The sequence below is a fragment of the Tateyamaria sp. syn59 genome (assembly GCF_007995245.1).
In the GTDB taxonomy this organism is placed as follows: Bacteria; Pseudomonadota; Alphaproteobacteria; order Rhodobacterales; family Rhodobacteraceae; genus Tateyamaria.
The window spans coordinates 503324-552943 of record NZ_VCBA01000002.1; the positions used below are offsets into that span (position 1 = coordinate 503324).

A 49620-nucleotide genomic window follows, 5' to 3' on the forward strand; every position below is an offset into this window, starting at 1 on the left:
TAAAGTCCAAAAGCGCACCCAGAAAGGTAGGATCCCCCACACCGGCGCGCATGTCGGCCTCGCTGGCGCCGGTCGCGCCCAGAAAGACCGGCAACAACTCTTCGTTACCCGCCATCCAAGCGATGGCCTGCAAACCGACAACTTCGGCGGATTCTTGCGAGTGGGACATCACGTTTGCGCCTTTGCAATCTGATGGAAACGCTTTGTTAACCTAATCAATCAAAAACCTAACGTACGGCTTTTGTAATGAATTGGAAACGCATCATGCACGGCAAGGTCCTTCTTATCGACCCGATTGCGACCAACCGCATCGTGCTGCGTGTCAAACTGGCCGCCAGCCACTATCACATGGCACAGGCGGGATCAGTCGCCGAGGCGATGCAAGTCATGGGGGTTGAGATGCCCGACCTGATCCTGTGCGCGACCGATCTGCCCGATGGCGACCCCCTTCGGCTGTTGCGGCGGATTCGCAAGGCCGGGTTCTCCAACAAGGTGCCTGTCATCGCCCTCAGCGGCACCGACGACGACGCAGAACGGTTGCGTCTGCTGGCGGGCGGCGTTGATGATGTCATGCAGAAACCGATCAACGATGCGCTGTTGCTGGCGCGCACGCGCTCGATCATCCGCGCTTATGCCACCGCCAGCGAATGGACATTGCGCGAAGGGACGTCACGCGCCCTTGGCTTTGCCGAGGCGGCAACAGCCTTTGCGCCGGAACAATCCGTGCGGATCATCGCGCGCGCTGCCGAGCGGGCCGCGCCCTGGGGCGAGGCGCTGCGCACGCGGATGAGCGCCAGGATCAGCTTTGCATCGCCCGCCACGGCCGTCGCCGACCTGGAACCCGGCCGCGCGCCGGATGCACTGCTCCTGGTTGTGGAACCGGGGGAAGAGCTTCAGATGCTGCAACTGTTGGCAACGGTGCGCAGCCAGGCCAACACGAGACATTGCGCGATCCTTGCGGTGCTGGGATCAGAGCATATGACGCTTGGCGCGCAAATGCTCGACATGGGTGCAAACGACCTCATGCGCGACACGCGCACCGCCGATGAAATGGCGCTGCGGCTCGAGGCGCTCCTGAACCGCAAGCGGGTGACCGACGCGCTGCGCGACACCGTCAAATCAGGCATCGAAGCAGCCGTGATCGACCCGCTGACCGGTCTGCACAACCGCCGCTATGCCATACCGCACCTTGCTCGCATCGCCGACCGCGCGGCGCGCACCTGCAAGCCCTATGCCGTCATGGTCGCCGATATGGACCATTTCAAACGGATCAACGACACGCTGGGCCATGCCGCAGGCGACGCCGTGCTGGTTGAAACAGCGCGCAGGCTGCGCGAGAACCTGCGGGCTGTTGACCTGATTGCCCGGATCGGGGGTGAGGAGTTCCTTATCGTGCTTCCCGGCGCGGGTCTTGCGAATGCGCGCAAGGCGGCCACGCGCCTCTGCGCGATGATCGAAGCGACACCTTTCGACGTTCCCGATCAGGTCACACAGGTGAAGGCGACGATGTCTATCGGGATGACCGTGGTCGATCCCAGCCGCGGCACGAAAACGGCGGTGCCCCACACACCCGAAGCGCTGCTTGATCGCGCGGATAAGGCGCTCTACGGCGCCAAGGCAGAGGGGCGCAACCGGGTCACCCTCGACAGATCCGCCGCCTGAGACAGCACTCGCTCAGTCTTTTCTGCCCGGCTTGCCACGCCCACCGCGCGCGGCAACCTCCGTCACGCGTTGCGCATAGGCGCGACGCTCTTCGATCGGCATCTCCGAGACGATGTCCAACCAGGCCGCTTGCGCCACGCTCTGAACGTCCGCGACACCGCGCGCCTGCCGTTGCAAGATCGCTTCGGCCGCGGGCCGGTCCCACGGGTCTGCCTCAAGCACTGCGGCCATGTCGCGATAGGCCGCGCGGCGCGCGCCTCGGCCAGGCAGGTCGGGGTCATTGCGCACCGTGCCAAAGACAACACGCCGCTGTTCGGACGGCAGCGCGATGACATACGGCGTCGCATAGCCCATGCCCGGCCCCTTGCCGCCCAAAGGGCCCCCGCGCATGATCAGACCACCAATCAAACCAACCACTGCAAGGTTGAGTGCCAGCGACGTCCCAAGCAGGATTTTCGCCCACATAGGCACGCGCCGCACGATCTGTGTGTCAGCCATGCTCACCCCTCCTCCAGCGCCCAGCCAAAGGCGTCAAGGCCAAGCTCAGCGTCATAGTATTCGCCATATCCAAGTGTCCAGATCGCATCCATGCCCGTCGACTCCAAAGCCCCAAGACCGATGACAAATCCGGTCACCGTGGCAGCCACAAGCCCGCCAACAGCGCCCCATCCGCCGATCCCCTGCACGATCTGACGCCACCAGGGGGTTGCTACGCGTGTGCCACCCGGCGCGGGCAGATGCGCCTGCGCATCCGCCATGACCCGGACCATCAGATCGTCGGACGGGTCCGGCACCGGTGCTGCGGCCAGATCATCCAGCATCCGTGCGACGATCTTGTCTGGATCGGGGTCCTGGGATCCCTGGGTCATGTCTTTCATCCTTCATATCCAAGGGCGGCAACCCGCCCTTTCAATGCCTGCGCCAAGGTGCGTTTGGCACGGGCTGTCAGGCTTTCCACCGCCTCGACACTCACGTCCAGCGCGGCGGCAATCTCTGGGTTTGACGCGCCTTCGAAATGGCGCAGGGTCAAGGCGACACGCTGGCGCTCGGGCAGATTGGCGATCGCGTCGCGCAGCGCGGCATGGCGGGCCGCCTCCTGCAGCCGCGCTTCGGCGCCGGGCGTCGGATCCTGCGGTTCGGCCACGTCGTCAAGGGGCACACCCGCGCGCGGGCGCTTGCGCAACCGGTCGGTGCACAGGTTGGACACCACGCGGTACAGCCATGTCGACACCAACGCTTCCCCCTCTCGCCATTTGGGCGCGATGCGCCAGAGACGCAACATCGCCTCCTGCACCACATCCTCTGCCTCTGCCGCGTCACCCAACATGCGAAATGCTTGCGCCTGCACACGCGGCACAAGGCGCACCGTTAACGCACGCGCCGCCCCCGCATCTCCTCGCGCGTAAAGGGCAAGCAATGCTGCGTCATCCACATCTGCGCGGGCATCAAGCGGCATGGTCATCGTCTCGGCAGCCTGCATGGTCCCGCCCCTGCAAACAAGGGGCGGGACCTCTGGGCCTTAATTGTCGCGCGATTTCTGACCGCGATCGCGGCGTTCTGCGCGGGCCTGCTCGAACTCCTCGGCTGAAATGCCGCCACTGTTGTCGGCATCCAGCCGATCAAACATCCGCGCGGGATCACGGCGGGGGTTTTGCATCTCTTCCATGGAGAGCCTGCCATCCTCGTCGGCATCCATCCGCTCCAGCAAGCGCTCCGAACGACTCTGCGCGCGGGCCTCCATACGGGCTTGCAGTTCGGCGGCTGTCAGGAACCCGTCGCCATCCGTATCAGCGGCAGCAAAGCGGGCCTGACCGGCGGCCTGCATCTCTTCGAGGGTCACTTCGCCGCTTCCATCCGCATCCAGCGTGGAAAAGTCAGTACCACGGTCGCGGGCCATGGCCGACACAGTCGTGATGCCGATGGCTGCTGCGGCGATTGCGGCAATAAATGTGCTGCGTTGCATAGGTTTTTCTCCGTTTTTTGCCTCTGAGCGGTCAGGGTCTTCCGCCGCTCTGTGCCTTTTCAAACGGCGGGGCCGGTGCGTTCCGTCGAAAAAAGTTTTGCTCGTGAATTCCCTGCCCTCCGGAACGCGACATCGGGACGCAAGGACAGATTGCGGCATTCCGCTTTGTGCTAGCGCAGGCGATGGTCGGCGCATACCGCAGAAAGGTTTTTCTATGCAGTCCGAGCAGACAAGCCTCACCGACACGCCAGACCGTCCCATGCGCCCCGCCCTGCTGCGCGGATGGCGGCGCAAATGCCCGCGCTGCGGCAACGGCCACCTTCTCAAAGGGTATCTGAAGCTGGCCGACACATGCTCCGTCTGCAAACTGGACTACACCCATGCACGCGCCGATGACGGCCCCGCATATCTGACGATCCTAATCGTGGGCCACCTGATGGCACCGCTCCTGCATATGGTGTTTGTGACATGGCGTCCGGAACCGCTGGTGCTGTTCACCATTTTTGCGGTTGGCTGTGTTGGTCTGTCGCTTTACCTTTTGCCACGGTTCAAGGGCGCCATCGTCGGATTTCAGTGGGCGCGCGGAATGGGCGGCTTCGGCAGCGACGGGTGAGGTACTGCGCCCCGGTTGCCCGAACGGCCACAAGGGGTGATATGGCGGACATCGACAAGAGACAAGTCAGACACGCTGCGACGGTGATCGTCCTGCGCGACAGGTTCACCGCCCCTCGCATTCTCATGGGCCAGCGCGGCGCCAAGGCAGCCTTCATGCCCAACAAATTCGTGTTTCCAGGCGGCGCGGTCGATGCGGGCGATCACACGGTGCCTCTGGCCTCGGCGCTCGCATCACCGAACGACACGCGACTGGCCGAAGATGGCGGCGCACAGCTGGTGTCTGCCCTCGCAGCCGCCGCCATTCGCGAGTTGTTCGAAGAAACCGGCCAGATCCTCGGCCAATCCAGCGCCTGGCACGATGCCCCACCCGACTGGACGCAATTTGCCGCCACCGGCCACCGCCCGCACGCAGCACCCCTGCAATTCGTCTTCCGTGCGCTCACGCCGCCGGGCCGTCCGCGCCGCTTCGATGCCCGGTTTTTCCTGATTGATGCCGATGATCTGGCATCCGAGCCTGACGATTTCAGCCGCGCCTCGGACGAACTGTTGCATCTACAATGGGTGCCGCTCGAAGACGTGCGCGGCTTTGACATGCCCTTCATCACCGAGGTCGTGCTTGCAGAAATCGCAGCGCGCGTGACCGACCGCACGCCACCCGACAGCGTGCCCTATTTTAAGAATGACGACGAAGAAAGCCTGTTCCTGCGTTTGCGCGGCCAGCCTCCGACGGACTAGATCACAGCCACCAGCAGCAGGATCGACGCCAACAGCACGGCCATCCCCATCCACTCGCGCGCGCTGATCGCCTCGCGAAGGATCAGCACACTCGCAAGCGCGCTCATCACCAGTTCCACCTGCCCCACCGCGTTGACATAGGCCGCGTTTTGCAAGGTGAAGGCGGTGAACCAGCAAAACGACCCGGCCATCGACATCAGTCCGACCCAGACCGCCACACGCCGCGCGGACCAGACGGCAGCCACCTGCCCCGGCTCGTGCCAACGCAACCACAAGATCATCGCGATGGTCTGCATGGCCGTCACCGCCGCCAGCGTCAGCCCCGCCCGCGCGAACGGATCAGCCAGATCCAGGCTTAGCGACGCACCGCGATAGCACACGCCCGACACTGCAAAGAACAGCCCCGACATCAGACCAAGCGCCGTGGACCGATTGGCCAACTCGCGCCAGCCCCAACGCACCATCTCCGGCGGGGCGGACAAAAGCAGCACGCCGACGAGGCCCAGACCAATGGCCGCGAACCCCGCCCAACTGACCGCGTCGCCCAGCAGCACCCAGCCCACCAGCACCGCCTGCATCACCTCGGTCTTCTTGAATGTGATCCCGACTGCAAAATTGCGCGCCTGAAACAGCTTGACGGTCGCCACGGTGGCCAAGATCTGTGCCAGTCCCCCAAGCGCGCCAAACAGCCAGAAGCGTGGACCAAATGCCGGCCATGCCTGCGCCGTCACCCACATGTAGATCACGATCAGCACCGCCACGAGCGGCGAAGAGTAGAGAAACCGCGCAAGGGTCGCGCCAGAGGCGCTTAACGTGCCCAGGGCAAGCTGCCGCTGCAGCATGAACCGCAGCGTCTGAAACAGCGCCGCGGCAACAGTGATCGGGATCCAGAGGGCCATGGCCCTCTATGGCCGCTTACCGATCCGAGGACCAGAGAGGATGCGGCACCGGGTCTTTCGCCCGTAGGAAATGCCGCGCAAAAACCTCGGCGTAAGAGCGATAGCGATACTCTTCATTGGACCTCAGGTACCGGTCCCGATGGGCCCGGTAGAGCGCGGGCAGACGGTACCACGGCACGCGCGGATGCATATGATGCACCACGTGAAAATTGTTGTTCAGAAACAGAAACGCCAGCGGCCCCCGATCCTCGATGATAACCGTCCGCCCCCGCGCCTTCTCATGCGCCTGATGCTCTAGAAACGTCCGGATCTTCAGCACCGACAGCGCCGCATAGCAGGACGCCAGATAGGCCCAAAGCGGCATGGCACTGAGGCTGACCACTCCCAGCACCAGCACAACGCCCGGCATATGAAGCACCCACCCGCGCAGCACCTGCCCGTCCCCGGCCCGGATCGCGCGCCAGTCTCCGATCATAAAGCTGATCTGCGCCACTAGCGGCCCCACCAGCATCCGCCCCGCCAGCGTGTTGTTCACCCGCAGCACTGCACGCACCACCGCGGGCATGCGCCGCCAGACGACCGGATCCACATAATTCGTCTCGGGATCGTCATAGGGATCGGTCAGAGTCGCATCCTGGTGATGCGCCAGATGCGTGTCGCGAAACCGCACATACGGGATGAACAGCCCCGGATTGACCACCACCAGCGCCTCGCTCGCCGCACGCGATGGAAACGGATGGCCATGAAGCACCTCGTGGGTCAGCGACGCGTGCAGGACAAGGGCAAAGACCAGAACAGCCCAAGCCACCGGCCCGCCGCCCCACACTAGTGACCCGGCCCACAGCGCCATGCACGCGGCCCACAGACCAAGCGTGACCCATTCAACCTGCAATGGACGGTCAAAGGGCAAACGACGCGACGACCGGCGTGCGGGCATGGGCAATTCTCTCCTGCGGGGACAACAACACTTTACGCGCGCACCAAGCTGCAGCGTATTCGGAATTGAGTTAACAATTACGTTCATTGATGATAAATATCATCTTATGCTAGATATTCTCGACAAACGATTGCGGGCGACGCAATTCCGCACACGCCTCACCCGCGCCATGCAGGACCAGAACATGTCGCAAAGCGCGCTCGCCCGCGCCATCGGCACCGACCGGTCCACGATCAACCAGGCCCTCAACGACGATGGCGCCCGGCTGCCCGGCGCACAGATCGTGGGCGCCTGCGCCCAGGCGCTTGGCGTGTCTGCCGACTGGCTTCTCGGCCTGTCGGACCGCCCGGAAAGCGCGGCCGCACTGACCGCGGCAGCACTCACACTCACCGAAGCCCCCCGCGCCCTGATCGACGAACGCATCTTTGCCTGGCACCAGGAGGCGGCGGGCTACAAGATCCGTCACGTTCCCGCGGGCCTGCCCGACATGCTCAAGACGGAAGAGATGCTCGCCTGGGAATACGGCCCTCATCTGGGCAAGACCACGACGCAGGCCATCAATGCCTCCCGCGACCGCCTGGAGTGGATGCGTGCGGCCCAATCAGATTACGAAATTGCCCTGCCGATCTTTGAACTGCACAGCTTTGCCGCCGGCACCGGGTACTACGACGGCCTGCCGCCGGACATCCGGCGTGGCCAAATTGATCAATTGCTCGACCTCAGCACGCAGCTCTATCCGCGCCTGCGCATCTACCTGTTTGACCAGCGCCAGCTCTACTCCGCCCCCGTCACCCTCTTTGGCCCGCTCCTCGCCGTGATCTACACGGGCGGTCACTACATGGCGTTCCGCGATCGCGAGCGCATCGAAACCCTCTCTCTGCATTTCGATACGCTGATCCGCCAGGCCACCTTCACCGCCCGTGCCCTGCCGGACCACCTGCAAGAGTTGCGGAAGCTGATCGCGTGACATCCGGGTCGGTGGGCGGGCGCCTTTGCTGCAAGCAAACAGACCCGCCCGGCGATCCAGGTTAAGGCCGCTGCCCGACGGCGCGCCCGGCACCTTCCGGCGAATCCAACCCTGCATGGGCAGCAGCGATCCGATCAAGCGCTGCAAGGATCCCTGGCGCAGGTTCCGAGGGCCGCCGCGTCTCGAGGCTCACATGCAACAGGAAATGCTCGCCCGTCGCCAGCAAGCGGTCACCATCGTACATCTCGTGAAACAAATGCAGCTTCTTGCCCGCCCCGGCCAGCACCTGCGTGTGCACCTCGATGACGGTTCCCGCATGCACCTCGTCCACATGGCGAATATGAGTCTCGGCCGTGAAATAGCTGCCACCGGTCGCGATGTAGTCGGCATCACATCCGATCAGGGCCATGAATCGGTCCGTGGCATCGCCAAAGGCCTGCAAATACCGCGCCTCGTTCATGTGCCCGTTATAGTCGGTCCAATCCAGCGGCACGGCCCGGCGCACCGTCAGGATGGGCGCCGATACATCCTCCAAATCATCTGCGCGCGCGCTAAGGACTGTGCCCGCGCGAAGGCTCGCCTCATGCCCGTTCAGAACGGCCCCCGCGCCCCAATCATTGGCCTTCAGCGCGCGCATCATCCCCACCAGATTGCCATCGCGCGCGGCCAGCATATCAGGGATCGTCATATGCCCCGACTGCGCATCGGACTGCCCGGCGATCAACTCCACCAGATCGTCCGTGAATTCCGGCACGTCCATCAACTTGGTCCAGGGCCATTTCAACGCCGGACCAAACTGCGCCATAAAGTGGCGCATCCCGGCCTCACCCCCTGCCGTGCGATAGGTGTCAAACAATCCCATCTGCGCCCAGCGAATGCCAAAGCCCATGCGAATGGCCTCGTCGACCTCTTCGGTCGTCGCCACACCATCCTTCACCAGCCACAATGCCTCTCGCCATACCGCCTCAAGGAAGCGGTCCGCAATATGCGCATCAATCTCCTTACGCACATGCAAGGCATACATACCCAGCGAAGATAGCGTGTCCTTGGCCCGCTGGATGAGCGCCGGGTCAGTCGCCGCCGTCGGCACCACCTCTACCAGCGGCATCAGGTAAACAGGATTGAACGGATGACAGACCATGATCTGGCCGGGCCGGGTCGCCCCCGCCTGCAACTCGCTCGGTTTGAACCCGCTGGTGGAGGACCCGATGATCGCATCCTCTGGACACGCCGCCTGCACCGCAGCCAGCGTCTGGTGCTTGATGTCCAACCGCTCCGGCACGCTCTCTTGTATCCAATCCGCCTCCGCAACGGCATCTGCCAGATCCGAATGAAAGGACAACTTGCCTTCCGGCGGCAATGCGACATCCACAAGGCTCGGCAACGCGCGGCGCGCTTGCGCCAACACCGGGGCGAGCTTTGCCTCCGCCTCAGGATCCGGGTCGAACACCGACACGTCCCACCCGTTCAGCAAAAAGCGCGCCGCCCAGCCGCCCCCAATGACACCGCCGCCGATGATCGCTGCGCGCTTCACGTGTTGTTCCATGTCTCAGTCCGATATCCGTTGAAATCCAGAACCTGTTCGGCCGCCCTTATCTGATCGCTGCGCACGGCACCTGCGCGGGTGGCAACGAACCCAAACTGCCCCTCGGGATCGCCCAGCGCCGCCGTGTTGTGATCGGGGTCAACCCACAGAACCCAAAGATCGCCCGTGCTGCCATCGGCATAGTCGATACGCAGAATGCCAGTGCCAATCGGCTCAACCATCCCGACCCGCGCGGCTCCCTCGCCATCCCGTTCGCGCCACGTTGCATCCGCAATCTCGAACCCAACAGGCGCACAGTCCTCTCCCGCACTGCGCTGAATATCCCAACGCCCCGCGAACAGATCCAGATCAAACCGCGTTATAGCCCCAATCGGAACGTCAGGATTGCGCAACAGCGGCATATCGTCCGACGGAACAGGCGCACAGGCAGCCAGCCACCCTATTGCGCAAAGGTTAATCATTAAGCACCGATATGCCCGATGGGGGCGCACAGAGTGTGCATGTATTGTGCACGGAGAGTGACACCCTTTCATACGGCCTTCGGCGCTCGTTTGCTGAGCCCGAGTTTTGCCCGCACCTCCTCCGGTCCGATCACCCGCGCGCCCATATTTTCGATGATTGTCCCGGCCCTTTCGACCAGTTGCGAGTTCTGGGCCAACTCCCCCTTGCCCAGCCACAGATTGTCCTCCAACCCCACGCGGACATTGCCCCCCGCAAGCACCGCAGCGGCAACATATGCCATCTGATTCCGCCCCAGCGAGAACGCGGAAAAGGTCCACTCATCCGGCACATTGTTGACCATCGCCATGAACGTGTTCAGGTCATCCGGCGCCCCCCACGGCACACCCATGCACAGCTGCACCAACGCGGGTGCATCCAGGACGCCATCCTTAACCAGTTGTTTTGCGTACCATAAATGACCGGTGTCAAAGGCTTCGATCTCGGGCTTCACGCCCAGATCCGTCATCATTCGCCCCATCGCCGTCAGCATGCCTGGCGTGTTGGTCATGACATAATCGGCCTCGGCAAAGTTCATCGTGCCGCAGTCGAGGGTGCAGATCTCCGGCAGGCATTCAGCCACATGCGCCACCCGCGCCGACGCCCCGATCATGTCAGTCCCGTCCTCTTTCAACGGCAAAGGCGCCTCGGTATCGCCAAAGACCATATCCCCGCCCATCCCGGCGGTCAGGTTCAACACCACATCGACATCTGCCTCACGAATACGATCCGTAACCTCTCGATAGTACTCAAGTTTTCGGCTCGGCATGCCCGTCTCTGGATCCCTGACATGACAATGCACCACAGCCGCCCCCGCCTTCGCCGCAGCGATAGCACTGTCGGCAATCTGCTGAGGCGAGCGGGGCACATGCGGGCTGCGATCCTGCGTGCCTCCCGACCCCGTCACAGCGCAGGTGATAAAGACCTCACGGTTCATGGACAGCGGCATGACAATCCTCCTTGCATCCTGTCCCACATTGGCATCCAACCGCAGCAAAACTTATCAAAAAACGAAGAAACATGATCAAAATCGCAATACTCGTACTGCAAAACACCAACATGTTGTCCCTTGCTGCCGCTGTGGATCCATTGCGCGCCGCCAACAGGCAAGCCGCACGGGACCACTACGCATGGGAGTTTCTAACCCCGACCGACATACCGGTGAGTCTTACCTCGGGCCTCGTGATCCCGGCCAATCCGATCCACAGGTACGCGTCCTGCGACGCGCTGATCCTCGTGGCTGGCTTCGATCCGGCCCGCCAGGCCAACCCCAAGCTTCTGGCCAGCATCCAACGCCTGACGACGGATACCGTCGTGCTGCTGGCCATCGACGGTGGCGCCTGGCTGGCCGCAAAGGCCGGCCTGCTTGACGGGCACAAGGCCACAACCCATTGGGAAGACTTGGAGATCTTTGCAGAAACCTTCCCGGATATCAGCGTGGAGAATGCGCGTTACGTGGTTTCGAAAACGCGCTGGACCAGCGGCGGTGCCGCACCGGCGCTCGACATGATGCTGCACCTCATCGCGCGCCAGCACGGTCCGTCGCTCGCTGCTAAAGTGTCCGCGGGTTTCATCCACACCGCACACCCAGCCCCATCAGACCCGCAAATCCGCCACCTGCCGACAACCGGCCACAATCGGATCACCGCGCGCGCCCACGCGGTGATGGAGGCGCATCTGGACACCCCCCTGCCCATCCCGGACATCGCCAAGCGCTTGGGCTTGAGCCAAAGACGGCTGCAACAGCATTTCCAGGCACATCTTGGTTGCAGTCTCAAGGCGCATTACGCCGCCCTGCGCCTCAACGAAGCGCACAGACGCATCACCACAACCGACCAGAACCTGCACAGCATCGCACTCGCGACAGGCTTCTCAAGCCAATCCAGCCTATCGCGTGCGCACACCGCTCATTACGGCAAAAGCCCCCGCGCCGCTCGCGCACAAGCCCTTCACCTAGTAGAATAAACTCCCCCCGGAGGATCGGATTGCCAAAGCCCGCACACCGGCTTCAACTGGCTCGGCGCACCACCACGCTCCCGTCCCCCGAGGGGAAGGACAGGATGGGGGTCACCGGCAGTCACGTGCGGCAGCGCATCGGGATTAGTACGGCATCGGATGGGCGCGGTGGGCTGCGTCCAGATCGGCCATCACCTCATCGCTGAGTGTGGCATCTGCGGCGCCGATGGCCACGTCCAATTGCGCCATGGTCGTTGCTCCGAAGATGACGGAACACATGAACGGACGCGTGACACACCACGCCAGCGCCATCTGGCTGGGGTCCAAACCATGCTTGTGCGCCACGGCCAGATAGGCATCGACCGCCTCGAACGCGCGCTCGGTCTTGCGTCCACCCAGATCGGGGTTGAGCGTCAGGCGCGAACCAGCGGGCACGGCACCGCCCTGGTATTTCCCGGTCAAAAGTCCAACCGCCAAAGGTGAAAATGACAAGAGCCCGACATCCTCGTTGACGCTCAACTCGGCCATGTCGGTGTCGTAGAACCTGCACATCAACGAATACTCGTTCTGGACCGAGGCCACGCGCGGACCGCCTGTCCGATCAGAGGCCGCCAGCCACTGTGCCGTCCCCCAAGCGCTTTCGTTCGACAGGCCAAAGGCACGGATCGTGCCGCGGTCGACCTCGCGTTGCAACGCACCCAGACAATCCTCCATGTTCTGACGCACGGCGGCGGTGTCGTGCCCAGAGGGGTCGTAGGCCCAGTTTTGCCGGAACATGTAGCTGCCGCGATTGGGCCAGTGGAATTGGTAGAGGTCGATATAGTCGGTTTGCAGCCGCCGCAGCGACCCTTCGACCGCACCCGGAATTGTCTCGCCGGAAATGTCGGCGCCGTCGCGCACATGGCGCATGCCCGCACCGGAATGCTTGGAGGCGAGGATCATCCGGTCACGCGCCCCGCCCCGCTCAAACCATTTACCGATGATCTCTTCGGTCCGTCCGATTGTTTCCTTCGCAATCGGGTTCACGGGATACATCTCGGCCGTGTCGACAAAATCGATGCCAGCATCTAGAGCGCGGTCGATCTGGGCGTGGCCCTCTTCGGTGGTGTTTTGCGTGCCCCAGGTCATGGAGCCCAGGCAAAGCGCCGACACCTCAATCCCCGTGCGGCCCAGTTTACGTCGTTCCATGCGCTGTGCTCCCTTGTCCGTGAGGCTGACCCTAACGGCGCGCGCAAAGGGGACAAGCCGAAAATCCTGACCCGCCGCATACAAAATCTATTTGAGAACAAAAATAGAACACCTATACTCCTCAGTATGCCGCTGCCCACTGCCCTTGCCCACCGCACACAGACCCGTACCGCCCCGTGCCTGCCGCTCTTGCCCGAAGGCGCACAGCACGGACTGGGCGATGGGCTGGCGCTTGGCCGCGTGCACGAGGCCTGCGGCCCCGCCCGCCACCGCTTTGCCCTGTGGCTGGCGGCCCAGACGACGGGACCGGTGATCTGGATCACACCGGACTGGAACACCGAAAACCTGAACCCCTGCGGCTTTGCGCCCTTTGTCGATCCGGCCCGGCTGCTTCTGGTTCATGCCAAGCGCCCCGACGATGTGCTGTGGAGCATGGAGGAAGTGCTGCGGTCCGGCACTGTCCCCCTGGTTATCGCCGATCTGCCTGGCCTGCCCGGGCTGACGCCAGTACGGCGGATGCACCTGGCTGCGGAAAATGGCGGTGCGGGCAAGGGTCAGGCCCCGCTGGGTCTGCTGTTGACCCCAGGCATGGGCGGCGCGCAGGGCGTGGAAAGCCGCTGGCATCTGAGCACAGATCACAAGGGCACCCCGGGACGCTGGACACTCACCCGCCTGCGGGCGCGCACCGCCCCTGAACGGGCGTGGGAGATCACGCGCCAGCCGGGCCAGCCACTGCCGCGCGTCTCCGCAACGATCAAGGCCGCGTGAGCGGCCGAATAATTGCAGCCTGGGCGTGTTACACTTGTATCATGCACACGCACAGGACACCGCCATGCACCGCCGCCACCTTCTGCTTTGCGCTCTCGCATCGCTCGCCCCGCGCACCACGCTCGCAGGCCCCACGCCTTACCGGCTGGGCAACGGGGGCGCCACGATCACCTACACATTCATGCTCAGCGGCGCCCCGGTCCAAGGGACTGTGCCGATCAGTCAGGCCGACTTGAAAGTCGACCCCGACAACCTTGCCGCTTCTACCGCTATTGTCCGGGCCGATGTGCGCCGCGCCCGCACCGGGCTGATCTTTGCGACCGAAGCGCTGAAATCCGCGTCTGTGCTTGATGCGGCCACCCACCCCACAGCGCAGTTCCGATCGACACGCGTACAACTCGGCCCAAGCGGGCGCATCTCGGATGGCGCCACGCTGGACGGAGATCTGACCCTGCGCGGCGTCACCCGCAACGTCCGCTTTGATGCAGGCCTCTTCCGTCAACGTGGCAGCGCAGCCGAAGATTTCTCCCAACTCACCGTCATCCTGAACGGCCGTGTGGACCGACGCGACTTTGGCGCCACGGGTTACGCCGACCTCGTCGACAACAGCGTCGACATCGACATCACCGCAGAAATCAGCGCAGCAGGCTAAAAACGACGCCATCCCGTCGAATAGCTGATAGGAACGGCACTGCACTTGCGCCACAAGGGCGGTGCAATGCGTATGCTCATTTCCTTCGCGGCCCTGTTTCTATCGGTCATTCTGCTGCAACTCAGCTCGGGCGCGCTTGGCCCGCTTGATGCGCTGTCGGGCCTGGTGCTGGACTTCACCCGACAGGAAATCGGCCTTCTGGGTTCGGCGCATTTTCTGGGCTTTTTCATCGGATGCTGGTGGGCACCACGGCTGATGGGCAGCGTCGGGCACAGCCGCGCTTTTGCTGCCTTCACAGCGGCCGGGGCCATCGGACTGTTGGCCCACATGCTGGTTGTTGACCCTCTGGCCTGGGCCGTCATGCGGGTCGCATCAGGCATGTGTGTGGCCGGATGCTACACCGTGATCGAGGCGTGGCTGCAATCCAAGGTCACGAACGAAACGCGCGGCCGCACCATGGCCGTTTACCGCCTGATGGACATGGGCGCGTCACTGGCCGCGCAACTGGTCATCGGCGTCCTCGAACCGGCGAGTTATGTCAGCTACAACATCTTGGCCATCGTCTGTTGCGCGGCCCTGTTGCCGCTTACACTAACAACGGTCAAACAACCGGAAACACCCTCCGCCCCGCGCTTGCGCCCGCGCCTCGCTGCGCAACGCTCCCCTCTGGCCGCAGCTGGCGTCGTCGTCGCCGCCCTGTCCAGCGCGTCCTTCCGCATGGTGGGCCCGATCTATGGGCAAGAGGTCGGGTTGACCACCCAACAGATCGCGTGGTTCATGGCCGCCTTTGTCTTGGGCGGCGCGCTGGCGCAATACCCTGTGGGCTGGCTCGCCGACAAATACGACCGACGCTGGGTGCTGATCTGGCTGTCGGGCGCCGCCGTCGCAAGTTGCGGTATCACAGCATTTACCACCGGTCTGAGCCCCGCAGGCATCATGATCACCGCAGGCGTCTTCGGGTTGACGACCTTCCCGATCTACTCTGTCGCCGCCGCACACGCTCACGATTTTGCCGATGCATCCGAGCGCGTCGAGCTGTCGGCAGCCCTGATGTTCTACTTCGCTTTGGGGGCCATTGCCGCGCCTTTCGCGGCCACAGTACTGATCGACGCCTTTGGCCCGCCCGCCCTTTTTGGAATGATCGCTGTGGGTCACGTCGTGCTGATCGTCTTCGGCCTTGCCCGAATGCGCGCACGCGCCACGCCTGCCGAACGGACACGCTACGTCTATGCGCCGCGCACCTCTTTCCAAATCGGACGTTTGCTGGGCCGCAGCCGCGACCGGAAGTAAGGGGCCTTTTCCACGCGACATCCCGCTGCTACACGGTCCGCAACCATGAAAAGGCCCAGCATGCAGCGTCACCTGATCACATCCGCGATCCCGTATATCAACGGCATCAAGCACCTTGGAAACCTGATTGGCAGCCAATTGCCCGCAGACCTATATGCCCGCTACCAGCGTGCGCGAGGAAACGAGGTGCTGTTTCTGTGCGCCACAGACGAACATGGCACACCAGCCGAGCTGGCGGCAGCAAAGGCAGGCAAGCCCGTCGCCGACTACTGCGCGGAGATGCATGCGATCCAGGCTGAGATTGCCAAGGGGTTCCGGCTGTCTTTCGACCATTTTGGTCGCTCTTCCTCGCCCCAGAACCACGCGCTGACGCAGCACTTTGCCGGACGGCTCGCCGACGCGGACCTGATCCGAGAAGTGACTGAAAAACAGGTCTATTCGCACGCGGACGGGCGGTTTCTGCCCGACCGGTACATCGAGGGGACGTGCCCCAATTGCGGTTATGACAAGGCGCGCGGGGATCAATGCGAAAACTGCACCAAGCAACTGGACCCTACTGATCTAATTGATCCGCGCAGCGCGATCTCGGGTTCGACCGATCTTGAAGTGCGCGAGACCAAGCATCTGTACCTGCGCCAATCTGCCCTCAAGGACAATTTGGATGCGTGGATCGACAGCAAGACAGATTGGCCGGTACTGACCACATCTATCGCCAAGAAATGGCTGCATGACGGCGACGGCCTGCAAGACCGTGGGATCACGCGCGACCTCGACTGGGGCATCCCGGTACGCCGCGGGGACGCAGACTGGCCCGGCATGGAGGGCAAGGTGTTTTACGTATGGTTCGACGCCCCCATCGAATACATCGCATGCGCTGGCGAATGGGCAGATGCACAGGGCGGCGCCGACTGGGAGCGCTGGTGGCGGACCGACAAGGGCGCGGATGATGTGCGCTACACCCAGTTCATGGGAAAGGACAACGTGCCCTTCCATACGCTCAGCTTCCCGGCCACAATCCTGGGTTCAGGCGAGCCATGGAAGATGGTCGATCACCTCAAATCGTTCAACTACCTGAACTATGATGGCGGGCAGTTCTCGACAAGCCAGGGGCGCGGCGTGTTCATGGACCAGGCGCTGCAGATCCTGCCGGCTGACTATTGGCGCTGGTGGCTTTTGTCGAACTGCCCCGAAACATCCGATTCCGAATTCACCTGGGAGCTGTTCCAGCAAGGCGTGAACAAAGATCTGGCTGATGTGTTGGGCAACTTTGTCAGCCGCGTCACCAAGTTCTGCCGCTCAAAGTTCGGCGAGGTTGTGCCGGATGGCGGCACATATGGACCCGCGGAACAAGCGCTTATCGCCGATCTGGATATGCGGATCGCACGATACATCGCGTTGATGGATGCCATGGAAGTGCGGAAGTCAGCCCAGGAATTGCGGGCAATTTGGGTGTCCGGCAACGAGTATCTTCAAACGGCGGCGCCTTGGGCCACGATCAAGGAAGACGAGGCACGTGCAGCCATGCAGATCCGTTTGGGCCTGAACCTGATAGCACTGTACGCAGCACTTTCAGCACCGTTTGTTCCGGACGCATCCGCCCAGATGGCAGGCGCCTTTGGGCTGGAAGAACTGAAGTGGCCCGACCAAGCCGAGGACGCGCTGGCCCAGTTGCCGCCCGGACAAACATTCAATGTCCCTGACAATCTTTTCAAAAAAATCAGCGACGATGATCGGAGCGCTTGGCAAGACCGGTTCTCAGGTGTGCGTGACTGACGTCATGTGTCACCTCGACCGATGCGAGCGCTCGACGGAGTATGCGTCACACAACGCCCTTAACTGGGCTGCGCCGTATTGTGTGCGGCGCATACGTTTTTGGGTCGCTCTGGGAGCACAGACAGGTCGATAGCGCCCATCCTCAATTGACCGGTTTGCGTCGCGTGTTCGTCGTCACAACACACTGGGTTCAATCGCAGTTTTCTGCAGGCAAATCGGATCAAAACTCTTCCCACCCGGTTGCGACGGATTCTGTTTCAGGTTCGGGCTTCAGAGCCAACGCGCCATGTAGGTCTGGCGCCGGTGAAACCTCCAGTCGCGTTTTTGCCGCTTGATCCGCAGTGTGTGTCATTGTTCGGCTGGTGCCAATGTTGAATTTCGCAACCGCCTCGGCAAGAGCATCTGCCTCACCGGTGAGTGCATGGCTCGCAGCTGTCGTTTCCTCGAACATTGCGGCATTCTGCTGTGTGACATGGTCCAACTCATTCACCGCTGCGTTGATCTCATTCAAACCGGCGGACTGTTGGCGGGCCGAGCTTGCGATTTCGGCGACGCGGTTCGAAATATCATCGACCGAAGATACGATAGCTGCGAGCGCTGTACCGGTGCGATCGACCAAGTCCACCCCTTGCTGGACCTGTTCGCCACTGGTGGAGATCAACGTGTTGATCTCGCGCGCGGCCTCTGACGACCTTTGCGCAAGCGCTCGCACCTCAGTGGCAACAACAGCAAATCCGCGACCCGCTTCGCCCGCGCGGGCAGCCTCCACACCAGCATTGAGCGCCAGCAGATTGGTTTGAAAGGCGATATCGTCGATGACTGAGGTGATCTTTGAAATCTCCTGCGAGGACGCCTTGATTCCATCCATGGCAACGACGGCCTTGCGCGCAATCTCTCCGCCCTGTTCTGCGTTGTGCTGCGCGTCTTCAGACATCTTACTCGCCGCATCTGCGCCTTCCGCCGCCGACCGAACCGAAGATGTCAGTTCGTCCAGCGCTGCCGCCGTTTCTTCGAGCGTGGCGGCCTGCCGTTCGGTTCTACGGGACAAATCATCAGCAGCGCTCGTGATTTCAGTCGTTTCGCTGCGGATCGAATCGACATTGTGCGTCACGGTTGACATCGCATCACGAAGTCCGACCAGCGCATGGTTGAAATCCTGCCGCAGCTTCTCGTAGTCGGGCGGAAACGGCTCCGACAGCTCCAGCGTCAAGTCGCCGTCGGATAGGCACTGGAGGCTTTGGCCAAGTGCCGCCACCACTTTGGCCTGCTCGTCGGAAAGGCGCGTCTGTTGATCGCGCACGTCACGCACTTCGGCCTCCGCCTCGGTCACGTCCGTTCCAATCAGAATACACCGTTCCAATGTGCCATCCTCTGCCGATACGTTGATGAAAGTGCCATCAACAACGACCCGCTCGTGATCAGGCCGCAGCAGGTCAATCTTGCCGTGGATGCCATCGCCGTTCGCCAACGCATCCAAGACATCGACCGGCATATCGGCTGTGGACTGCACCGGTGCGAGGATCGCATTGAGAGACAAATGTTTCAGGTCATACGATGACAGTTTCAAACGCGCCGTTGCCACGGCATTGATGTCCGTGCACCGGCCGTGTGCATCGAATTCAATGCGCATCTGGGTGCTGTCGATCCCACCAAGCAGTGCGGCATTTCGATGGGCCACTGTTTGCTCGGACCACTCTACAACCGCGCCGATCGTTTGACTTGCGTCATCACAGGCGGGACTTATCGTCACGCGTACATGCCTGCCGCCGACGCGCAGAACCGTGGATCCGGTTTCGGCCGTGTCTTCCGATCCGGCTTGCCCCAGAAGGTCACCAAATCCGTCCAGACTGCTCAGGTCGGCGCCAATCCAGCCATCCCCGCTTGCGTCAGGCCAGAGGTCTATAAGTGCAGGCAACAAATCATCCAGCAATGCCACGCAAGCCGGGTTGGTGAAAGTTATGCGCCCTTGCTCGTCCACCATCATCATCGGGGCTGTCGATCCTTCGAAAGCGGCACTTTTGAAAGCACTCTCGCGCTGACCTTTCTGCGCCTTGGCCAATGCCGCCCTGAAACCATCCAGCCGGCGTGCGATATTGCCAATCTCGTCCCCGCGCTGCGTGCCTGGAACGTCGATGTCGTAGCGTTTGCGGGACATCGACTTCATCACCGATGCGATCCGGTTCAGCGGTCGCGACACATCGTACCATGCGTAAACGATCACGAAGGCCATCGTCACAAGGAAAACACCGGTGGCAACAGCAACGGCACTCATCTGGTTTTGACCAAGCAAAGAAATGATGCGCGCATCATCCCAAGTCGTGACGACGGTGCCAGCCATCCCCTGATCTGAACCGAAGAAAACTGGGTAAGCCACGATCATGCCATCTGCGGACCGAACCGCCTGCCCCGTTTCAATCACTTCGCGCGCGATGGCGCGCGGGTCCAGGGAGGCATCCGCGCCGAGCGACGTGGCGTACATGACCTCGCCGTCTGGGCCCGTGACGAACACAGCGCGCGCTTCGGGCTCCGCGGCTGACAGGACGCTATTGGCGATCTCTCTTATGGCAACTTCATTGTCGAACTTGATGGATCCGCCCATCTGCATTGCGAGCAACTCGGTCACGTTTTCCGCGCGGGATGCCATTTCCGAATGCAACAAGTTGCGTTGTGCGGTGTAATCAAACGCCACCATCGCCACCAAAACCGATATGGTCAGCACGGCGGTCATCGCAACAGCCTTGAACAGCAAGGTGTTGAAACGAGACAAAAACAACCGGCTGTAACCCGATGCTGGCATGACATGTTCCTTGGCATTTCGCAGGAGCCGTTCGGACGCTCCCACCTGAACTGACCAGCTACTTATGCGAGCGCTATTACCGGCAGCTTAATTTCGCTGCCGGGGTCAGTGCCAAGACCGCTACAATTTTCCAGAGTTATGGTACGGGCGGTGGGACTCGAACCCACACGGGCGTCAGCCCTTCGGATTTTAAGTCCGATATGTCTACCATTCCATCACGCCCGCGTCTCATGTGTGATAGGCAATCAGGCGCATGACCTCAAGGCTGCGATTACAGCTCTTCGCCCAGAGTTCCCAAGGGCGCACCGTCGGCAAGCAGGTGACGTTCCGACAGCCAAGGATTGTTCTTGAGCGCCGCTTCAAGCTGTGCCCGAGCCTCGTCGCGGCGCCCAAGGTTCATCAATGTCAGTGCGCGCCCTGATTGCGCACCCACGTGATCCGGCGACAGGGACAGCGCCCGATCCAAATCGCTGAGCGCCGCCGCGAAGTCCTCTCTCAAGAAGTTGGTAAAGGCACGTTGATTGTAGCCTTCGGCGTAGTTCGGGCAGTAGACTACCAAGGCATCAAAACTCTCGTAGGCCCCGGCAAAATCAAAGTCGCCGCGCTGGCGCATTCCGCGATCCAGCACCTCCTGTGCTGCGGCATCGGGCGCCCGCAACCACATTTGCCACATCTTGTCCGACGCCGCACGGCCTGCGCGTTCATTGGGCGCGGCATTGGCCTCTGCAATAAGTGTTGCAAGCTCTTTGGCGATGTCGGGCGCCGCAGGACAGGCGAGCACGGATACAGGCGCGCACGCTATCACAAGGGCTGAGATAAACTGTTTCATAGCAGCAAAAATGACGCTGCCGACGGTTCGGTCAAGTTCTGGGTCAGTCCAGTCCCGGTAGCATCACCTCTTTGACAGCCTCCATCGCCACATAGGTCGATGTGGACGCGACATGCGGCAGACCGGAAATCACGTCCCCCAGAAACTGACGATAATGCGCCATGTTGCGCGTCCGAACCTTGAGTAGATAGTCAAAATGGCTTGCGATCATGTGGGCCTGTTCGATCTCGGGCACCTGTTGCACGGCCGCGTTAAACGCCCGCAAGGCCGCTTCACGTGTGTCGCTCAACCGCACTTCGACAAAGGCCACGTGGTCCAGCCCAAGCGAAATCGGGTCGAGCAGCGCGCGGTATCCCATGATGATGCCAGACTTTTCCAAACGACGAAGCCGCGCTTGCGTCGGCGACTTGGACAGACCGATGCGCACAGCAAGGTCGGTGATGCTGATCCGCCCATCCTCGGCCAGTGCAGCGAGAATCGATTGATCCAGCCGGTCCAGCGCGACTGACTGTTTTTGCGGTGTGTCCGCCTGCTGCCTTACCATTTGTTCTGCCACACCCTGTCAGTTTGGAAATTACACCTTCTCCAGCGGTGATATACTATGCAAAACGAAAAGGGAAAGTGCCATGCCACGCGACATCGACCCGAATATCGCCCTACAACTCGATGCAGGCATGTACGCCTGCTCCGACACAACCCTTCAATCTCTCATCCGGCAGGCCGAACTGACCCCGAGCGACCGCGCTGCCATCTGCGCAGCAGCAACGCAGCTCGTCACCGCCATTCGCACCCAATCCGCGCCGGGACTGATGGAGACATTTCTGGCCGAATACGGGCTCTCCACTGACGAAGGCATCGCGCTGATGTGCCTCGCCGAAGCGCTCCTGCGCGTCCCCGACGCCGACACCATCGACGCGCTGATCGAGGACAAGATCGCGCCGTCCGACTGGGGCAAGCACCTGGGCCACTCAACGTCCACACTGGTCAATGCATCCACCTGGGCCCTTATGCTCACAGGCCGGGTGCTGGATGACGATCAACCCGGCCCCATCGGGCATCTGCGCGGCGCCATCAAACGACTGGGCGAACCTGTGATCCGCACCGCCGTATCCCGCGCGATGAAGGAAATGGGCCGCCAGTTCGTGTTGGGCGAAGACATCGACAGCGCCATGGACCGCGCCGCCGGGATGGAGGCGAAGGGCTTCACCTATTCTTACGACATGCTGGGTGAGGCCGCGCTGACCGAAGCGGATGCGCGCCGCTACCACCTGAGCTACTCGCGCGCCATCTCGGCCATCGCGCGGGCCTGCACCTCGGATGACATCCGCGAAAACCCTGGCATCTCGGTCAAGCTGTCGGCCTTGCACCCCCGCTACGAACGCGCACAGGTAGATGCCGTGATGCGCGATTTAGTGCCGCGCCTCCGCTCTTTGACCCTGCTCGCTGCCTCCGCCGGCATGGGCCTCAACGTCGATGCGGAAGAAGCCGACCGCCTGTCGCTTTCCCTACAGGTGATCGACGCGGTGATGGGCGAAGCGGCGCTGGCAGGCTGGGACGGGTTTGGCATCGTCGTACAGGCCTATGGTCCGCGCGCAGGCATCACCATCGACGCGATCCATGACATGGCGACACGGCACGACCGCAAGGTGATGGTGCGGCTGGTCAAGGGCGCGTATTGGGACACCGAGATCAAGCGCGCCCAGGTCGAGGGCGTCGCTGGCTTCCCCGTCTTCACCCGCAAGGCGGCCACCGATGTCTCCTACATTGCCAATGCGCGCAAGCTGCTTGGGCTGACTGACCGCATCTACCCCCAATTTGCCACGCACAACGCGCACACCGTCGCAGCCATCCTGCACATGGCCGACGGCCAACCCTTTGAATTCCAACGGCTTCACGGCATGGGCGAGGCGCTGCATACAATGGTGATGCGCGCCCAGAACACCCGCTGCCGCATCTACGCACCCGTGGGCGCACACCGCGACCTGCTCGCCTACCTGGTGCGGCGTCTCCTGGAAAACGGGGCAAATTCCAGTTTCGTCAACCAGATCGTGGACGAGTACGTCCCCCCAGAGGTCGTCGCCGCCGATCCATTCGACACACTCCAAGACACCCCGATCACCATTCCGGATGGCCCCGCGCTCTTTGCCCCCGAACGGCGCAATTCGCAGGGCTTCGACCTCACACACCTGCCAACGCTCGATCAGATCGAAACCGCCCGCGCGCCCTTCGCGCAGCATCAGTGGCACGCTAAGTCTATGACCATCACGCCCGGACAAGGCGAAAGCACAACCGCTCTCAACCCCGCCCACCCCTCCGACACGGTGGGGCAGGTGTCTTGGGCAACGCCCACCATGGCCAAACAGGCATACGCAGACGCCGCACCATGGGATGCACCGGCAGACCAACGCCGCGCCATCCTCAACACCGCCGCCGACCTCTACGAACAGCACTTCGGCGAACTCTTTGCCCTGCTCGCCCGCGAGGCCGGAAAAACCCTGCCCGACGCCGTCGCCGAACTGCGCGAGGCTGTCGATTTCCTCCGCTACTACGCCACTCAAGCCGACGATAGCGCGCCCGCAGGCACCTTCACCTGCATCTCTCCCTGGAACTTCCCGCTCGCCATCTTCACCGGCCAGATCGCCGCGGCGCTTGCCGCCGGCAACGCAGTGCTGGCCAAACCAGCCGAGCAAACGCCCGTCATCGCCCACCGCGCCATCTCGCTCCTGCACGAGGCAGGCGTCCCTCTCCACGTCCTGCAACTCCTACTAGGCGCAGGCGACATCGGTGCCGCCCTCACCGCCGACGCGCGCGTGTCCGGGGTCGCCTTCACCGGCTCCACCGAAACCGCACTACGCATCCGCGCCAGCCTCGCAGACAACGCAGCGCCCGGCACACCGCTCATTGCCGAAACCGGCGGGCTCAACGCCATGATCGTGGACAGCACCGCCCTGCCCGAACAGGCCGTCCGCAGCATCATCGAAAGCGCCTTCCAATCCGCAGGCCAACGCTGCTCCGCCCTCCGCTGCCTCTATGTGCAGGAAGACATCGCACTCCACCTAACCGAGATGCTGATGGGGGCGATGGACGCGCTCCAGGTCGGGCACCCCTGGCACCTGTCGACGGATGTCGGCCCCGTCATCGACAGCGAAGCACACGCCATCATCGCCACATACATCGCGAACGCGCAGGCGCAGGGACGGCTCCTTCACCAGCTGAAAACACCATCAGACGACCACTTCATCGCGCCCACCCTGATCCGCGTGAGCGGCATCGAAGACTTGGACCGCGAAATCTTCGGCCCCGTCCTGCACATCGCCACCTACAAGGCGCACGACCTCGACCAAGTGATCGACGCCATCAACCGCACGGGCTACGGGCTGACCTTCGGCCTGCACACGCGGATCGACGACCGCGTGCAGCACGTGACGGACCGGATCAGCGCGGGCAACCTCTATGTCAACCGCAACCAGATCGGCGCCATCGTCGGCAGCCAACCCTTTGGTGGGCACGGCCTGTCCGGCACAGGGCCGAAAGCGGGCGGGCCGGACTACCTGCTCCGGTTCCGCGCCATGACACCCGTGCAAGCATCCGAAGCATGGTCAAAGGCGGCTCCGTTGCCCGCGCTGCCCAAAACCGAAACCCAAAACCACAGCAGCGCCTCGCTGCCCGGCCCCACAGGTGAATCCAATCTGCACAGCCGCCAAACCCGCCCCGCCCTGCTCTGCGCCGGTCCGGGCACCGAAACAGCAGCCGCACAGGCAGAGGCCGTGCGCGCGTGCGGCGGCATCGCGGTCGAGGCGTCGGGGGCCGTAGAGCCGTCCACACTCACCGACGGCCCGGCCTATGGCGGCGTGCTCTGGTGGGGCGACACGGACACGGGCCGCGCCATTGCACAGGCACTTGCAAAACGCGACGGCCCGATCATCCCGCTGATCACTGGCCACCCCGACGGCGCGCACGCACTGATCGAACGACACGTCTGCGTGGATACCACCGCATCAGGCGGAAACGCAGTCCTGCTGGGCGCTGCGAGCTGAGGCGGCGCCGTTTTCTGACACAGAAAACGGACCGGAAACCGTGTCGGTTTCCGGCACGCCCCTTGACCCCGGCCCCGCGCCAGCCAAGTGTCGGGGCATGTTTCCGATCCGTGATCACAACCCATCAGGCCGCACGCCCTACATCACCTACGCGCTGATGGCCGTGAACATCCTGGTGTTCCTCAGCTATGTCGGCCTGTTCTCCGACGAACGCGCCCTCAGCCGCTTCTTCTTCGACTACGCCGCAATCCCCGCCCGGGTCGTGACAGGCGAGGGCGCCCTCACGCTCGTCAGCTCCATGTTCCTCCACGGCGGCTGGCTGCATCTGGGGGGCAACATGCTCTTCCTCTACATCTTCGGCGACAATGTCGAAGACGAGATGGGGCATGGGCGTTTTCTCGGCTTCTACATCGCCAGCGGCGTCGCCGCAGGGATGATCCACATCCTGTCGGCCCCCGATTCCATCGTCCCAGTCGTCGGAGCCTCCGGCGCCATCGCAGGGGTCATGGGCGCGTACCTCCTGCTGTTCCCCAAGGCACGGATCGACATCCTGCTGATCCTGATTATCATCTTCCGCGTCTTCCCGATCCCGGCATGGATCATGCTGGCGCTCTGGTTCGGGATGCAGTTCATCGGCGGCGTCGGCAGTGACCCGAATGCAGGCGGCGTCGCCTACTGGGCCCATGCGGGCGGGTTCATCGTCGGTATTCTGCTCACAATCCCACTCTGGCTGCGGCTCGGCGGCCCCGGCTTCTGGCGGCGCACCGACGGGCACCCGCCCCACCCAGAGGCACGCTATTCAACCTCCCGCATCCCAAAGGTCAGACGATGAAAGCTACCTGCCACTGCGGCGCCGTCGTGCTCGACGTCACTCTCACTGACGGGCTAGCAACCGCCGCCCGCTGCGACTGCTCCTTCTGCCGCCGCCGCGCAGCACCGGCGGTCACGGCACCGAAGAACGGCGTCAAAATCCTGCAAGGCGGGGACAAGCTCACGCGCTACCAATGGGGCACCAACACGGCCAAACACCACTTCTGCAGCATCTGCGGCATCTATATGTACCACAACCGCCGCTCAAACCCGGATGAGATCGGCGTGAACATGGGCGCACTCGAAGGCGTGAACCCGGCCGAGCACGAACCGATGCCATGGCATGACGGGGTCAATCACCCCTCGGATGCGAAACCCTAGGCGCGGATGATCTTGGCCAGCTGAGAAAACATGTTCTCGTTGGCACAAATTATCTCGCCATCGTCCAGAATGCTGCCGCTCTCGGTCAGCGGCTCAACCAGCCCACCGGCCTCACGCACGATCAGCGACCCGGCAGCGATGTCCCAGGCATTCAAACGCCGTTCCCAATAGCCATCATAGCGACCCGCAGCAACGTACGCCAAATCCAGTGCCGCCGACCCAAAACGCCGCACACCGGCACAGGTTGGCATCAACCGCGCCAGCTCCTTCAACGTCTCAGGCAAATCCGACCGCCCGCCAAAGGGCAGGCCCGTGGCAAAGACACACTCGATCAACTGCCGCCGCCCCGACACCCGCAAGCGGCTATCGTTCATAAAGGCACCACTGCCTTTCTCGGCAAAAAACATCTCGTCCTTGGCAGCGTCATAGACAACACCGGCGACAACCTGCCCCTTATGCTCCAGCGCGATGGAGACCGCCCAATGGGGCAGCCCGTGCAGAAAATTCGTGGTGCCATCCAGCGGGTCCACGATCCAGCGGCGGGTCGGGTCCTCGCCATCCTCTTCACCACCCTCTTCAGCCAACCAGCCATAATTGGGCCTGGCGGTACGCAGTTCCTCCTTCAGGATCTCCTCGGCGGCCAGATCGGCCTTGGACACAAAGTCGCCCGCCCCCTTCATCGACACCTGCAGGTTCTCCACCTCGCGGAAGTCCTTGACCAGCGACCGGCCCGCCTTGCGCGCGGCCTTCATCATGATGTTGAGATTTGCGCTGCCTTGCATGGGGACGCTCCGGGGCATGGGAAAGATCAAGGGCGCGCTATAGCTGCGTGCTACACGGTTGCCAAGGGGGGACAGACCTGTTGAGTTCCCGCCAAACGCGAAAGGACGACCATGCCCGACCAGATGCAGCACATCACCCTCGCCCGCCGCCCCAACGGCGCGCCCACGCCCGACAATTTCTCGCTCGAAACGGCCCCCGTTCCGACGCCGGGCGACGGCGAAGTACTGGTCCGCGTTCACTACATGTCGCTCGATCCCTACATGCGCGGCCGAATGGATGATGCCAAATCCTATGCCTCCCCCGTGCCCATCGGCGGCACGATGGAAGGCGGCGGTGTGGGCGAGGTGCTGACCTCCAACGCGGACGGCTTTGCACCCGGCGACATGGTATTCGGCATGCTCGGGTGGGCCACCCACGCCGTCGCCGATGCGAAAATGCTGCGCAAACTCGACCCGAACGCTGGCCCCGTCACGGCGGCCCTCGGCGTGCTGGGCATGCCCGGCTTCACCGGCTGGCATGGGCTGATGGAACATGGACGGCCCAAATCCGGCGAAACACTGGTCGTGGCCGCAGCCACAGGCCCCGTCGGCTCTATGGTCGGCCAACTTGCCAAGTCACTGGGCCTGCGTACAGTCGGGATCGCGGGCGGCGCGGACAAATGCGTGCTGGCCAAGGAGACTTTCGGCTTCGACGCCTGCATCGACCACCGCGCCCATGCCGATGCCAAACCCCTGCGCGCCGCACTCAAGGACGCATGCCCAGACGGCATCGACATCTATTTCGAAAATGTCGGCGGCAAGGTGCTGGAAGCGGTCATGCCGCTGATGAACCCGCACGGGCGCATCCCCGTCTGCGGCATGATCTCGTGGTACAATGCTGGTGGCCTGGGCGCAGGCGCCGACACGCCACTTTCGGCCCCCACGCTCTGGCGGCCCATCCTCATCAAGTTCCTGTCGGTCAACGGCTTCATCATCTCGAACCACTGGGACCGTTTCCCAACATTCTTAGCCGAAGTCGCGCCCAAGGTCCTGAGCGGCGACATCAACGTCGTCGAAGACATCGTCGAGGGGCTGGAGAACGCCCCCACAGCCTTCATCGGCCTTCTCGAGGGCAAAAACGTCGGCAAGCAAATCGTAAAGCTAATCTAACTCCACAGGGTCGGCGGGCGGGCGCATTTGCGCAGCAACCGAGCCGCCCCCGACCTCACGCCGCCTGCAACTTCCGCGCCTCAACCCGCGCCAGATCAATCAGCTTTTCCATATACGGCTTACCCAGATCATCCTCCCGCACCGCCGCATAAAGCCGCCGGGTCAGCCCATCCTTGGTCAAGGGCCGGGTCACGTAATCACTCGAATACTTAACCTCCCGCACCACCCAATCGGGCAGCACCGACACCCCACGATTAGACGCCACCAACAACAAAATCACCGCAGTCAATTCCGCCTGCCGCACCGCCGCGGGCTCCACCTTCGCCGGGATCAGCAACTGACTGAACACATCCAACCGCGTCCGCTCCACCGGATAGGTAATTAACGTCTGATCCCGAAAATCCCTGGCCTCCACATAAGGCTTCTGCGCCAACGGATGGGTCGAGGACGCCACGAAAACCGGCGCATAATCAAAGAGTTCGACAAAGGTGACACCGGGCAGATTCTCCGGATCCGACGACACCACCAGATCCACCTCCTCCTTCATCAGCGCAGGCAGCGCGTCAAAGGCAAGGCCGGGTCGAATGTCCACATCCACATCCGGCCAACTCTTCCGAAACACTTCCAGCACAGGAAACAGCCACTCGAAACAGGCGTGACACTCAATGGCAATGTGCAGCCGCCCCGAGGACCCATCACGCAAGGCCGAAAACTCCGCTGCCGCCGCCTCCACCTGGGGCAAGACCTGCTCCGCCAGCCGCAACAACCGCAACCCCGCCGCCGACAGCTTCAAAGGCTTTGACCGGCGCACAAACAGCTCCACCCCCGCCTGATCCTCCAACCCCTTGATCTGATGGCTCAGCGCAGACTGGGTGATGTGAAGCTGATCCGCCGCCCGCGCGAGCCCGCCCGCCTCGTGAATGGCCTTGATCGTGCGCAGGTGTCGAAACTCGATATGCATACAGAACTCATGTTGATGATGAGAGTTATGAATTTGCTTCAAAATACCCGGCAGGGCATCCTGCAACAAGCCCAAAGGAGCCCCCTATGCCCACACCCGACGTCGCCCTGTCGTTCGAAACCTTCCCCCCGAAGTCACTCGATGCGTCGTTCCACCTCTGGGACACGGTGCAGGCCCTCGCCCCCCTGAACCCCCGCTTCGTCTCCGTCACATACGGCGCGGGCGGCACAACACAATCCCTGACACAGGAAGCCGCGCAAACCTTGCGCAAAACTTCCGGCCTTCCAGTCGCCGCCCACCTCACCTGCACGGGCCAAAGCCGCGATGACGTGCTGGCCACAGCCCAGCGCTACGCCAAAAGCGGGGTCAAGGACATCGTGGCCCTGCGCGGCGACGCCCCCGGCGGCGGCGCGTTCGAGGCGCATCCCGACGGCTTTGCCAACAGCATCGACCTGATCCGCGCCCTCGCCGACCTGAACCAGTTCACAATCCGCGTGGGCGCCTACCCCGACAGCCACCCGGACGCGGCCTCGGCCCAACAAAACATCGACTGGCTCAAGGCAAAGCTCGACGCAGGCGCATCCGAAGCCATCACCCAATTCTTCTTCGAGCCCGACAGCTTCCTGCGCTTCCGCGACGCCTGCGCCGCCGCAGGCATCACCGCCCCGATCACGCCGGGCATCTTCCCCGTCGCCAATTGGGCGCGCGCCCGCAAATTTGCAGACATCTGCGGCACACCGATCCCAGCAGCCACGGCCACAGCCTTCGACCGGGCCGAACGCGAAGACCGCGCGCACCTCTTCGCCCTCACGCACTGCGCAGACCTCTGCGACACACTGATCAGCGAAGGGGTCGACAAACTACACTTCTACACGCTCAACCGCCCCGACCTCACATTGAAGGTTTGCCGCGCCTTGGGCCTCGTCCGCCCGACACAGATGCGCAATGTGGCGTAGACCCAAGCCTCACAAACCGTCTCTGGCACGCAACCCCGCACACGCCGAAGCTCAGCCCCACCCATTCTCACCTCAACAAGCGTGCGGCACAGCGGTGCGCGAGAAGGGCGCCACCCCACGGCGTTTGCCGCTGCGCGGACGGGTCCTGGGCTCCGCCCATTCTCACCTCAAAGACCGCCCGACGGCCTTTGCCGCTAAAGCGGACCGGTTCGAATTCCCTGTTTCGAAAAATCCCGGGGGAGTCGCCAAAGGCGACGGGGGCTGGCCCCCGCCACCACTTCCCACTAGACCAATCGGTCTGATCCCACTACCGTCCCGGCATCACGACCCGGAGACGTTACCATGCCCCGCCTCGCCCAAACCATGGCCGACCTGCCCAGCCAGGACGAACTTCTCTCCATGTCCGGCCTCGCCTTCATGCAGGGCATTCTGGCCGGCACAGTGCCGGGTCCCCCCATCGGCCACACGCTGGGATACGCGCTGCACGCAGTCAAAGACGGCGAAGTCACCTTCCGCGGCACCCCGGAATTCGACGTAACCAACCCGATGGGCACTGTGCATGGAGGCTGGTACGGCACGCTCCTCGACAGCGCCATGGCCTGCGCGGTGATGACCAAAGTGCCCGCCGGATCCGTCTACACGACGCTGGAATACAAGATCAACATCACCCGCGGCATCCCCCTGGGGATGGAAATCCAATGCACGGGCCGCATCGACCACGCCGGGCGCAGCACGGGCGTGGCCACGGGCGAAATCCGCGGCGTGGATGACGGCAAACTCTATGCCACAGGCTCCACCACCTGCATCATCATGAATCTACGCTGAATACGGGACGGCGGGCGGGGCGACTTTAGCCACAGGCTAAAGAGCGTCCGCCCCCGTCCCCCGCAAATCCGCCACCCAATCGGACCACGACCGCGGCGGCGGTGCCTGCGCCACAGTGGGATGCACCCGCTCCGACGGATCGACACCCACCAGACGCGGCCGCCGCGTCACGAACCATTTCCCCAAACCCACAAATGTCCCCATCGACGGGGCCGACGCATCCTGCACAAACCGCCCCGCCCAGCCCTCAGGCAACGGCAACCCGCACCGTTCCGCCTGCTCCAGCATCCAGACCAGCGGAATATTGGCGAGCGGGCGCGACGCCCGCCGCCCCGACAGATGACCACCCACATCGCCATGCACGCCCCGGAACCACATCTGCACCAGATGCCCGTCCCAGCCCTCGGTCGTGTCCCACATCACCGGAGCATAGGCGACGCGCGTCTCATTCCGCGCCACCGCATGAAACCCATGCTTCACCGATTTGCAAAGCTGATGGTTGTGAAAGGCGTGACGCGGCGCGCTCAGCCGCCACAGGAACGGCATGTTCAGTCCCAGCGCCTTGACCGTGTCCCACACGCCGATCATCTCGATCTCGACCGAAGGATGGCAATTGTTGCGCACGAAAATCCGTGCCGCATCCCCATCCGGGCTGCACTCATAATGGCGATAGACATCGCGGATATTGCGCTCCGTCGCTGTCTCCGGCCTCAACAGGCCAACGCGATCAATGATCCCCGCCAGCGACCGCACCGCATAGGCACCTCGCGAATATCCCAGCAAGAACACCTTGTCCCCGGGCCGATACCGCGACGCAAGATAGCCATAGGCCCGCCGAATCTGCCGGTTGATCCCCCGGCCAAAGACGACATCGCCCGCCTTGCGCCAATGCGACCACTGCAGACCGGGCTCGTAATACAACGACACCGCGCTGCCCATCTCTTCCAGCAGCTTTGCGGTCAACCCGGCATTGGTCTCGTCGCCAGGCTCAAGGGTCGACATGGTCCCGTCAATGATAATGACATGGATCGTCTGTCCGCGCACGGGCGGGTCCACCTTGGGAAGACCCGCGCGCAAGCGGCGGCGCAGCCAGTGCGCAATGGCGTTATTCAGCCGCGATCCGAGCATCCCTCATCAAGTCCCAAACCTTCATCGGTGTGAATGGCATATCCACCTGCCGCACGCCGTGCTCCCACAGCGCATCCTGCACCGCATTGGACACCGCAGCCAACGCGCCGACCGTACCAGCCTCGCCACAGCCCTTCATGCCCATGACATTGGCAGTGGACGGCACCGGCTCGGACGTGAACCCGATGTAGGGAACGTCGTCGGCGCGGGGCAAGGCATAGTCCATGAACGTTGCCGTGAGCAGTTGGCCGTCCTCGTCGAACTGAACATGCTCCGTCAGCGCCTGCCCAATACCCTGAACAACACCCCCATGCACCTGACCTTCGGCCAGCATCGGATTGATAAGATTTCCAAAATCATCGACGACCGCATAGCGATCCACAGTCACAACACCCGTGTCAGGATCAATCACAACTTCTGAAACATGACAGCCATTGGGGAAGCTGCGCGCCTCCAGCTTGGTGCGCTGTTCATGGACCAAAAGGTCCTCGCGCCCTTTCTCGCGAGCCATCTCAGCGACCTCCAGCATCGTAGGCGTCATGTTCGACCCCTCAATCCGAAACTGCTCATCATCAAAGGAAATGCCGGAGGCAGGCACCCCCTCTTCCTCGCTCAAAAATGCCACAAACGCCTCGGTCATCGCCGACACGGTCGCCAAAGTCGCCGTGTTCTGCACAGTCACAGACCGCGACCCACCCGTGCCGCCGCCCTGCTTGATGCGATCACTGTCGCCCTGCACCACATCGATCATCTCCACCGGAATCCCGGTCTGATCGCTCAGGAACTGGGCATAAACCGTCTCATGCCCCTGCCCGTTCGATTGGGTACCGACATAGATGTTCACACGGCCCTCATCCGTAAACTCAACCTTCGCACTCTCGGCAGGATCACCCAAAATGCTTTCGATATAGTAACACAGGCCCAGCCCCCGCATACGGCCCTCGGCCGCATCGGCAGCCTTGCGCGCAGCGAAACCGGGGATATCCGCCTCCGCCTCGGCGCGGGTCAGCACCTTGTCGAAATCACCCACGTCATAGGTCTCGTCCACCAGCGTCTTGTAGGGGAACTGATCCGGCTTGATGAAGTTGATGCGGCGCAGCTCCAACGGGTCCACGCCCAGCTCGCGCGCGGCCCGGTCCATCGCACGCTCCAGAATGTAGATCGCCTCGGGCCGCCCCGCCCCACGATAGGCATCCACCTGCGTGGTGTTGGTAAAGTACCCGACAGACCGCAGGTAAGCGGCAGGCATGTCATACACCCCGGTCAGCACCCGGCTGAACAGCTGCGTCTGAATCGCCTGCGCATATTGCGAATTGTAGGCCCCCATATTGGCCTCGGTGAACACGCGGTAGCCAATGATCCGGTGATCCGCGTCAAAGGCCAACTCGGTCAGCGAGGTCAGATCGCGGCCTGCATTGTCCGACAGCATCGCCTCTGTCCGCTCCGACATCCAGCGCACCGGGCGCTTCAATGCGCGGGCGGCATGGGCAACAACAAAATACTCCGGGTACATCATCCCCTTCATGCCAAAACCACCCCCGGTATCCGGGTTGGTCACGCGAATATCGTCGGCAGGCATGTTCAGGCCCTTCGCCAACTGATCCTTCGGCCCCCACACGCCCTGCCCGTTGATGGCCACATGCAGCCGGTCGCCCTCGGGCTCGGCATAACAGCCACGGGGCTCCATCGAATTCACGATGATGCGGTTGTCGCCCACATCCAGCGACACCACCCGCGCAGCCTTGTCGAATGCTGCCTGCGTCGCCGCCTCATCCCCCATATGCCAGTCATAGGCCACGTTGTCGGGGGCTTCGGCATGCACGGTCTCTCCACCTGCTGCCATATCCATCTTGGCCGGCAGATCGTCATAATCCAGCATGATCATCTCAGCCGCATCGCGCGCCTGCGCCAGCGTCTCGGCCACAATCACAGCCACCGGCTCACCAACAAAGCGCAAGCGGCCCCGCGCCAGAATGGGCCGCTCGGGCCCAGCGCCATCAGACCCATCGCGGTTCTTTACGGTCACGCCCTGCATGGCAACGTTCAGACCCGCAGCCTCCAGATCGGCAAGTGTATAGACGGCGTGCACCCCCTCGGCCTCGCGCGCGTCGGTTACGTCGAGGTCCGTGATCACTGCATGAGCAACGGGTGACCGGAACACAAAGGACTGCAGCGCATTGGCAGGTGCAATGTCATCCACATAGCGGCCTTCTCCGGTCAGAAAGCGCACATCTTCCCGGCGCTTGACGGGTTGGGACTTGCCGAACTTTTCCATGGGTGCACTCCTGTCTGCCTGCGGACATCTTCATGCGCGAACGTATCGCGCGCACCCGCAGTGTCCAGCACCAGTTACGACACAGGGTTGCTCGCATCCGGCACATTGGACGCAGCGACGCGGACAAATGTCAGACCTCCGCCGGATCCTGTTCAGGCAGTCGCGCCAAACCATGACCCGGGCGGGTATGCGATGACCTTCCCAAAACGAATTTCACCGCTGTGCACGACTGAAATGGCGCGATAGATCGCGTCCACCACCCGCAAGCCAAATACCGAGGCAATGCTCATCACAAACTATGCCTCGCAGGCGGATTCAGCCTATCGCATCCGCCCCAGCGCCTTAGTCCTTAAATACCGGGGGCCGCTTCTGGATCTGCGCCGCAACGACTTCCATTTGCTCCGCTGTGCCCATCAACCTGGCCTGAACTCGGCTTTCCTCCAGCAGCACCGCATCCGGTTCATGCGTTTCTGCATAGCCAATCAAGGCCTTGGCTGCCCGCAGCGCACTCGGCGATTTTAACGTCAGCGCTTCGGCCAGCGACATCGCCGCCGATACTGGATCGTCGGCCACCTCGGTGACCAGCCCCCACGCCTCTGCCTTGTCTGCGGAAATCGGATCGGCAGTGTAGGTCAAGCGGCGCAACACATCCGCTCGCACCAGCCGCGGCAACAGCACCATGCCGCCCATGTCCGGTACGATCCCCCACTTCATCTCCATCACGGCAAAGCGTGCATCCGGGGCAGCAATCCGAATATCTGCGCCCAGCGCCAACTGCATTCCGGCGCCAAAACACACGCCATGCACCGCAGCAATCACCGGCATCGGGCAAAGGGTCCACACCATAGCGACCTCCTGCCATTGGTTCGTCGTGCCGTCACCATGGGTGCGCGGCATTAGCAAGTCATTGGGATCCTTCCCAATCATCGCACCAAGACCGCTCACGTCAATGCCCGCGCAAAACCCCTTGCCCTCACCCGAGATGACGCAAACGCGCGCCTTGCTTGCCGCCACCTCTTGCCCGGCCGCAATGATGGCGTCGATCATCGCCTGATCGACTGCGTTCATCTTGTCCGCTCGCGTGAGGCGGACATGTGCGATGTGGTTGTCGTAGGTGACGGACACGCGGTCTGACATGGCGGTTCTCCTGTTTGTGCCCACCCAAGCGCATCGCACCGCGCGGCGCCAGCAAAACGTAAGGGCATTGCCCCTCACCACGGCCCACGTTACCCCTCTCGCCATGACAGACCTCCGCCTGACTCCAATTGCCGCCAGCCTGCCCTCCACCGTGCCCTTTGTCGGCCCCGAAGCACAGGAGCGCGCACGCAACGCTGCCTTCGATGCACGGCTCGGCGCGAATGAGAGCGTCTTCGGCCCTTCCCCAAGTGTGGCCGAAGCCATGGCACAGACCGACATCTGGAAATACGGCGACCCGGAAAATCACGCGCTGCGACGGGCGCTTGCGGTCCATCACCGGATTTCCCCAGACAATGTCATGGTGGGCGAAGGGATTGATGGCCTGCTAGGCTACATCGCGCGGCTATTTGTCGGGCCGGGCGATCACGTTGTGACGTCTCTGGGCGCTTATCCCACGTTCAACTACCACGTGTCAGGGTATGGGGGCACGCTGCACACAGTCCCCTACAACGACGATCAGGAAGATCCCGCAGCCCTCTTCGCCAAAGCGGCAGAGACGCAAGCCAAGCTCGTCTACCTCGCCAACCCCGACAACCCAATGGGCACATGGCACGACGGGGAAACACTAACCAAAGCGCTCGACGATTTGCCGCTAGGTACGCTGCTGGTGCTGGACGAGGCCTATATCGACTGCGCCCCTGCCGGCACCGCGCCTAACATCGACGCGGATGACCCGCGTGTGATCCGCATGCGCACGTTTTCCAAGGCGTATGGCATGGCGGGCGCGCGTGTGGGCTACGCCATCGGCGCGGGCCCCCTGATCGACGCCTTCAACAAGGTGCGCAACCACTTCGGCATGAACCGAGCAGCGCAGGCCGGCGCGCTCGCGGCACTCAAGGACCAGGCGTATCTGGCACAGGTCGTGGATCACATCGCGGTCGCCCGGACCCAGATAAACGAGATCGCCCACTCCAACGGGCTGAAACCCCTTCCCTCTGCCACAAACTTTGTCACCATCGACTGCGGGCGGGACGGCACCTTCGCCAAGGCGGTACTTGATGGCTTGATTGCACGCGGCATCTTTGTTCGCATGCCTTTTGCGGCACCACAAAACCGCTGCATCCGCGTCAGCTGCGGCACGCATGCTGATCTCGACGCGTTTGCCGCAGCCTTCCCTCTTGCCTTAGCTGACGCAAACGGGGGCTGACAGGCACGATGGGTGGACTATAGTCGGAGGGTAGTGACCGTAATCGGGGTACGCCATGGACGACAACCACACCGGGATCGCGCCCAACTATACCAAAGCCTGTATCGTCATGTTCGGGGTTAACCTCACCTGGATCCTGGTCGCGATCTGGGCCATCTGGGGCTTGATCGCGGCAATGTTGCTTGGGATTGGGCTCAACCATCTGATCGAACGAGGCAAGGTTTGGGCTGCGGAACGGCAAGCGGCCTCGATCCGGCGCGGCAAATCGTTTTAGCCTAAGCGCGCTTTCCAAATTTCATGCTTTAGGGCTTCGTAAACCGGAACCTTCTAGGGTTCGTATATGTTGCCAGACGAAGACCATGCCAATTGCGCTGCAATCCGTAGGTTGCCGCCCCGACCGACCCGTCTTGGTTTACGATCATGGAGTGACGACTTGAAAGCATTGGCTTTGATGGGTCTTCTGATGGTGCTAGTGGTTGCACCGGTGCATCTGCGTGCCGAGCAGCCCGTACAACCACCGATCGACCGGGTTGTCGCTGCACACTACCCACCTCTGATGATCGAAGGGAACGCGGACAGGCAGGGCTACGCGGTAGACGTGCTGCGCGAAGCGGCACGTCGCGCTGATCGGCAGATTGAGTTGCAATTCCTGCCCTTCCAGCGCGCGGTGCATGAGGTGCTGACGGGTGAGGCGACGTTGATGCCTGCCCTGTTCAAGGGAAAGGCGCATGACGCGCAAATCCTTTGGGTGACCGAGTTTCATCGCACCAGCCTGAACTTCGCCAGCGTCTCGGGCCCGGTCAACACGCTGGATGATGCCCGCGCGTTGTCCTCCATCGTCGTGGAACGCGGGACCACATCTGAAAACGTTCTGGATCAACTTGGGTTTGGCAATGTGCACAGCACCACCTCACCGGACGCAAGCGCGAATATGCTCGCCTCAGGTCGGGCCGATGCATGGCTATTGACCGAGGACATGATGCGTATGACCTGGGGCATGCTCGACATGGAAAACCCGTTGTTCATCGGTGAAACGATCCGGGACATCCCGGTATTCCTGGTCGCGAGCCCCACCCTGCCCGATGACACCCGCCGGACCTACATGGCGCAGATCAACGAGATGCGCGCGGACGGCACGCTCGAGCGTCTATTGCAACGATATATCCCGAACTCGGCGGGGCGTTGAGCTAAACCTTTGCGATCTCCGCTGCGGCAGCCGCCAGCGCATTGCGCCCATGCGGGACGCGTAGCGCCGTCAAACCGGCCTCGATGCCGCCCAGAAGGCCCATGATCATCTGTCCGTTCACATGGCCCATGTGGCCAAGCCGGAAAAACCCGTGCCACGCCGGATCGCCCGGCGGCGCCATGCCCAGGCCGATGCCGAGCGTCAGACCAAGACGCGCCTCGGTCCAATCCCGCAGCGCCGTGGCGTGGGGCGCCTCGAGGCGCAGCGCCGTGACAGCACAGCTGCGATGCGCGGGCTCCGCCACGTTCAACTCCAATGGCCCACCCGACGCCCACGCATTGCAGGCAGCCCAGATCGCCCGCGCGAGCGTTTCGTGGCGGGACCAGATCGCCTCCATCCCCTCGGCATGGATCATGTCGAGCGCGGCGCGCAATCCGTAAAGGTGATGCGTCGGCGCTGTGCCGTTCCAGTACATGAAGAACTCTTCGGGGTTGGCCCGCGGCGACCAGTCCCAATAGCGGCTGACCCGAGGCATGGCGCGTCGCACCGCGTCGGCCTTGTCATTGAAAAACACGAAACACATGCCAGGTGGGACCATCAGCCCCTTTTGGCACCCGGCCACCATCACATCGACGCCCCATCTGTCCATTTCAAAGCGGTCACAGCCCAGCGAGGCAATACAATCGGCCATCAAAAGCGCCGGATGACCCACGTCGTCCAGCACCCCGCGCAGGGCGGCCACATCGTTGCGAATAGAGGTCGACGTGTCGACATGCACGGCGAGTACCGCTTTGATCCGGTGGGCCGTGTCGGCGCGCAACGCCTCTGCGATCTGCTCTAGATCCCAGGGCGCCCGCTTGCCATGATCAATGATCTGCGTCTGTGCGCCCAGGCCCTCGGCCATCTCGGCCCATCCGTGGGCGAACCGGCCCGTGGCGGGGACAAGAACGGTGTCGCCCTCTGCCACGGTATTGGCCAGCGCTGCTTCCCACGCCGCATGCCCGTTGCCAATATACATGGCGACATGGCTCTCCGTCTGCGCCACACGGCGCAGATCCGGTACAAGACTTGCAGCTATGTCCACGATCTCGCCCGCATAGATGTTGGGCGCCGCCCGGTGCATGGCTTGCAACACTGCATCCGGCATCACCGATGGACCCGGAATGGCCAGGTATTCGCGGCCGCCCACGTGTTTGACCGATGACGTCATGGAAGCTCTCCGTACGCATTCAATATCGCGCACACTAGCGCCGTCGGATGCGGCGTCAATTGCACCGCGGGCAGAGCGCTAACGGCGATAGCTCTCGGCCAGCCTCTCGGGGCTGACGCCCGCAAAATAGCGCAGCAGCGTCCAGAGATTGCGCGTGCCGCGGCGCAGCCAACCCTGACGGCGATACTTCTCTGCGCTTGTCACAGCCACAGCATCCAACGGCACCAATGCCCCGCGCAGCGCACGCGCGATGGCCACATCCTCCATCAACGGAATATCAGGATACCCCCCGACCCGCACATAATGATCGCGACGGATCAACAACCCCTGATCGCCATAGGGCAACCCAAACAGCCGCGCCCGCAGGTTGGCCCACGCTGCTACCAGCTGTCCTCCACGATCAAATCGAAGGTTGAAGTAGCCAGCGTGCGCGCGGCCCAGATGCTCAGCCACAGGAGCCGTCCAGCCAGGCGTCAGGCACGTGTCGGCATGCAGGATCAGAAACCACTCCGCCCGCGCCGCCGTAGTACCGCGCCGCAACTGCCCGCCGCGCGACGCAAGCCCCCGCACGATCTGTGCGCCCCACGCATCAGCAAGTGCCACCGTCCTGTCATCTGATCCACCATCACTCACGATCAGCTCAGCGATGAGACCCGCATCAACCCCCTCCATCAACGCAGCCAAACACGGGCCAAGCGCCGCTTCGGCATTCAAGGTCGGAATGATGACAGAGATGGGTGCAGGCAAGACTGGCCCCTTTCGGTTGGTCCTCGGGCTGCTATATGACAAGAGACGCCCGCGAAAGGAACTCCCATGACCTACCGTCATATCTTCCGCCTCTCCGGCCCTGACACGCACGGCTTCCTTCAGGGGCTCGTCACGAACGATGTGGACGGGCTGAAAGACGGCCTTGTTTACGCCGCTCTTTTGACGCCGCAGGGCAAATACATGGCCGACTTTTTCCTCGTGCCCGACGGGGAAGCCGTTCTGCTGGATGCGCATCACGATCAGGTGGACATGCTGCGACAGCGGCTGGGCATGTACAAACTGCGCGCCAATGTCACGCTCGAGGATACAGACCTGCATTTGCACCGCGGGCTCGGCGACGCACCGACCGACGGTTTCGCAGACCCGCGGCACAGCGCCATGGGTTGGCGTGCGTACCGCGAAGAAGCGCAGACCGACGACACCACTGACTGGACGGCGCTGCGTGTCACGCACATGATCCCTGAAACCGGGATTGAGCTGACACCGGACACGTTCATCCTCGAAGCACATTTCGAAGGACTGAACGGCGTCGATTTCCGCAAGGGCTGCTATGTTGGTCAGGAAGTCACCGCACGCATGAAGCACAAGACAACCCTACGCAAAGGGCTGGCGTCCGTACGGGTTGAGGGCGACGCGGATCCCGGCACCGAACTTAAGGCGGGCGACAAACCGGCGGGTACGCTCCTGTCACGTTCAGGCGACCGGGCCATTGCCTATCTGCGGTTTGACCGGGCACAGGGCGACATGCAGGCAGGCGCAGCGACCGTCACCCGCGCCGACTGACGCGGACCTGCCGCACCACTACCCCGTCAGCTTGATGAACAACGCAGACCCCATGACAAACGATGTGGCAATCTCGTCCTGCCGCTTTTCCAGGTAAGCGTCGCCTACGACCTTGGGCCCATCGCCATAGGGCCAGACGTAGTCATCCAATATGATCCACCCGCCTGGCTTCACCATGGAACACCAGGCCTCAACATCCGCCCTAACGGCCGCTTCGCTGTGGTTGCCGTCGATATGCAGGACAGAAATTTCCCCCGAATAGGTAACTGCGTCAAACTCCGGGCTCTCGATCTGACGCGACGCGGCATAAACGGGCGCCGCATCAACGGACGCCTTGCGAAGATAATTCAACCGCCCCTGCGCATAGGGCAGAAGATTAACGAGGAAAATCTGAAACGCACCGGCCGGGTCAACATCAACCGCATCCACCAATCCGCCAGCATCATTCTGCACGATGTTTTTCATATCCCAAGGATCCACGCACAGCACAGGGCCGGTGCCATTCATTTGGGCCAGCTGTGCCAGCAGAAAGGCGGACTTCCCCCACCAACTGCCGATCTCGACCACATCGCCGGCGGGCGCAGATTGGAAGATGGCAAAAAGGGCACGCGTCTTGTCGTGATCGCACATGCCGGGAATGGCTTCCAAATGGTGGTAAATCGACGCCAGCTTGGCCAACGGAGGTAGCGACCTCCCTGTTGGAACGAACAAGGGCACTTCTGCTTCCGACAAGCTCCGAGCAAAATCGTTCGAGGCTTTGTACGTGTCCTCCAACTCGCGCATCGGATGGCTGTTGACGAGGCTGACGTTCGGTAGCGCGTTGGGCAGCGCAGCATCCAGCATTTCCCAAACCACCGCATTGGGCGTGTAGATGGAGGTCACCGAATGCGCCTGCACAACGCCCTGCAACGACGTTACAAAGTCCGGGTCTGTCACATAGGGCAGAAAAGCCCACGCGTCGTAGTGAGGCTTGGCCGGATCATGGTGCAGCGAAGACGCCCCAACGACGGCCCGACCATCCCGTTCAGCTTGTTTCGCATACGCCAGGGATTGCGGCATCCCCGCAGGGAAAACGAGCGTCTTGTTCATAGTCATGTTGCTATCCTGTTGGCGTGCGCCCTTGCGCCGTTGTGGCCGAGGGTTATTGCATCCTACGCTGCACGTCCATCGCAACAAGAGCGTCGCCCGTTCCGATTTAGGCTAAAGACATCGACGCCATAGGGACCGGGCGCCGTACAACCGGTTGGATCAAGCATTCATGGATTTCTGAAGGTTAAGCCGGATACAACGGTTACTTGCATTGCCAGAAGCAATTCCTCGCCGTCCAACCTCCTTGCTGACTGCGTCGCGGAATTAGTGATGATGCCAATCCTTAGCAAGACTTCGAGCGGAGCCTCGCTCTGGCGCGAGAATACACAGCCTGACCGGTTACGCGTGACACTTCAGTTCCGCCCGTCTGATTTGAACCTGCGCGAAGCGAATCTAGAAACAACAGAGGCGCGCAGGTGTACTCCCATCACGCGCGTTCTGCGTATTCCATCGTCTCCGTGTTGACGACAATATCTTCGTCCTGACCAACAAACGGCGGCACCATGACCTTGACCCCGTTGTCGAGGATCGCGGGCTTGAACGAATTCGCCGCCGTCTGGCCTTTGACAACCGGCTCAGTCTCCACGATCTTGCAGGTGACCTTTTGCGGGACGGTCGCGTTCAGCGCCTCTTCCTCATAGAACTCTACGACGATGGTCATGCCGTCCTGCAGGAAAGGGCGGCGGTCGCCCAGAAGCTCCGCGGGCAGTTCGATCTGCTCGTAGGTGTCTGCATCCATGAACACCAGCATGCCGTCGTTCTCATAAAGGAATTGCTGGTCTTTCTGCTCCAGCCGCACCCGTTCGACCTTGTCCGCACTGCGGAAACGTTCATTCAATTTGGAACCGTTGCGCAGGTTGCGCAGTTCCACTTGGGCAAACGCACCGCCCTTTCCGGGTTTGACATGGTCAACTTTTACGGCGGCCCAAAGGCCGTCGTTATGTTCAAGCACGTTTCCGGGGCGGATCTCGTTTCCGTTGATTTTAGGCATGTGGCAAAACCGTGGCGAAAGGTTGATGAAAAGTTGATGCTCCCTATATCTCGCGTGGGGTTGCCCGGCAAGACAACGAAATACAGTGCTGCATGTGCAGCAGGCTATGCGTTGATTGCAAGGATGCCATGCAGAAACGGGGTATCCGAATCGGATGGGTTCGTTCATAACGAGCGCCACGCCGAAAAAGACAAGAGCAAGAATAAAGGAAGGACGACGAATGAAAGATTTCGTTGACGGCACGGCCTTTAACAACGAGCAAGGCAATCGTGCACGTAAACTATTCGCAGCCGTTGTGTTGGCTGCACTCGACGATGCCATCGCCGATGACAAGAAGTATGGCAACGGGCCCGAGCAGATCGCCCGCTGGGCACGTTCGCGCGATGGGCGCGAAGTGCTGAGCTGTGCAGGCATCGACCCGAATGAACGTGTGGTCGAAGGGCTGATGGAATTTGTTGGCAAAGGTGTCCGGACATCGGTCGCGCTGAGCCGCGAAGAATCCGAGCGGCGCAATGCTGCGCAACAGGCCGAAGCCGCCTGATAGAATTAACGCTGCCTAAAGGAAAGCGCGCCCTTCCGGGCGCGTTTTCTTTTTGTCCTCAGCTGTCCACGAAAAAGAACAGCCACTGTCGAACAATCCAGAACTCGGCCAAAAGCATAAGCACGACCAGCCCCGTACCCCATACCGGTAGGGCCCGGCGCCAGAGGGCAACTGCCGCCACACTCGCGACGGCTGCCTCGATCGGGGCGACGAAAGCCGCGCCATGCTCCCTGTCCCAATAGCTGATCGGGCTTTCGAACACCCAAAGGCTGAATGGCCAGAAATGGGGACGGCCGTCATCGTGATGAAGCGGGAAGTCCGTCGCGACGTGCAACAGCGCCGCGCCGGTAAGTGCAATTGCCCACTCCGATTTCCGCCAAAGCGCGATGCCGCACAATATGCCCCAAACAAAGAACGAATTGTCGATGGCAAAGACAGTCTGCCACGCGGCCGAAAAGTAAAGCTCATTGAAAACTGTCGCTGGCGGGATCCCCAGCACGAAGAGAGATACGCCAGCCATGACATACAAGGACACGTCCGGCAGCAAAGCACCCGCAAGCGCGGCTGCAAGGATGCGCTGTTGACCACCTTTTCCAAAGGCGGCGGCGCCAACCAAAAGATGTGCGGGTGTGTTCACGCCCAGTTAGTCCGGCGATACATCCCAGTCCAACCTACTCGAGATCTTGCGCGGCCAGGGCGCGGTGAATTTCCCGCCGCACCAGTTTGCGCACGTTGCGCGTGATGCGTTCGCCGAGGGCGCCCTGCAGCTCTTCTCGTACGATGTCGCTGACCAGATCGCGCAGCGCTTCCTCATCAAGAACATCTTCGTCTGAGGAAAAGATCTGCGCGTCATCCGTGGTCTCGCTCACGGCCTCTGGTGCAGCGCGAGGCGTGTCGAGTGGTTCGGAAGGCTCGGACGTGTCTTGCCACGCGATCGCTGGCGGTTCAGTACCCGCATTTTCGCCGTCCCCCACCATGGCGGGTTCGAACTCTTCCGTCTGCCCGGCAATCAGCGTTTCGAGCGCCGCAATCTTTTCGCTGAGCAGTTTAGGCGGCGTATTTTCATGAGTTGCAGCCTCTCCCTCTGGTCCACCTTCTTCGGCGTCGATGTCGGCGAAAGCGTCCTGAATGGATTTCAAGGTATCCTGTTCCAGATCAACCGCGTCGAGGGTAATGGATGCTTCGATGTCGCCCGAGACTGTCGCCGCGGTTCCATCTTCATCTTGATAGGCATCGTCGGCATTGTCATCGCCTACCCAATGGTCCGTTGCGTCAGCCTGAGCGGTGTCATCAGCCACAAGACTCTCCGCCTCCGAAGCCGGAACATCATCAACATCCGCTTGCGGTTCCTCGACTGACGCTTCCGTTTCGACCACGTCCTCTTGCGGCTGTTCTTCCATGACCCGCAAGGCGGGTGTCAGCACGAGGCGATCAGAATGCGCTTCGGTTGCGCCGTCTGGTTCGGGGCGTTTGTCGTCGGACACCAAGCGGCGGATCGACGCCAAAACGTCCTCCACCTCGGTGTTGGTCATTGGATCAGACATGTTTCATGTACCACTCTCTGCCTCACGCAAAGTCTACCGCGCAGGTGAGAGTCGCACAATACTGTGCTGAAAAGTCTAATCGTCTACTTGGAGGGCACGCAGGACGCGGTCCAGTTGCTCGCCTTGTCTGGACCGTTTGACCGGTCCGTCCTTCACAAGGTTGTAATAGGCCGCAGGGTCATACAGCTGGACGGGCAACTTCAGGCGTTGCGCTGTTAACAGACCCATCGCTTCGAGCACGGCATAGGCAGCGATGTACTGGTCCGCCTGCGCGGAGATGCGGTTCGTCTCGGCGTCCAGCAGGTCCTGTTCTGCGTCCAACACGTCAAGCGTTGTACGTGCGCCTAGCGTCGCCTCTTCTCGAACCCCCTGAAAGGCGACACGCGCTGCACGGATCTGCCTTTCGGACGCCGCGAGGCTGGCGCGTGCGGCATTGAAGTCGGAAATCGCATCCACCACGTCCTGCTGCACGTCGTGTCGGACATTGTGAAGGTTTCCACGCGCGGCATCGCGATTTGCAATCGCCTGACGCTCAAGGGCTGACAGACGGCCACCCTGATAGATTGGCCCAGTCACATTTACCCCGATACTCGCCTGTTCGGTGCTGTCAGGGCCCTCAAGTTCTTCTTCGACACTCACCGTCCCACTGAGCGACACGACGGGCAATTTGTCTCGCGCTGCAGCGGTCACAAGCAACTCATTTGCAGAGACCTGCCTGCGGGCCGTCTCCATTTCCGGGTGGGTGCGGACCGCGACAGCCTGGGCCGCCTCAATGCGCGTCTCTGTGCTGGGAAGCGCTGGCAAACCAGACAGGCGACCAGGTTGTCGGCCAACCACGTTCGTGTATTCGGCCTGCGCCTGTATCAGGTTGCGTTCCGCATCCGCGAGGTTGCTGCGGGCCTGCGCCACCGCCGCTTCTGCCAGCGACACATCGGTTCTCGTCACTTCCCCGACCTCGAACCGGTCATTGGCCGCACGCAACTCCTGTTGCAGCAGACGCAAGTTGTTCTGACTAAGTGCAACAAAGTTTTCCTGGCGCAAGACATTAAAGTAAGCCGCCGCAGCCCGGAGCAACAACGCTTGTTCCACGTTCAAAAGAGATGCACGCGTGGCGAGGACCGTCTCTTTTAGAGCCTCGACGCGCGCCGCGTCCGCACCCCCGTCATAGACCTGCCATGACGCTGTCAAACCAAGCGCAATTGTTCTGGTGCGGAGGGACGTGACGCGACCGTCTGTTGTCCGCTCGCCAAAGACACGCGTGAGGTCGGTCGACCAGTTGATGATTGGGCGCAAAGCCGCGAGGGCAATTGGCACATCTTCGTCCGCAGCGCGCAAGAGCGCGCGGTTCTGTTGCAGCAAACCGCTGTGGGTATAGGCCCCAACCAGCGCATCCGCGAGCGTGTCAGCCGTTGCTCTGCTGCCCACGGCGCCAAAGGTGGTCACCGCAGCCAGGCCGAGGGCCAGTGCGGTAGAGGTGAGAAAGCTGCGTCCTGACGTGTTTTTCATTGTGACCTGCCCCTGTTGATCCGCTCGACCGATGCCTGTTTTCTAGGTCAAAGCGTGAATGCGTCGTGTTTTTCAAATCCCGGCAACACCGGTGCACCCGCATTGAATGCGCGGCGCCAAGACACCGCGCCGTCGACCTTGTATCCAATTCGGGCTTCACCCAACGCACCGTCCATGAACAGACAGGCGATGCGACCACCGTCCTTGAGCTGGGTCAAAAGCGCATCGGGCACATGAGCCACGCCGCCTTCGACAACGATGACGTCGTATGGTCCATGCTCTGCCGCGCCGTCCTTGAGAGGCTCGACATGGGTGATGACGTTATCGATACCCGCAGACATCAGCGCGTCCTGTGCCTCGGACGATGTGTCGTCATTGTCCTCAAGGGCAACGACCGCTTGTGCCATGTGTGCAATTACGGCCGCCGAGTAGCCCAAGCCGGCACCCACATCCAGCACCAGCTCATCCGGTCCAATGTCCAAAGCATCAAGCATCTTCGCCAACGTGCGAGGCTCCAGGATGACACGGCCCTCACCAAGGTGGAGGTTTTCGCCCAGATAGGCTGTCTCTCGCAGGGCTGCCGGCACAAAGTCCTCCCGCTTGACCGAGAGCATGGCATCGATAATTGGAAACTTGGTGACATCGGAGGGCCGCACTTGCGTATCCACCATCATTGTCCGCCGGGTCGAGAAGTCGGGCATTGCAGCTAAACTCTTTGGTTCAGGTTCTTCTCCACAGGTGTGCCACAGTCCGCACGCGTGAGCAACGGAGCAGGTGCGCACTGCGTCATTATTCCAGAAGTGTCTGCTTTGATAGCCTTGCACGCGGCAAACGAATAAGCTATCGCCGCGATTACATCACAAATGGCGAGTTGGCGGAGTGGTGACGCAGCGGATTGCAAATCCGTGTACACCGGTTCGATTCCGGTACTCGCCTCCATTTAATTTCAAGCACTTAGCTCTCTCCTCTCTTTGCCCCATCGGGGGCGTTTACAATTGCGTTTACAGTTTTGCCCTCGCGGCGCTGCTTTTCGCGCTCCAGTAAGTCGAGGACTTCCGCGCTCTCAGCAGGTGAAACGGCGGCGTAATGCTCGATCACGGCCGCTGCGTAGCGGAGCGACCAACCCATGTGATTTGCGATTTGGTTGAGACCCAGACCTGCGCGTAGGAGCCTCGTGGCTGCTGTGCCGCGCGTATCTTGGAGGCGCAGCGTGGGATCACTGAGCTTGTCCGCGATGCGGTCCCGGTAGCGAGTGATGGCGCGACTAGCCGATGTAGGCCTAAGCGGCTTGTTCCGGTCGTTTACCAACAAAACAAGCTGATCCGTAGGCGTTTCATCGATCAACCGTCGAAGCTCTGGCGTCACAGGGATATGCGCTACGCGCCCTCGCTTTTGAGTACGCACCCGAAACCTGTCAATTCCATCGAAGCTCTCAAGGTTGCCGCGCGTCAGCCGCACAAGGTCTGCGGGCCTCAGTCCTGTTTCGCAAGCGAGCGTCATCACACGTTTCACCCATGACGGCGCAGCATCCTTGAACGCCTGTTGATCCGCTTCAGTCCAAACAATCTCAGCTCGATCCACTGAATAGATGCGATGAAGACGGTCGCAGAAGTGCGTTGCGATCTTTCCCTCATCGCGCGCCCAATTGAGGATTCGCACTGCAACTGTGCCCGCGTAGTCATGTTGCTTGGGAGAACTCTTCCACTTTGCTCGCCATTCGTTGAGTTCGCCGCGTGACTTAGGATGCTCCCACATCTTTGCCTGATCATCGGCAAATTCTGAAGCAAACCTAAGCGCCCATTTCCGATAGTCGGCCTGTGTGCGCGCTCCCTGAGGCATCGCAGTGCTGTCGAGAAAATCATCAACCATTTGTGGGGTCATGTATTCCCCGGCGAGACGTGGCTTCACCGCCGTGGAGAAAGCAACCGAAAATTCAGGATCACGTGGACTGCGCACCTGTGACTCCCAGAACTTCGGGCCTCCGCGCCAAGCGTAGAAGTGGAACTTGTCAACATTCTTTGTCTTACGTCGAACACGATGAACACCTTCAGGCAGATCGTTGTGCGGCACGTCTGGCCCTCCTTAACTCAACGAGATCACGTTCTTGGTCGCCGCTTTGGTTCTGTCGCTCCAGCCCCTGCGCTGCATCAAGGCGCGCTCGAACGTGGATCGGATCAAAGAAATGCGGATTGCGCCGGATTGGCTGAATTCCGAGTTGGCGACAAAACGAACGAAAACCGTCGTTCGGGCCAGCAAACCCAAACTTTTGTGCGAGATCGCCCGCAGAGACAAATTCAATCATTTCGATGTCTCCCCGGTCTTCTTCAGCAAGGCCTCAAGATGATCGGGCGTGAGCAACATCAGCCGGCCGATCTGATGAAATTCGCCGGACTGTCGCGCCATTCGGCGGATCAAACGCGCGGACACGTGTACCCCATGTCCCGACAACGCCTCGCTCCAGGCTTCCGGTGTCTTTCCTTCTGACAAGATTGCTGACATGTTTCCGTACACTTGCTGCGACTTTCCGTAAGAAGATGCAGAGCTCTTGCGGCCTGTCATCCACTTTCGGAAGAATCTAGAGAAACCGGAACATTCGTTCCGGTCCGGAGGTGCCGAATGACCAAGGGCTTAGACTTCACCGTGACGCCAGGGGAGGAAGCCGCATGGGAGGCTCAGGAAGAAAAACGGATCGCGTTTGAAGACGCGCAAAGGCGTAACGCACCTTCTCACCCGCTGCATGAAAACCTGAAAGCGCTCCGTGCCCAGTTCAAACTTTCTCAGTTTGAAGCTGCAGAGATCATGGGAGTATCGGAACGCGCCTATCGGACATATGAGAAGGGCCTCCGCCCCGTTCCATCGGATGCACTTGTCAATTTCGCTACTGCGACAGACGTTGATCTGAACGAAATGATGTTAGGTCGGCCTCTTCGGCCTGATTCCGCTCTTCTCGAAAGGTTCTACGCCGAGGTCAAAACCGTTCGAAACACGCTAGGCGAGACCTACCCAAAGATGGATGACGAGACGAAATTCAAGGTCGCGCGATTTGCAGTCACTCACGATTGGCGGCCATTCTACCACTCGCTGACTGATCCGGATTTGATCCGTGACGCGGTTGTCATCACAACTGACCACCGGTTTCATCCGGACGAAGCCCCAGAACCGCCATTCTGGGAGGGATTTGCGGACGACGAGACCTACGAAGACGCCTTCAAGAACTGGCTCGCCTTGTTCGGCCCTGAACAATCGTCCGCTGAAGACGAAAAGGCAAACTCTGGAAAA

Annotated in this window: 51 protein-coding genes and 2 tRNA genes (1 of these 53 running past the window's edge); 22 read left to right on the forward strand and 31 right to left on the reverse strand. The window is 61.8% G+C overall.

Going from position 1 to position 49620, the window contains the following annotated elements:
• Positions 1 to 169, reverse strand: the 5' portion of a protein-coding gene (locus tag FD715_RS05835; protein WP_147106528.1) for a DUF3572 domain-containing protein. 116 nt of this gene lie to the left of the window's left edge; 169 of the gene's 285 nt are visible here — the first part of the coding sequence; the start codon lies at positions 167 to 169; the stop codon falls past the left edge of the window.
• Positions 170 to 246: 77 nt separating this feature from the next.
• Between FD715_RS05835 and FD715_RS05840 the strand changes: the two genes are divergently transcribed.
• A complete protein-coding gene (locus FD715_RS05840) occupies positions 247 to 1662 on the forward strand; it encodes a diguanylate cyclase (RefSeq protein WP_147106531.1) in 1416 nt (471 codons plus the stop codon).
• 12 nt (positions 1663 to 1674) lie between these two features.
• On the opposite strand, the gene FD715_RS05845 is transcribed toward FD715_RS05840, so the two are convergent.
• From FD715_RS05845 to FD715_RS05860, 4 genes are read right to left on the reverse strand one after another with little or no spacing between them, the layout of a single operon-like run.
• Entirely contained in the window at positions 1675 to 2160 is a 486-nt protein-coding gene (locus tag FD715_RS05845) for a periplasmic heavy metal sensor (protein WP_147106534.1), read from the reverse strand.
• Positions 2161 to 2162: 2 nt separating this feature from the next.
• On the reverse strand, positions 2163 to 2531 hold the full coding sequence (locus FD715_RS05850; protein WP_147106537.1) for a hypothetical protein: 369 nt from the start codon (positions 2529 to 2531) through the stop codon (positions 2163 to 2165).
• A 5-nt stretch (positions 2532 to 2536) separates the two neighbouring features.
• Positions 2537 to 3124 (reverse strand): RNA polymerase sigma factor, encoded by a 588-nt coding sequence (locus FD715_RS05855; protein WP_147106771.1) that lies wholly within the window; start codon positions 3122 to 3124, stop codon positions 2537 to 2539.
• A 57-nt stretch (positions 3125 to 3181) separates the two neighbouring features.
• On the reverse strand, positions 3182 to 3625 hold the full coding sequence (locus FD715_RS05860) for an EF-hand domain-containing protein (protein ID WP_147106540.1): 444 nt from the start codon (positions 3623 to 3625) through the stop codon (positions 3182 to 3184).
• Positions 3626 to 3839: 214 nt separating this feature from the next.
• Between FD715_RS05860 and FD715_RS05865 the strand changes: the two genes are divergently transcribed.
• Positions 3840 to 4238 carry a DUF983 domain-containing protein gene (locus FD715_RS05865; protein WP_147106543.1) on the forward strand — a complete coding sequence of 133 codons (399 nt, stop codon included), beginning with the start codon at positions 3840 to 3842 and terminating at the stop codon, positions 4236 to 4238.
• Positions 4239 to 4279: 41 nt separating this feature from the next.
• Positions 4280 to 4975 carry an NUDIX hydrolase gene (locus FD715_RS05870; RefSeq protein ID WP_147106546.1) on the forward strand — a complete coding sequence of 232 codons (696 nt, stop codon included), beginning with the start codon at positions 4280 to 4282 and terminating at the stop codon, positions 4973 to 4975.
• On the opposite strand, the gene FD715_RS05875 is transcribed toward FD715_RS05870, so the two are convergent.
• Together FD715_RS05875 and FD715_RS05880 are read right to left on the reverse strand one after the other, a co-directional pair.
• Positions 4972 to 5874 carry a DMT family transporter gene (locus FD715_RS05875; protein WP_147106549.1) on the reverse strand — a complete coding sequence of 301 codons (903 nt, stop codon included), beginning with the start codon at positions 5872 to 5874 and terminating at the stop codon, positions 4972 to 4974. The genes FD715_RS05870 and FD715_RS05875 overlap by 4 nt on opposite strands.
• A 16-nt stretch (positions 5875 to 5890) precedes the next feature.
• Positions 5891 to 6811 carry a fatty acid desaturase gene (locus FD715_RS05880; RefSeq protein WP_147106552.1) on the reverse strand — a complete coding sequence of 307 codons (921 nt, stop codon included), beginning with the start codon at positions 6809 to 6811 and terminating at the stop codon, positions 5891 to 5893.
• Positions 6812 to 6917: 106 nt separating this feature from the next.
• On the opposite strand from FD715_RS05880, the gene FD715_RS05885 reads away from it, so the two are divergent.
• Positions 6918 to 7778 carry a helix-turn-helix domain-containing protein gene (locus FD715_RS05885; protein WP_147106555.1) on the forward strand — a complete coding sequence of 287 codons (861 nt, stop codon included), beginning with the start codon at positions 6918 to 6920 and terminating at the stop codon, positions 7776 to 7778.
• A gap of 61 nt (positions 7779 to 7839) precedes the next feature.
• Here the strand turns inward: FD715_RS05885 and FD715_RS05890 are convergent, their stop codons facing one another.
• From FD715_RS05890 to FD715_RS05900, 3 genes are all read right to left on the reverse strand, one after another.
• A complete protein-coding gene (locus FD715_RS05890) occupies positions 7840 to 9324 on the reverse strand; it encodes a carnitine 3-dehydrogenase (RefSeq protein WP_147106558.1) in 1485 nt (494 codons plus the stop codon).
• Positions 9309 to 9785: a lipocalin family protein gene (locus FD715_RS05895; protein ID WP_189799412.1), complete on the reverse strand. Its 477-nt coding sequence runs from the start codon at positions 9783 to 9785 to the stop codon at positions 9309 to 9311. Before FD715_RS05895 ends, FD715_RS05890 begins: the two co-directional genes overlap by 16 nt.
• Positions 9786 to 9853: 68 nt before the next feature.
• Positions 9854 to 10771, reverse strand: coding sequence for a 3-keto-5-aminohexanoate cleavage protein (locus tag FD715_RS05900; RefSeq protein ID WP_147106564.1), 918 nt, complete (start codon positions 10769 to 10771; stop codon positions 9854 to 9856).
• 71 nt (positions 10772 to 10842) lie between these two features.
• Here FD715_RS05900 and FD715_RS05905 point away from each other — a divergent pair, with 71 nt between their 5' ends.
• The gene (locus FD715_RS05905; RefSeq protein WP_147106567.1) at positions 10843 to 11787 is read left to right on the forward strand and encodes a GlxA family transcriptional regulator; all 945 of its coding nucleotides are present in this window, start codon (positions 10843 to 10845) and stop codon (positions 11785 to 11787) included.
• Between the two features lie 135 nt (positions 11788 to 11922).
• Here FD715_RS05905 and FD715_RS05910 read toward each other — a convergent pair whose 3' ends face one another.
• The gene (locus FD715_RS05910; protein WP_147106570.1) at positions 11923 to 12966 is read right to left on the reverse strand and encodes an aldo/keto reductase; all 1044 of its coding nucleotides are present in this window, start codon (positions 12964 to 12966) and stop codon (positions 11923 to 11925) included.
• A 126-nt stretch (positions 12967 to 13092) separates the two neighbouring features.
• Here FD715_RS05910 and FD715_RS05915 point away from each other — a divergent pair, with 126 nt between their 5' ends.
• The 4 genes from FD715_RS05915 to metG all read left to right on the forward strand — a co-directional run bounded on the left by FD715_RS05915 (position 13093) and on the right by metG (position 17449).
• Complete coding sequence (locus FD715_RS05915; protein WP_223274747.1) at positions 13093 to 13734, forward strand: ImuA family protein; 642 nt, start codon at positions 13093 to 13095, stop codon at positions 13732 to 13734.
• A gap of 64 nt (positions 13735 to 13798) precedes the next feature.
• Positions 13799 to 14386, forward strand: a complete 588-nt coding sequence (locus FD715_RS05920) for a YceI family protein (RefSeq protein ID WP_147106573.1) — start codon at positions 13799 to 13801, stop codon at positions 14384 to 14386.
• Between the two features lie 66 nt (positions 14387 to 14452).
• The gene (locus FD715_RS05925; protein ID WP_147106576.1) at positions 14453 to 15676 is read left to right on the forward strand and encodes an MFS transporter; all 1224 of its coding nucleotides are present in this window, start codon (positions 14453 to 14455) and stop codon (positions 15674 to 15676) included.
• A 60-nt stretch (positions 15677 to 15736) separates the two neighbouring features.
• Entirely contained in the window at positions 15737 to 17449 is a 1713-nt protein-coding gene (gene metG / locus FD715_RS05930; protein WP_147106776.1) for a methionine--tRNA ligase, read from the forward strand.
• Between the two features lie 220 nt (positions 17450 to 17669).
• Here the strand turns inward: metG and FD715_RS05935 are convergent, their stop codons facing one another.
• The 4 genes from FD715_RS05935 to FD715_RS05950 all read right to left on the reverse strand — a co-directional run bounded on the left by FD715_RS05935 (position 17670) and on the right by FD715_RS05950 (position 21619).
• Positions 17670 to 20216 carry a methyl-accepting chemotaxis protein gene (locus FD715_RS05935; protein WP_223274748.1) on the reverse strand — a complete coding sequence of 849 codons (2547 nt, stop codon included), beginning with the start codon at positions 20214 to 20216 and terminating at the stop codon, positions 17670 to 17672.
• A 169-nt stretch (positions 20217 to 20385) separates the two neighbouring features.
• Positions 20386 to 20471: transfer RNA gene (locus tag FD715_RS05940), tRNA-Leu, on the reverse strand.
• A gap of 46 nt (positions 20472 to 20517) precedes the next feature.
• On the reverse strand, positions 20518 to 21075 hold the full coding sequence (locus FD715_RS05945) for a tetratricopeptide repeat protein (RefSeq protein ID WP_147106582.1): 558 nt from the start codon (positions 21073 to 21075) through the stop codon (positions 20518 to 20520).
• Positions 21076 to 21118: 43 nt separating this feature from the next.
• On the reverse strand, positions 21119 to 21619 hold the full coding sequence (locus FD715_RS05950) for an Lrp/AsnC family transcriptional regulator (protein WP_147106585.1): 501 nt from the start codon (positions 21617 to 21619) through the stop codon (positions 21119 to 21121).
• Between the two features lie 82 nt (positions 21620 to 21701).
• On the opposite strand from FD715_RS05950, the gene putA reads away from it, so the two are divergent.
• The 3 genes from putA (at position 21702) to FD715_RS05965 (ending at position 26303) form a co-directional block, all read left to right on the forward strand.
• Positions 21702 to 25112: a bifunctional proline dehydrogenase/L-glutamate gamma-semialdehyde dehydrogenase PutA gene (gene putA / locus FD715_RS05955; protein WP_147106588.1), complete on the forward strand. Its 3411-nt coding sequence runs from the start codon at positions 21702 to 21704 to the stop codon at positions 25110 to 25112.
• 97 nt (positions 25113 to 25209) lie between these two features.
• Positions 25210 to 25944, forward strand: a complete 735-nt coding sequence (locus FD715_RS05960) for a rhomboid family intramembrane serine protease (protein ID WP_147106590.1) — start codon at positions 25210 to 25212, stop codon at positions 25942 to 25944.
• Positions 25941 to 26303 (forward strand): GFA family protein, encoded by a 363-nt coding sequence (locus FD715_RS05965; protein ID WP_147106594.1) that lies wholly within the window; start codon positions 25941 to 25943, stop codon positions 26301 to 26303. The genes FD715_RS05960 and FD715_RS05965 overlap by 4 nt, the downstream gene beginning before the upstream one ends.
• On the opposite strand, the gene FD715_RS05970 is transcribed toward FD715_RS05965, so the two are convergent.
• Positions 26300 to 27085, reverse strand: a complete 786-nt coding sequence (locus FD715_RS05970) for an inositol monophosphatase family protein (RefSeq protein WP_147106597.1) — start codon at positions 27083 to 27085, stop codon at positions 26300 to 26302. The two genes, FD715_RS05965 and FD715_RS05970, sit on opposite strands and share 4 nt — an antisense overlap.
• A gap of 111 nt (positions 27086 to 27196) precedes the next feature.
• Here FD715_RS05970 and FD715_RS05975 point away from each other — a divergent pair, with 111 nt between their 5' ends.
• A complete protein-coding gene (locus FD715_RS05975; RefSeq protein ID WP_147106599.1) occupies positions 27197 to 28234 on the forward strand; it encodes an NADP-dependent oxidoreductase in 1038 nt (345 codons plus the stop codon).
• Positions 28235 to 28289: 55 nt separating this feature from the next.
• Here the strand turns inward: FD715_RS05975 and FD715_RS05980 are convergent, their stop codons facing one another.
• Positions 28290 to 29195 carry a LysR family transcriptional regulator gene (locus FD715_RS05980; RefSeq protein WP_147106602.1) on the reverse strand — a complete coding sequence of 302 codons (906 nt, stop codon included), beginning with the start codon at positions 29193 to 29195 and terminating at the stop codon, positions 28290 to 28292.
• An 86-nt stretch (positions 29196 to 29281) separates the two neighbouring features.
• Here FD715_RS05980 and FD715_RS05985 point away from each other — a divergent pair, with 86 nt between their 5' ends.
• Together FD715_RS05985 and FD715_RS05990 are read left to right on the forward strand one after the other, a co-directional pair.
• A complete protein-coding gene (locus FD715_RS05985) occupies positions 29282 to 30151 on the forward strand; it encodes a methylenetetrahydrofolate reductase (RefSeq protein WP_147106605.1) in 870 nt (289 codons plus the stop codon).
• A gap of 342 nt (positions 30152 to 30493) precedes the next feature.
• Entirely contained in the window at positions 30494 to 30976 is a 483-nt protein-coding gene (locus FD715_RS05990) for a PaaI family thioesterase (protein ID WP_147106608.1), read from the forward strand.
• Between the two features lie 36 nt (positions 30977 to 31012).
• Here FD715_RS05990 and FD715_RS05995 read toward each other — a convergent pair whose 3' ends face one another.
• From FD715_RS05995 to FD715_RS06005, 3 genes are all read right to left on the reverse strand, one after another.
• Positions 31013 to 32104: a DUF2235 domain-containing protein gene (locus FD715_RS05995; protein WP_147106610.1), complete on the reverse strand. Its 1092-nt coding sequence runs from the start codon at positions 32102 to 32104 to the stop codon at positions 31013 to 31015.
• Entirely contained in the window at positions 32082 to 34379 is a 2298-nt protein-coding gene (locus FD715_RS06000) for a xanthine dehydrogenase family protein molybdopterin-binding subunit (RefSeq protein ID WP_147106613.1), read from the reverse strand. The genes FD715_RS05995 and FD715_RS06000 overlap by 23 nt, the downstream gene beginning before the upstream one ends.
• Before the next feature lie 342 nt (positions 34380 to 34721).
• The gene (locus FD715_RS06005; protein ID WP_147106615.1) at positions 34722 to 35516 is read right to left on the reverse strand and encodes a crotonase/enoyl-CoA hydratase family protein; all 795 of its coding nucleotides are present in this window, start codon (positions 35514 to 35516) and stop codon (positions 34722 to 34724) included.
• A 103-nt stretch (positions 35517 to 35619) separates the two neighbouring features.
• Here FD715_RS06005 and FD715_RS06010 point away from each other — a divergent pair, with 103 nt between their 5' ends.
• The 3 genes from FD715_RS06010 (at position 35620) to FD715_RS06020 (ending at position 37909) form a co-directional block, all read left to right on the forward strand.
• Positions 35620 to 36723, forward strand: coding sequence for a pyridoxal phosphate-dependent aminotransferase (locus FD715_RS06010; RefSeq protein WP_147106618.1), 1104 nt, complete (start codon positions 35620 to 35622; stop codon positions 36721 to 36723).
• Between the two features lie 55 nt (positions 36724 to 36778).
• Positions 36779 to 36997 carry a hypothetical protein gene (locus tag FD715_RS06015; RefSeq protein WP_147106621.1) on the forward strand — a complete coding sequence of 73 codons (219 nt, stop codon included), beginning with the start codon at positions 36779 to 36781 and terminating at the stop codon, positions 36995 to 36997.
• A 159-nt stretch (positions 36998 to 37156) separates the two neighbouring features.
• Complete coding sequence (locus FD715_RS06020; RefSeq protein ID WP_189799413.1) at positions 37157 to 37909, forward strand: ABC transporter substrate-binding protein; 753 nt, start codon at positions 37157 to 37159, stop codon at positions 37907 to 37909.
• 1 nt (position 37910) lies between these two features.
• Here the strand turns inward: FD715_RS06020 and FD715_RS06025 are convergent, their stop codons facing one another.
• Complete coding sequence (locus FD715_RS06025) at positions 37911 to 39119, reverse strand: alanine--glyoxylate aminotransferase family protein (protein WP_147106627.1); 1209 nt, start codon at positions 39117 to 39119, stop codon at positions 37911 to 37913.
• 78 nt (positions 39120 to 39197) lie between these two features.
• A complete protein-coding gene (locus FD715_RS06030) occupies positions 39198 to 39866 on the reverse strand; it encodes a TIGR04283 family arsenosugar biosynthesis glycosyltransferase (RefSeq protein WP_147106630.1) in 669 nt (222 codons plus the stop codon).
• A gap of 66 nt (positions 39867 to 39932) precedes the next feature.
• Here FD715_RS06030 and FD715_RS06035 point away from each other — a divergent pair, with 66 nt between their 5' ends.
• The gene (locus FD715_RS06035) at positions 39933 to 40670 is read left to right on the forward strand and encodes a folate-binding protein YgfZ (RefSeq protein WP_147106633.1); all 738 of its coding nucleotides are present in this window, start codon (positions 39933 to 39935) and stop codon (positions 40668 to 40670) included.
• An 18-nt stretch (positions 40671 to 40688) separates the two neighbouring features.
• Here FD715_RS06035 and FD715_RS06040 read toward each other — a convergent pair whose 3' ends face one another.
• Positions 40689 to 41765, reverse strand: a complete 1077-nt coding sequence (locus FD715_RS06040; protein WP_147106636.1) for a class I SAM-dependent methyltransferase — start codon at positions 41763 to 41765, stop codon at positions 40689 to 40691.
• A 421-nt stretch (positions 41766 to 42186) separates the two neighbouring features.
• Positions 42187 to 42750 carry an elongation factor P gene (gene efp / locus FD715_RS06045; protein ID WP_039684472.1) on the reverse strand — a complete coding sequence of 188 codons (564 nt, stop codon included), beginning with the start codon at positions 42748 to 42750 and terminating at the stop codon, positions 42187 to 42189.
• A 220-nt stretch (positions 42751 to 42970) separates the two neighbouring features.
• Here efp and FD715_RS06050 point away from each other — a divergent pair, with 220 nt between their 5' ends.
• Positions 42971 to 43291 (forward strand): DUF6280 family protein, encoded by a 321-nt coding sequence (locus FD715_RS06050; protein ID WP_039684470.1) that lies wholly within the window; start codon positions 42971 to 42973, stop codon positions 43289 to 43291.
• A gap of 58 nt (positions 43292 to 43349) precedes the next feature.
• On the opposite strand, the gene FD715_RS06055 is transcribed toward FD715_RS06050, so the two are convergent.
• From FD715_RS06055 to FD715_RS06070, 4 genes are all read right to left on the reverse strand, one after another.
• Positions 43350 to 43928: a cobalamin biosynthesis protein CobQ gene (locus FD715_RS06055; RefSeq protein WP_147106639.1), complete on the reverse strand. Its 579-nt coding sequence runs from the start codon at positions 43926 to 43928 to the stop codon at positions 43350 to 43352.
• Positions 43929 to 43962: 34 nt separating this feature from the next.
• Positions 43963 to 44835: a hypothetical protein gene (locus FD715_RS06060; protein WP_147106643.1), complete on the reverse strand. Its 873-nt coding sequence runs from the start codon at positions 44833 to 44835 to the stop codon at positions 43963 to 43965.
• Positions 44836 to 44910: 75 nt separating this feature from the next.
• A complete protein-coding gene (locus tag FD715_RS06065) occupies positions 44911 to 46341 on the reverse strand; it encodes a TolC family outer membrane protein (RefSeq protein ID WP_147106646.1) in 1431 nt (476 codons plus the stop codon).
• Positions 46342 to 46388: 47 nt separating this feature from the next.
• On the reverse strand, positions 46389 to 47042 hold the full coding sequence (locus FD715_RS06070; protein WP_147106649.1) for a protein-L-isoaspartate O-methyltransferase: 654 nt from the start codon (positions 47040 to 47042) through the stop codon (positions 46389 to 46391).
• 164 nt (positions 47043 to 47206) lie between these two features.
• Between FD715_RS06070 and FD715_RS06075 the strand changes: the two genes are divergently transcribed.
• Positions 47207 to 47280 (forward strand) — tRNA-Cys (locus tag FD715_RS06075).
• A 15-nt stretch (positions 47281 to 47295) separates the two neighbouring features.
• Here the strand turns inward: FD715_RS06075 and FD715_RS06080 are convergent.
• From FD715_RS06080 to FD715_RS06090, 3 genes are read right to left on the reverse strand one after another with little or no spacing between them, the layout of a single operon-like run.
• Positions 47296 to 48411, reverse strand: coding sequence for a tyrosine-type recombinase/integrase (locus tag FD715_RS06080; RefSeq protein WP_223274749.1), 1116 nt, complete (start codon positions 48409 to 48411; stop codon positions 47296 to 47298).
• Positions 48389 to 48643 carry a hypothetical protein gene (locus FD715_RS06085; protein WP_147106652.1) on the reverse strand — a complete coding sequence of 85 codons (255 nt, stop codon included), beginning with the start codon at positions 48641 to 48643 and terminating at the stop codon, positions 48389 to 48391. The genes FD715_RS06080 and FD715_RS06085 overlap by 23 nt, the downstream gene beginning before the upstream one ends.
• Positions 48640 to 48840 (reverse strand): hypothetical protein, encoded by a 201-nt coding sequence (locus FD715_RS06090; protein WP_147106655.1) that lies wholly within the window; start codon positions 48838 to 48840, stop codon positions 48640 to 48642. The genes FD715_RS06085 and FD715_RS06090 overlap by 4 nt, the downstream gene beginning before the upstream one ends.
• A gap of 117 nt (positions 48841 to 48957) precedes the next feature.
• On the opposite strand from FD715_RS06090, the gene FD715_RS06095 reads away from it, so the two are divergent.
• The coding region (locus FD715_RS06095) for a helix-turn-helix domain-containing protein (RefSeq protein ID WP_147106782.1) at positions 48958 to 49620 on the forward strand (663 nt) is incomplete at its 3' end.

What these genes read in the sequence shown, in the direction of transcription:
- FD715_RS05840 (WP_147106531.1), top strand. Translation starts at nt 247, where the DNA reads ATGAATTGGAAACGCATCATGCACGGCAAGGTCCTTCTTATCGACCCG.
- FD715_RS05845 (WP_147106534.1), bottom strand. Translation starts at nt 2,160, where the DNA reads ATGGCTGACACACAGATCGTGCGGCGCGTGCCTATGTGGGCGAAAATC.
- FD715_RS05850 (WP_147106537.1), bottom strand. Translation starts at nt 2,531, where the DNA reads ATGACCCAGGGATCCCAGGACCCCGATCCAGACAAGATCGTCGCACGG.
- FD715_RS05855 (WP_147106771.1), bottom strand. Translation starts at nt 3,124, where the DNA reads ATGACCATGCCGCTTGATGCCCGCGCAGATGTGGATGACGCAGCATTG.
- FD715_RS05860 (WP_147106540.1), bottom strand. Translation starts at nt 3,625, where the DNA reads ATGCAACGCAGCACATTTATTGCCGCAATCGCCGCAGCAGCCATCGGC.
- FD715_RS05865 (WP_147106543.1), top strand. Translation starts at nt 3,840, where the DNA reads ATGCAGTCCGAGCAGACAAGCCTCACCGACACGCCAGACCGTCCCATG.
- FD715_RS05870 (WP_147106546.1), top strand. Translation starts at nt 4,280, where the DNA reads ATGGCGGACATCGACAAGAGACAAGTCAGACACGCTGCGACGGTGATC.
- FD715_RS05875 (WP_147106549.1), bottom strand. Translation starts at nt 5,874, where the DNA reads ATGGCCCTCTGGATCCCGATCACTGTTGCCGCGGCGCTGTTTCAGACG.
- FD715_RS05880 (WP_147106552.1), bottom strand. Translation starts at nt 6,811, where the DNA reads ATGCCCGCACGCCGGTCGTCGCGTCGTTTGCCCTTTGACCGTCCATTG.
- FD715_RS05885 (WP_147106555.1), top strand. Translation starts at nt 6,918, where the DNA reads ATGCTAGATATTCTCGACAAACGATTGCGGGCGACGCAATTCCGCACA.
- FD715_RS05890 (WP_147106558.1), bottom strand. Translation starts at nt 9,324, where the DNA reads ATGGAACAACACGTGAAGCGCGCAGCGATCATCGGCGGCGGTGTCATT.
- FD715_RS05895 (WP_189799412.1), bottom strand. Translation starts at nt 9,785, where the DNA reads ATGATTAACCTTTGCGCAATAGGGTGGCTGGCTGCCTGTGCGCCTGTT.
- FD715_RS05900 (WP_147106564.1), bottom strand. Translation starts at nt 10,771, where the DNA reads ATGCCGCTGTCCATGAACCGTGAGGTCTTTATCACCTGCGCTGTGACG.
- FD715_RS05905 (WP_147106567.1), top strand. Translation starts at nt 10,843, where the DNA reads ATGATCAAAATCGCAATACTCGTACTGCAAAACACCAACATGTTGTCC.
- FD715_RS05910 (WP_147106570.1), bottom strand. Translation starts at nt 12,966, where the DNA reads ATGGAACGACGTAAACTGGGCCGCACGGGGATTGAGGTGTCGGCGCTT.
- FD715_RS05915 (WP_223274747.1), top strand. Translation starts at nt 13,093, where the DNA reads ATGCCGCTGCCCACTGCCCTTGCCCACCGCACACAGACCCGTACCGCC.
- FD715_RS05920 (WP_147106573.1), top strand. Translation starts at nt 13,799, where the DNA reads ATGCACCGCCGCCACCTTCTGCTTTGCGCTCTCGCATCGCTCGCCCCG.
- FD715_RS05925 (WP_147106576.1), top strand. Translation starts at nt 14,453, where the DNA reads ATGCGTATGCTCATTTCCTTCGCGGCCCTGTTTCTATCGGTCATTCTG.
- metG (WP_147106776.1), top strand. Translation starts at nt 15,737, where the DNA reads ATGCAGCGTCACCTGATCACATCCGCGATCCCGTATATCAACGGCATC.
- FD715_RS05945 (WP_147106582.1), bottom strand. Translation starts at nt 21,075, where the DNA reads ATGAAACAGTTTATCTCAGCCCTTGTGATAGCGTGCGCGCCTGTATCC.
- FD715_RS05950 (WP_147106585.1), bottom strand. Translation starts at nt 21,619, where the DNA reads ATGGTAAGGCAGCAGGCGGACACACCGCAAAAACAGTCAGTCGCGCTG.
- putA (WP_147106588.1), top strand. Translation starts at nt 21,702, where the DNA reads ATGCCACGCGACATCGACCCGAATATCGCCCTACAACTCGATGCAGGC.
- FD715_RS05960 (WP_147106590.1), top strand. Translation starts at nt 25,210, where the DNA reads ATGTTTCCGATCCGTGATCACAACCCATCAGGCCGCACGCCCTACATC.
- FD715_RS05965 (WP_147106594.1), top strand. Translation starts at nt 25,941, where the DNA reads ATGAAAGCTACCTGCCACTGCGGCGCCGTCGTGCTCGACGTCACTCTC.
- FD715_RS05970 (WP_147106597.1), bottom strand. Translation starts at nt 27,085, where the DNA reads ATGCAAGGCAGCGCAAATCTCAACATCATGATGAAGGCCGCGCGCAAG.
- FD715_RS05975 (WP_147106599.1), top strand. Translation starts at nt 27,197, where the DNA reads ATGCCCGACCAGATGCAGCACATCACCCTCGCCCGCCGCCCCAACGGC.
- FD715_RS05980 (WP_147106602.1), bottom strand. Translation starts at nt 29,195, where the DNA reads ATGCATATCGAGTTTCGACACCTGCGCACGATCAAGGCCATTCACGAG.
- FD715_RS05985 (WP_147106605.1), top strand. Translation starts at nt 29,282, where the DNA reads ATGCCCACACCCGACGTCGCCCTGTCGTTCGAAACCTTCCCCCCGAAG.
- FD715_RS05990 (WP_147106608.1), top strand. Translation starts at nt 30,494, where the DNA reads ATGCCCCGCCTCGCCCAAACCATGGCCGACCTGCCCAGCCAGGACGAA.
- FD715_RS05995 (WP_147106610.1), bottom strand. Translation starts at nt 32,104, where the DNA reads ATGCTCGGATCGCGGCTGAATAACGCCATTGCGCACTGGCTGCGCCGC.
- FD715_RS06000 (WP_147106613.1), bottom strand. Translation starts at nt 34,379, where the DNA reads ATGGAAAAGTTCGGCAAGTCCCAACCCGTCAAGCGCCGGGAAGATGTG.
- FD715_RS06005 (WP_147106615.1), bottom strand. Translation starts at nt 35,516, where the DNA reads ATGTCAGACCGCGTGTCCGTCACCTACGACAACCACATCGCACATGTC.
- FD715_RS06010 (WP_147106618.1), top strand. Translation starts at nt 35,620, where the DNA reads ATGACAGACCTCCGCCTGACTCCAATTGCCGCCAGCCTGCCCTCCACC.
- FD715_RS06015 (WP_147106621.1), top strand. Translation starts at nt 36,779, where the DNA reads ATGGACGACAACCACACCGGGATCGCGCCCAACTATACCAAAGCCTGT.
- FD715_RS06025 (WP_147106627.1), bottom strand. Translation starts at nt 39,119, where the DNA reads ATGACGTCATCGGTCAAACACGTGGGCGGCCGCGAATACCTGGCCATT.
- FD715_RS06035 (WP_147106633.1), top strand. Translation starts at nt 39,933, where the DNA reads ATGACCTACCGTCATATCTTCCGCCTCTCCGGCCCTGACACGCACGGC.
- FD715_RS06040 (WP_147106636.1), bottom strand. Translation starts at nt 41,765, where the DNA reads ATGACTATGAACAAGACGCTCGTTTTCCCTGCGGGGATGCCGCAATCC.
- efp (WP_039684472.1), bottom strand. Translation starts at nt 42,750, where the DNA reads ATGCCTAAAATCAACGGAAACGAGATCCGCCCCGGAAACGTGCTTGAA.
- FD715_RS06050 (WP_039684470.1), top strand. Translation starts at nt 42,971, where the DNA reads ATGAAAGATTTCGTTGACGGCACGGCCTTTAACAACGAGCAAGGCAAT.
- FD715_RS06060 (WP_147106643.1), bottom strand. Translation starts at nt 44,835, where the DNA reads ATGTCTGATCCAATGACCAACACCGAGGTGGAGGACGTTTTGGCGTCG.
- FD715_RS06065 (WP_147106646.1), bottom strand. Translation starts at nt 46,341, where the DNA reads ATGAAAAACACGTCAGGACGCAGCTTTCTCACCTCTACCGCACTGGCC.
- FD715_RS06070 (WP_147106649.1), bottom strand. Translation starts at nt 47,042, where the DNA reads ATGCCCGACTTCTCGACCCGGCGGACAATGATGGTGGATACGCAAGTG.
- FD715_RS06085 (WP_147106652.1), bottom strand. Translation starts at nt 48,643, where the DNA reads ATGATTGAATTTGTCTCTGCGGGCGATCTCGCACAAAAGTTTGGGTTT.
- FD715_RS06090 (WP_147106655.1), bottom strand. Translation starts at nt 48,840, where the DNA reads ATGTCAGCAATCTTGTCAGAAGGAAAGACACCGGAAGCCTGGAGCGAG.